Annotated in this window: 59 protein-coding genes, 1 tRNA gene and 1 pseudogene (2 of these 61 only partly in view); 27 read left to right on the top strand and 34 right to left on the bottom strand. The window is 70.7% G+C overall.

What is annotated here, in order from left to right:
- On the bottom strand, nt 1–19 hold the 5' portion of the coding sequence (locus ACSQ14_RS01390; protein WP_436008978.1) for a patatin-like phospholipase family protein. 1154 nt of this gene lie to the left of the window's left edge; 19 of the gene's 1173 nt are visible here — the first part of the coding sequence; the start codon lies at nt 17–19; the stop codon falls past the left edge of the window.
- A 222-nt stretch (nt 20–241) separates the two neighbouring features.
- Between ACSQ14_RS01390 and ACSQ14_RS01385 the strand changes: the two genes are divergently transcribed.
- A complete protein-coding gene (locus ACSQ14_RS01385; protein ID WP_436008976.1) occupies nt 242–640 on the top strand; it encodes a hypothetical protein in 399 nt (132 codons plus the stop codon).
- A 140-nt stretch (nt 641–780) separates the two neighbouring features.
- Here the strand turns inward: ACSQ14_RS01385 and ACSQ14_RS01380 are convergent, their stop codons facing one another.
- Nucleotides 781–1650 (bottom strand): dienelactone hydrolase family protein, encoded by an 870-nt coding sequence (locus tag ACSQ14_RS01380; protein ID WP_436008974.1) that lies wholly within the window; start codon nt 1648–1650, stop codon nt 781–783.
- Nucleotides 1651–1844: 194 nt separating this feature from the next.
- Here ACSQ14_RS01380 and ACSQ14_RS01375 point away from each other — a divergent pair, with 194 nt between their 5' ends.
- The 5 genes from ACSQ14_RS01375 (at nt 1845) to ACSQ14_RS01355 (ending at nt 6992) form a co-directional block, all read left to right on the top strand.
- Nucleotides 1845–2786: a hypothetical protein gene (locus ACSQ14_RS01375; protein ID WP_436008972.1), complete on the top strand. Its 942-nt coding sequence runs from the start codon at nt 1845–1847 to the stop codon at nt 2784–2786.
- A 39-nt stretch (nt 2787–2825) separates the two neighbouring features.
- The gene (locus ACSQ14_RS01370) at nt 2826–3290 is read left to right on the top strand and encodes a hypothetical protein (RefSeq protein WP_436008971.1); all 465 of its coding nucleotides are present in this window, start codon (nt 2826–2828) and stop codon (nt 3288–3290) included.
- 149 nt (nt 3291–3439) lie between these two features.
- Nucleotides 3440–5404: a molecular chaperone DnaK gene (dnaK, locus tag ACSQ14_RS01365; RefSeq protein ID WP_436015317.1), complete on the top strand. Its 1965-nt coding sequence runs from the start codon at nt 3440–3442 to the stop codon at nt 5402–5404.
- Between the two features lie 169 nt (nt 5405–5573).
- Nucleotides 5574–6731 carry a molecular chaperone DnaJ gene (gene dnaJ / locus ACSQ14_RS01360; RefSeq protein ID WP_436008969.1) on the top strand — a complete coding sequence of 386 codons (1158 nt, stop codon included), beginning with the start codon at nt 5574–5576 and terminating at the stop codon, nt 6729–6731.
- A 184-nt stretch (nt 6732–6915) separates the two neighbouring features.
- Nucleotides 6916–6992 (top strand) — tRNA-Arg (locus ACSQ14_RS01355).
- A 46-nt stretch (nt 6993–7038) separates the two neighbouring features.
- On the opposite strand, the gene ACSQ14_RS01350 is transcribed toward ACSQ14_RS01355, so the two are convergent.
- On the bottom strand, nt 7039–8229 hold the full coding sequence (locus ACSQ14_RS01350) for a M23 family metallopeptidase (protein WP_436008967.1): 1191 nt from the start codon (nt 8227–8229) through the stop codon (nt 7039–7041).
- Nucleotides 8230–8334: 105 nt separating this feature from the next.
- The gene (locus ACSQ14_RS01345) at nt 8335–9543 is read right to left on the bottom strand and encodes a hypothetical protein (RefSeq protein ID WP_436008965.1); all 1209 of its coding nucleotides are present in this window, start codon (nt 9541–9543) and stop codon (nt 8335–8337) included.
- Nucleotides 9544–9759: 216 nt separating this feature from the next.
- Between ACSQ14_RS01345 and ACSQ14_RS01340 the strand changes: the two genes are divergently transcribed.
- The 3 genes from ACSQ14_RS01340 to ACSQ14_RS01330 all read left to right on the top strand — a co-directional run bounded on the left by ACSQ14_RS01340 (nt 9760) and on the right by ACSQ14_RS01330 (nt 13009).
- Nucleotides 9760–10122, top strand: a complete 363-nt coding sequence (locus ACSQ14_RS01340; protein ID WP_436008963.1) for a hypothetical protein — start codon at nt 9760–9762, stop codon at nt 10120–10122.
- A gap of 107 nt (nt 10123–10229) precedes the next feature.
- Nucleotides 10230–12254, top strand: a complete 2025-nt coding sequence (locus ACSQ14_RS01335; RefSeq protein ID WP_436008961.1) for an amylo-alpha-1,6-glucosidase — start codon at nt 10230–10232, stop codon at nt 12252–12254.
- 53 nt (nt 12255–12307) lie between these two features.
- The gene (locus ACSQ14_RS01330) at nt 12308–13009 is read left to right on the top strand and encodes a phosphatase PAP2 family protein (RefSeq protein WP_436008959.1); all 702 of its coding nucleotides are present in this window, start codon (nt 12308–12310) and stop codon (nt 13007–13009) included.
- On the opposite strand, the gene ACSQ14_RS01325 is transcribed toward ACSQ14_RS01330, so the two are convergent.
- On the bottom strand, nt 13010–13792 hold the full coding sequence (locus ACSQ14_RS01325; protein WP_436008957.1) for a slipin family protein: 783 nt from the start codon (nt 13790–13792) through the stop codon (nt 13010–13012).
- Between the two features lie 9 nt (nt 13793–13801).
- Nucleotides 13802–15226, bottom strand: a complete 1425-nt coding sequence (locus tag ACSQ14_RS01320) for an NfeD family protein (protein ID WP_436008955.1) — start codon at nt 15224–15226, stop codon at nt 13802–13804.
- Nucleotides 15227–15492: 266 nt separating this feature from the next.
- Here ACSQ14_RS01320 and ACSQ14_RS01315 point away from each other — a divergent pair, with 266 nt between their 5' ends.
- The gene (locus tag ACSQ14_RS01315) at nt 15493–16371 is read left to right on the top strand and encodes an LLM class F420-dependent oxidoreductase (RefSeq protein ID WP_436008953.1); all 879 of its coding nucleotides are present in this window, start codon (nt 15493–15495) and stop codon (nt 16369–16371) included.
- Between the two features lie 9 nt (nt 16372–16380).
- Here the strand turns inward: ACSQ14_RS01315 and ACSQ14_RS01310 are convergent, their stop codons facing one another.
- Nucleotides 16381–16617 carry a hypothetical protein gene (locus tag ACSQ14_RS01310; RefSeq protein WP_436008951.1) on the bottom strand — a complete coding sequence of 79 codons (237 nt, stop codon included), beginning with the start codon at nt 16615–16617 and terminating at the stop codon, nt 16381–16383.
- A 184-nt stretch (nt 16618–16801) separates the two neighbouring features.
- On the opposite strand from ACSQ14_RS01310, the gene ACSQ14_RS01305 reads away from it, so the two are divergent.
- Complete coding sequence (locus tag ACSQ14_RS01305; RefSeq protein ID WP_436008949.1) at nt 16802–17293, top strand: flavodoxin family protein; 492 nt, start codon at nt 16802–16804, stop codon at nt 17291–17293.
- Nucleotides 17294–17395: 102 nt separating this feature from the next.
- Entirely contained in the window at nt 17396–17857 is a 462-nt protein-coding gene (locus tag ACSQ14_RS01300) for a chemotaxis protein CheW (protein ID WP_436008947.1), read from the top strand.
- Nucleotides 17858–17873: 16 nt separating this feature from the next.
- On the opposite strand, the gene ACSQ14_RS01295 is transcribed toward ACSQ14_RS01300, so the two are convergent.
- Nucleotides 17874–18650: an alpha/beta fold hydrolase gene (locus tag ACSQ14_RS01295; RefSeq protein ID WP_436008945.1), complete on the bottom strand. Its 777-nt coding sequence runs from the start codon at nt 18648–18650 to the stop codon at nt 17874–17876.
- A gap of 48 nt (nt 18651–18698) precedes the next feature.
- Complete coding sequence (locus tag ACSQ14_RS01290) at nt 18699–19115, bottom strand: hypothetical protein (protein ID WP_436008943.1); 417 nt, start codon at nt 19113–19115, stop codon at nt 18699–18701.
- 136 nt (nt 19116–19251) lie between these two features.
- Here ACSQ14_RS01290 and ACSQ14_RS01285 point away from each other — a divergent pair, with 136 nt between their 5' ends.
- A complete protein-coding gene (locus tag ACSQ14_RS01285; RefSeq protein WP_436008941.1) occupies nt 19252–19554 on the top strand; it encodes a 4a-hydroxytetrahydrobiopterin dehydratase in 303 nt (100 codons plus the stop codon).
- A gap of 3 nt (nt 19555–19557) precedes the next feature.
- Here the strand turns inward: ACSQ14_RS01285 and ACSQ14_RS01280 are convergent, their stop codons facing one another.
- Nucleotides 19558–19959: a Tat pathway signal protein gene (locus ACSQ14_RS01280; protein WP_436008939.1), complete on the bottom strand. Its 402-nt coding sequence runs from the start codon at nt 19957–19959 to the stop codon at nt 19558–19560.
- A gap of 96 nt (nt 19960–20055) precedes the next feature.
- Between ACSQ14_RS01280 and pseB the strand changes: the two genes are divergently transcribed.
- Nucleotides 20056–21072, top strand: coding sequence for a UDP-N-acetylglucosamine 4,6-dehydratase (inverting) (pseB, locus tag ACSQ14_RS01275; protein ID WP_436008937.1), 1017 nt, complete (start codon nt 20056–20058; stop codon nt 21070–21072).
- A gap of 4 nt (nt 21073–21076) precedes the next feature.
- On the opposite strand, the gene ACSQ14_RS01270 is transcribed toward pseB, so the two are convergent.
- The 7 genes from ACSQ14_RS01270 to ACSQ14_RS01240 are packed head-to-tail and all read right to left on the bottom strand — an operon-like array spanning nt 21077 to nt 26857.
- A complete protein-coding gene (locus ACSQ14_RS01270; protein ID WP_436008935.1) occupies nt 21077–21880 on the bottom strand; it encodes an FkbM family methyltransferase in 804 nt (267 codons plus the stop codon).
- The gene (locus ACSQ14_RS01265) at nt 21877–22611 is read right to left on the bottom strand and encodes a cytidylyltransferase domain-containing protein (protein WP_436008933.1); all 735 of its coding nucleotides are present in this window, start codon (nt 22609–22611) and stop codon (nt 21877–21879) included. The genes ACSQ14_RS01270 and ACSQ14_RS01265 overlap by 4 nt, the downstream gene beginning before the upstream one ends.
- On the bottom strand, nt 22608–23267 hold the full coding sequence (locus ACSQ14_RS01260) for a glycosyltransferase family 2 protein (protein WP_436008931.1): 660 nt from the start codon (nt 23265–23267) through the stop codon (nt 22608–22610). Before ACSQ14_RS01260 ends, ACSQ14_RS01265 begins: the two co-directional genes overlap by 4 nt.
- The gene (locus tag ACSQ14_RS01255) at nt 23249–24325 is read right to left on the bottom strand and encodes an N-acetylneuraminate synthase family protein (protein ID WP_436008930.1); all 1077 of its coding nucleotides are present in this window, start codon (nt 24323–24325) and stop codon (nt 23249–23251) included. Before ACSQ14_RS01255 ends, ACSQ14_RS01260 begins: the two co-directional genes overlap by 19 nt.
- Entirely contained in the window at nt 24325–25200 is an 876-nt protein-coding gene (locus ACSQ14_RS01250) for an SDR family oxidoreductase (protein WP_436008928.1), read from the bottom strand. Before ACSQ14_RS01250 ends, ACSQ14_RS01255 begins: the two co-directional genes overlap by 1 nt.
- Nucleotides 25197–26063 (bottom strand): glycosyltransferase family 2 protein, encoded by an 867-nt coding sequence (locus ACSQ14_RS01245; RefSeq protein WP_436008926.1) that lies wholly within the window; start codon nt 26061–26063, stop codon nt 25197–25199. Before ACSQ14_RS01245 ends, ACSQ14_RS01250 begins: the two co-directional genes overlap by 4 nt.
- Nucleotides 26063–26857, bottom strand: a complete 795-nt coding sequence (locus ACSQ14_RS01240) for a methyltransferase domain-containing protein (protein ID WP_436008924.1) — start codon at nt 26855–26857, stop codon at nt 26063–26065. Before ACSQ14_RS01240 ends, ACSQ14_RS01245 begins: the two co-directional genes overlap by 1 nt.
- A 155-nt stretch (nt 26858–27012) precedes the next feature.
- Here ACSQ14_RS01240 and ACSQ14_RS01235 point away from each other — a divergent pair, with 155 nt between their 5' ends.
- Complete coding sequence (locus ACSQ14_RS01235; RefSeq protein WP_436008922.1) at nt 27013–28551, top strand: glucan biosynthesis protein; 1539 nt, start codon at nt 27013–27015, stop codon at nt 28549–28551.
- Between the two features lie 193 nt (nt 28552–28744).
- Here ACSQ14_RS01235 and mdoH read toward each other — a convergent pair whose 3' ends face one another.
- A complete protein-coding gene (gene mdoH, locus ACSQ14_RS01230) occupies nt 28745–30856 on the bottom strand; it encodes a glucans biosynthesis glucosyltransferase MdoH (RefSeq protein ID WP_436008920.1) in 2112 nt (703 codons plus the stop codon).
- Nucleotides 30857–30992: 136 nt separating this feature from the next.
- Nucleotides 30993–32636: a hypothetical protein gene (locus ACSQ14_RS01225; protein ID WP_436008918.1), complete on the bottom strand. Its 1644-nt coding sequence runs from the start codon at nt 32634–32636 to the stop codon at nt 30993–30995.
- Nucleotides 32637–32839: 203 nt separating this feature from the next.
- Here ACSQ14_RS01225 and ACSQ14_RS01220 point away from each other — a divergent pair, with 203 nt between their 5' ends.
- The 5 genes from ACSQ14_RS01220 to ACSQ14_RS01200 are packed head-to-tail and all read left to right on the top strand — an operon-like array spanning nt 32840 to nt 36302.
- Nucleotides 32840–33559 carry a response regulator transcription factor gene (locus tag ACSQ14_RS01220; RefSeq protein WP_436008916.1) on the top strand — a complete coding sequence of 240 codons (720 nt, stop codon included), beginning with the start codon at nt 32840–32842 and terminating at the stop codon, nt 33557–33559.
- A complete protein-coding gene (locus ACSQ14_RS01215) occupies nt 33528–35129 on the top strand; it encodes a stimulus-sensing domain-containing protein (protein ID WP_436008914.1) in 1602 nt (533 codons plus the stop codon). Before ACSQ14_RS01220 ends, ACSQ14_RS01215 begins: the two co-directional genes overlap by 32 nt.
- Nucleotides 35126–35560, top strand: coding sequence for an HPr kinase/phosphorylase (locus tag ACSQ14_RS01210; protein ID WP_436008912.1), 435 nt, complete (start codon nt 35126–35128; stop codon nt 35558–35560). The genes ACSQ14_RS01215 and ACSQ14_RS01210 overlap by 4 nt, the downstream gene beginning before the upstream one ends.
- Nucleotides 35561–35619: 59 nt before the next feature.
- A complete protein-coding gene (locus ACSQ14_RS01205) occupies nt 35620–36024 on the top strand; it encodes a PTS sugar transporter subunit IIA (RefSeq protein WP_436008910.1) in 405 nt (134 codons plus the stop codon).
- Complete coding sequence (locus ACSQ14_RS01200; RefSeq protein ID WP_436008908.1) at nt 36021–36302, top strand: HPr family phosphocarrier protein; 282 nt, start codon at nt 36021–36023, stop codon at nt 36300–36302. The genes ACSQ14_RS01205 and ACSQ14_RS01200 overlap by 4 nt, the downstream gene beginning before the upstream one ends.
- 135 nt (nt 36303–36437) lie before the next feature.
- Here ACSQ14_RS01200 and ACSQ14_RS01195 read toward each other — a convergent pair whose 3' ends face one another.
- Both ACSQ14_RS01195 and ACSQ14_RS01190 read right to left on the bottom strand, forming a co-directional pair.
- Nucleotides 36438–36719: a hypothetical protein gene (locus ACSQ14_RS01195; RefSeq protein ID WP_436008906.1), complete on the bottom strand. Its 282-nt coding sequence runs from the start codon at nt 36717–36719 to the stop codon at nt 36438–36440.
- 28 nt (nt 36720–36747) lie between these two features.
- A pseudogene (locus ACSQ14_RS01190) lies at nt 36748–37290 on the bottom strand (TonB-dependent receptor domain-containing protein); the annotation flags it as partial.
- A gap of 274 nt (nt 37291–37564) precedes the next feature.
- On the opposite strand from ACSQ14_RS01190, the gene ACSQ14_RS01185 reads away from it, so the two are divergent.
- On the top strand, nt 37565–38416 hold the full coding sequence (locus tag ACSQ14_RS01185) for a hypothetical protein (RefSeq protein WP_436008904.1): 852 nt from the start codon (nt 37565–37567) through the stop codon (nt 38414–38416).
- 154 nt (nt 38417–38570) lie between these two features.
- Nucleotides 38571–39002: a YidH family protein gene (locus tag ACSQ14_RS01180; RefSeq protein ID WP_436008902.1), complete on the top strand. Its 432-nt coding sequence runs from the start codon at nt 38571–38573 to the stop codon at nt 39000–39002.
- 16 nt (nt 39003–39018) lie between these two features.
- Here the strand turns inward: ACSQ14_RS01180 and ACSQ14_RS01175 are convergent, their stop codons facing one another.
- The 9 genes from ACSQ14_RS01175 to nth form a co-directional block, all read right to left on the bottom strand.
- Complete coding sequence (locus tag ACSQ14_RS01175; protein WP_436008900.1) at nt 39019–39342, bottom strand: phosphoribosyl-ATP diphosphatase; 324 nt, start codon at nt 39340–39342, stop codon at nt 39019–39021.
- Nucleotides 39339–40112 carry an imidazole glycerol phosphate synthase subunit HisF gene (hisF, locus tag ACSQ14_RS01170; protein ID WP_436008898.1) on the bottom strand — a complete coding sequence of 258 codons (774 nt, stop codon included), beginning with the start codon at nt 40110–40112 and terminating at the stop codon, nt 39339–39341. The genes ACSQ14_RS01175 and hisF overlap by 4 nt, the downstream gene beginning before the upstream one ends.
- Nucleotides 40112–40834, bottom strand: a complete 723-nt coding sequence (gene hisA / locus ACSQ14_RS01165; RefSeq protein ID WP_436008896.1) for a 1-(5-phosphoribosyl)-5-[(5-phosphoribosylamino)methylideneamino]imidazole-4-carboxamide isomerase — start codon at nt 40832–40834, stop codon at nt 40112–40114. The genes hisF and hisA overlap by 1 nt, the downstream gene beginning before the upstream one ends.
- Nucleotides 40831–41466: an imidazole glycerol phosphate synthase subunit HisH gene (hisH, locus tag ACSQ14_RS01160; protein ID WP_436008894.1), complete on the bottom strand. Its 636-nt coding sequence runs from the start codon at nt 41464–41466 to the stop codon at nt 40831–40833. Before hisH ends, hisA begins: the two co-directional genes overlap by 4 nt.
- 8 nt (nt 41467–41474) lie before the next feature.
- On the bottom strand, nt 41475–42065 hold the full coding sequence (gene hisB / locus ACSQ14_RS01155) for an imidazoleglycerol-phosphate dehydratase HisB (RefSeq protein WP_436008892.1): 591 nt from the start codon (nt 42063–42065) through the stop codon (nt 41475–41477).
- A gap of 2 nt (nt 42066–42067) precedes the next feature.
- Nucleotides 42068–43057 carry an adenosine kinase gene (locus ACSQ14_RS01150; protein ID WP_436008890.1) on the bottom strand — a complete coding sequence of 330 codons (990 nt, stop codon included), beginning with the start codon at nt 43055–43057 and terminating at the stop codon, nt 42068–42070.
- Between the two features lie 269 nt (nt 43058–43326).
- Nucleotides 43327–43473, bottom strand: coding sequence for a hypothetical protein (locus tag ACSQ14_RS01145; protein WP_436008888.1), 147 nt, complete (start codon nt 43471–43473; stop codon nt 43327–43329).
- An 89-nt stretch (nt 43474–43562) separates the two neighbouring features.
- Entirely contained in the window at nt 43563–44474 is a 912-nt protein-coding gene (gene gcvA, locus ACSQ14_RS01140) for a transcriptional regulator GcvA (protein ID WP_436008886.1), read from the bottom strand.
- Nucleotides 44471–45160 carry an endonuclease III gene (nth, locus tag ACSQ14_RS01135; RefSeq protein WP_436008884.1) on the bottom strand — a complete coding sequence of 230 codons (690 nt, stop codon included), beginning with the start codon at nt 45158–45160 and terminating at the stop codon, nt 44471–44473. The genes gcvA and nth overlap by 4 nt, the downstream gene beginning before the upstream one ends.
- Before the next feature lie 242 nt (nt 45161–45402).
- On the opposite strand from nth, the gene ACSQ14_RS01130 reads away from it, so the two are divergent.
- A complete protein-coding gene (locus ACSQ14_RS01130) occupies nt 45403–45876 on the top strand; it encodes a DUF2244 domain-containing protein (RefSeq protein ID WP_436008882.1) in 474 nt (157 codons plus the stop codon).
- A gap of 180 nt (nt 45877–46056) precedes the next feature.
- Here ACSQ14_RS01130 and hslU read toward each other — a convergent pair whose 3' ends face one another.
- The 3 genes from hslU to hslV form a co-directional block, all read right to left on the bottom strand.
- Nucleotides 46057–47361, bottom strand: a complete 1305-nt coding sequence (gene hslU / locus ACSQ14_RS01125; protein WP_436008880.1) for an ATP-dependent protease ATPase subunit HslU — start codon at nt 47359–47361, stop codon at nt 46057–46059.
- A gap of 1 nt (nt 47362) precedes the next feature.
- Nucleotides 47363–48157 (bottom strand): DUF4440 domain-containing protein, encoded by a 795-nt coding sequence (locus ACSQ14_RS01120; protein WP_436008878.1) that lies wholly within the window; start codon nt 48155–48157, stop codon nt 47363–47365.
- Between the two features lie 157 nt (nt 48158–48314).
- On the bottom strand, nt 48315–48881 hold the full coding sequence (gene hslV / locus ACSQ14_RS01115; protein ID WP_436008876.1) for an ATP-dependent protease subunit HslV: 567 nt from the start codon (nt 48879–48881) through the stop codon (nt 48315–48317).
- Nucleotides 48882–48938: 57 nt separating this feature from the next.
- On the opposite strand from hslV, the gene ACSQ14_RS01110 reads away from it, so the two are divergent.
- Nucleotides 48939–49691: a HesA/MoeB/ThiF family protein gene (locus ACSQ14_RS01110; RefSeq protein WP_436008874.1), complete on the top strand. Its 753-nt coding sequence runs from the start codon at nt 48939–48941 to the stop codon at nt 49689–49691.
- Nucleotides 49692–49701: 10 nt separating this feature from the next.
- On the opposite strand, the gene ACSQ14_RS01105 is transcribed toward ACSQ14_RS01110, so the two are convergent.
- Nucleotides 49702–50688 (bottom strand): 2-hydroxyacid dehydrogenase, encoded by a 987-nt coding sequence (locus ACSQ14_RS01105; protein WP_436008872.1) that lies wholly within the window; start codon nt 50686–50688, stop codon nt 49702–49704.
- A 107-nt stretch (nt 50689–50795) separates the two neighbouring features.
- Between ACSQ14_RS01105 and ACSQ14_RS01100 the strand changes: the two genes are divergently transcribed.
- The 3 genes in view from ACSQ14_RS01100 to fabB are tightly spaced (at most 55 nt apart) and all read left to right on the top strand, a layout consistent with a single transcriptional unit that may run on beyond the window.
- Entirely contained in the window at nt 50796–51341 is a 546-nt protein-coding gene (locus tag ACSQ14_RS01100) for an SH3 domain-containing protein (protein WP_436008870.1), read from the top strand.
- Nucleotides 51342–51396: 55 nt separating this feature from the next.
- A complete protein-coding gene (gene fabA, locus ACSQ14_RS01095; protein ID WP_436008868.1) occupies nt 51397–51933 on the top strand; it encodes a 3-hydroxyacyl-[acyl-carrier-protein] dehydratase FabA in 537 nt (178 codons plus the stop codon).
- 32 nt (nt 51934–51965) lie between these two features.
- Nucleotides 51966–52961: the 5' portion of a beta-ketoacyl-ACP synthase I gene (fabB, locus tag ACSQ14_RS01090; protein WP_436008866.1), read on the top strand. 216 nt of this gene lie beyond the right edge of the window; the window shows 996 of its 1212 coding nt (coding positions 1–996); the start codon lies at nt 51966–51968; the stop codon falls past the right edge of the window.

The following is a 52961-nucleotide window of genomic DNA, read 5'->3' as shown; positions in this document are numbered from 1 at the left end:
CGAACCCGCTTCGCACCATGGCCAGTCTCCTGAGGTGGGTGAGGCCCGCGAGCCGGTAGCTGGCGGAGCGCGCTCACACAACGTCGTTCGATGGGTCGGGGTGACGAAACGCCCCAAGCCGCTCCCTCGTGCGTACGCCATGGGCTCCAGCGCCGCCGTCGCGCGCAGGCGGGCGGCGCGGCGGGATGTCGCTTCCGCTCCGGCGCCGCGCACATTAGGGTCGGCCGCGATGTCTTGGACCATGCCGCGCCGCGTCTTGCAGATCGTCGCCAGCCTGATCGGCCTGGCGGCCGTCAGCGCTTTCGCCCTGGGAATTATCAACGCCCCGCAACGCGGCGGCCGCCTGCCCGGCGCCAAGGCGCCCGGCGCCCCGGCCGCGGCGGCGATCGACGCCACCGACGCCACCCCGCTGGTCGACGAGCGGATCGAAGGCCCGCCGCCGCCGACCCCGGAAGAGATCGCCGCCGCCAAGGCGAAAGAGGAAGAGGCCGCGCGCAAGAAGGCCGAAGAGGAGGCCGAGGCCGCAGCCGCGCAGGCCGCGCTCGACCAGGCGCTCGGCAACACCCCGCCGCCGACGCTGCGGCCGGTGACCCCGCCGGCCGGCAACACCGCCCCGCCGCCGGAAGAGCCGATTTTCTAGGCCCCTCCGCTCATCCCGGCGAAGGCCGGGACCCAGGCTCAGCCTCAGTCTCGCAAAAATCGCGCTGCGCCCATCCGGCCGCCGCCGCGGCCGCCATCTGGCTTCCGGCCTTCGCCGGGATGAGCGGGGTTAGAGGTTGCTCACTTCACCCCGTGCCGGGCGAAGAAGGCCAGCATCCGCTTCCAGCCGTCCGCCGCGGCCGCAGGGTCGTAGCTCGGGCGGTAATCGGCGGCGAAGCCATGCTGCGCCTCCGGGAAGACGACGATCTCGGACTGGGCCTGGCCGGCCGCCTTCAGCGCCGCGCGCATCGCCTCGACGTCGGCCAGCGGGATGCCCTGGTCCTTGCCGCCGTAGAGGCCGAGCACCGGCGCGTGCAGCTGCTTGACCAGGTCGAGCGGCGCCGGCGCGGCCGGAAAGCGCGGGTTGGCCCGCAGCGAGCCGTACCAGGCCGCCCCGGCCTTGAAGTCGGCGAAGCGCGCGACCGCCAGCCAGGTCTTGGCCCCGCCCCAGCAGAACCCGGTCACCCCGAGGCGCGCCGGATCGGCGAAGGCCTGGGCTTTCAGGAACTTCAGCGACGCCGCGGTGTCGGCGGTCACCTGCTCGTCGCTCGCCTGGGCGACGATCTTGATGATCTGCTGGAAGTCGGTGAGCTTGGACGGGTCGCCGTGGCGGGCGAAGAAGTCGGGCGCCAGCGCCACGTAGCCGGCGTGCGCCAGTCGGCGGCAGATGTCGCGCACCCATTCGTGCACGCCGAACACCTCGGAATAGACCAGCACGACGGGGTGGCGGCCCTTGGCGGCCGGGCGCGCCAGATAGCCCGGGATCTTGACGTCGGCGGTGGGGATCTCGACCGGCCCGACAACGAGGCCGTCAGCGCCGGTGGTGATCGGCTTGGCCTCGGCGGAGAAGGCGGCCACGGCGTAGCCGCCGGCCAAGGCGAGCGCCAGGCTGCGGCGCGAGAGGTCGAGATCGCCGGCCCAGTTGCCGTCCGGACGGGTGAGATTGACCACAGGCGCCTCCATGCGAAGCTGGAGCTGCGATCCTGCGCTGGCCAAACGACGCCGTCAAAGCGTCGCCTCCACCGAGGCGTTTGACCGCTTGCTGCAAGCGCGGGTTTGCGCCGCCCGACAGTAGGGTTTCGACCGATTTCCCAGCTTGCAAGCGGATGGCGGATTGCGGGCCTCACCGCCGCCGGGAGCCGCTCATGCCGACCAAGACTCCTGAGCCGGGCGCCCGGCGCCGACCCACTGCGGTCGCCACGGTCGCGGGGGTCGCGTGGTTGCTCGCCGCGACGCTCGCCCAAGCCCAGGCCGCGCCGCCGCCTTCCGAGCCCTCTGGCGCAGCGGTCGGCGACGCCGCAGACGCGGCGACCGCCGCGCCCGCAGGCGAGGTCATGGCCGTGCCGCCGGTCGAGCCCGACCGTTGGCGCTTCACGGTCGCGCCCTACCTCTGGATGGCCAGCATCAAGGGCTCGGCCACCTTCTCCCCGCCGATCGGCTCGACCAGCAGCATCAACGCCAACATCGACGAGAGCTTTGGCGACATCCTCTCCGACCTGAACTTCGCGCTGATGGCCGGCGCCGAGGCGCGGCGGGGGAAGTTCTCGATCCAGACCGACCTGATCTACATGAACGTCGAGCAGAAGGGAGACCGCGTTCGCGACGTTGCCGGGCCGCGCGGCCGGGTGGTCCCGGTCAACCTCGACAGCAAGCTGAAGTTGAAGACCACGGTGTGGGCGGTGACCGGCGGCTACGACGTGCTCCGCAACGACAGCAGCTTCATCCAGCTGTTCGCCGGCTTCCGCTACCTCGGCGCCGACTCGACCCTGGACTGGAACTTCACAGGCCCCCTTGGCGACTTGGCGCGCGCCGGCCGCGTCGAAAAGGACGGCGATGTCTGGGACGCGATCGCCGGCGCCCGCGGCGAGTTCGCCCTCGGCGACGGCCCCTGGAAGGTGATCTACTACGGCGACATCGGCGGCGGCGGCTCGGAATTCACCTGGCAGGTCTCGGCGCAGCTGGCCTACGCCTGGAGTTGGGGCGACGTCGGCCTGGGCTGGCGCTACCTCGACTACGACATGGACGGGGATCCGCTGGACAGCTTGACCATGAGCGGCCCGATCCTCGGCCTTCGCTATCGCTTCTGAGGCTGACGGATGGCGCCGCCGGACGTTTGCTTGAGCGCCATGCCTGCCCGTCCCTTCCGCCTGCGTCGCCTGACCGCCGCCGAGCGTGCGCTCGGCCGCGAGATGTTCGGCGAGGGCCTGGACGTGGATCGCGTGCGGATCCTGGCGATCCCGGTCTGGAAGCGGGCCTTCGTCGCCGGGCCAGCGCTGATCGTCTGGCCGGCGGCCTGGCTGCCCGGCGACTTCGGCGCCGCGCCGCTCTGCACCCAGGCGACCCTGGTGCACGAGCTGACCCACGTCTGGCAGGCGCAGCACGGGGTGCAGCTCTTGATCGCCAAGCTGAAGGCGGGGGATTCCGCCGCGGCCTACGCCTACCAGCTGACCGCCGACAGCGACTTCCTGGGGCTGAACATCGAACAACAGGCTATGGTAGTGGAGCACGCCTTCCTCGCGGCTCGCGGGGGCTCGGCGCCGCATCCGCCGGCGCTCTACGCGGCGATTAGCTCGGCCTGGCGGCGTAGCTGAGCAATGCCCTTGTCTAGATTGGGGACTTTCGCTCTTGCAGGCCCCCCAAATTATCCCATATCCGCTGCGACGCCGGCCGCGGAGGCGAGCCCTTCCGACCGGCGGAGACTTATCGAACCGGGGACGACCGCACTAAGTAAGGCGCTTCGATCGAAGGCTTCCCCGCGGCGTCCGCCAACAAGGAGCGAGAAAGACTCTCTATGAGCAAGATCATCGGCATTGACCTCGGCACCACCAATTCGTGCGTCGCGATCATGGACGGCAAGCAGCCGAAAGTGATCGAGAACGCCGAGGGCGCGCGTACGACGCCGTCCGTGGTGGCGTTCCTGGAGGACGGCGAGCGCCTGGTCGGCCAGCCCGCCCGTCGGCAGGCCGTGACCAACCCCGCCAACACCTTGTTCGCCATCAAGCGCCTGATCGGGCGCCAGTGGAACGACCCGATGGTCGAGAAGGACAAGGGCATGGTGCCCTACGAGATCGTCAAGGGCCCGACCGGCGACGCCTGGGTGCGCGCTCACGGCAAGGATTATTCGCCCCAGCAGATCTCCGCCTTCATCCTGCAGAAGATGAAGGAAGCCGCCGAGCAGCACCTCGGCGAGAAGGTCGAAAAGGCGGTCATCACCGTCCCGGCCTACTTCAACGACGCCCAGCGGCAGGCGACCAAGGACGCTGGCAAGATCGCCGGCCTGGAAGTCCTGCGGATCATCAACGAGCCGACCGCCGCGGCGCTCGCCTACGGCCTGGAAAAGAACGAAGGCAAGAAGATCGCCGTCTACGACCTCGGCGGCGGCACCTTCGACGTCTCGATCCTCGAGATCGGCGACGGCGTCTTTGAGGTGAAGTCGACCAACGGCGACACCTTCCTCGGCGGCGAGGACTTCGACCTGCGGATCGTCGACTACCTGGCCGACGAGTTCAAAAAGGAGCAGGGCGTCGACCTGCGGAAGGACAAGCTCGCCCTTCAGCGCCTGAAGGAAGAGGCCGAGAAGGCCAAGAAGGAGCTCTCCTTCACGACCCAGTACGAGGTCAACCTGCCGTTCATCTCGATGAACGCCTCGGGCCCGCTGCACCTCAACGTCAAGCTCTCCCGCGCCAAGCTGGAAGCCCTGGTCGAGGACCTGATCGCCAAGACCGTCGGCCCCTGCGAGCAGGCGCTGAAGGACGCCGGCCTGAAGAAGTCCGACATCGAGGAAGTGATCCTGGTCGGCGGCATGACCCGCATGCCCAAGGTCGTGGAGACCGTGAAGGCGTTCTTCGGCCGCGAGCCGCACACCGGGGTCAACCCGGACGAAGTCGTGGCGCTGGGCGCCGCGGTCCAGGCCGGCGTGCTGCAGGGCGACGTCAAGGACGTGCTGCTGCTCGACGTCACCCCGCTGACGCTGGGCATCGAGACGCTGGGCGGCGTGTTCACCCCGCTGATCGAGCGCAACACCACCATCCCGACCAAGCGCTCGCAGACCTTCTCGACCGCGGACGACAATCAGTCGGCCGTGACGATCCGGGTCTTCCAGGGCGAGCGGCCGATGGCGCAGGACAACAAGATGCTCGGCCAGTTCGACCTGGTGGGCATCCCGCCGGCGCCGCGCGGCGTGCCGCAGGTCGAGGTCACCTTCGACATCGACGCCAACGGCATCGTCCACGTCACCGCCCGCGACAAGGCGACCGCCAAGGAGCAGTCGATCCGCATCCAGGCCAACGGCGGCCTCTCGGATTCGGACATCGACGCCATGGTCAAGGACGCCGAGTCCCACAAGGCGGACGACGAGAAGCGCAAGGCGGCGGTCGAGGCCAAGAACCAGGCCGACGCGGTCATCCACTCGACCGAAAAGGCGCTCAGCGAGCACGGCGACAAGGTCGGCCAGGCCGAACGTGACGCCATCCAGAACGCGCTCGACGACCTGAAGGGCGTGGTCGACGGCGGCGACGCGGAAGTGATCGCGGCCAAGACCCAGACCCTGATCCAGGCCTCCATGAAGCTGGGCGAGGCCATGTACAACGCCCAGAACAACCAGGGTCAGGCCGGCGACGACGCCGACGGCCAGGCCCACGGCTCGGACGACGTGGTCGACGCGGAGTTCGAGGAAGTCGACGGCGACGAGAAGAAGTCGGCGTGACATCGCGCCCCATGGCGGTCTTGAGCCAGTCTTGCGACAAGGCCGCCATCGGGGAACGTCGCCGCCGCCTTTCGCGGAAGCAGCCCCCGCCCCGCTCGGCGCAAGCCTTGCAGCCGGGCGGGGGCGATCCCACCTCCACCAACAACAGATGTTGAGCGCCTGACGGTCTATGCGGGACTATTATGAGATCCTGGGCGTCACCCGCGGTTGTGACGACGCGGCCCTGAAGTCCGCCTTCCGCAAGCTCGCGATGGAGCACCACCCCGACCGCAACGGCGGGTGTGAAGAGGCCACTGGCCGCTTCAAGGAAATCAACGAAGCCTACTCGATCCTGTCGGATCCGCAGAAGCGCGCGGCCTACGACCGCTTCGGCCACGCCGGGCTCAACGGCGGCGCGGGCGGCGGCCCCGGCGGCGCCCAGTTCCACGACGTCAGCGACATCTTCAACGACGTGTTCGGCGACGTTTTCGGCGACATGTTCGGCGGCGGCCGCCAGCGCCAGCGCTCCGGCCCGGCCCGCGGCCAGGACCTGCGCTACGACCTGGAGATCTCCCTGGAGCAGGCCTACGCCGGCGCCGAGGTCGAGATCACCGTGCCGGCGGCGATGACCTGCGAGCCCTGCGAGGGCACCGGGGCCAAGCCGGGCACCAGCCCGACCACCTGCACCACCTGCGGCGGCGCCGGACGGGTCCGCGCCAGCCAGGGCTTCTTCTCGATCGAGCGCGCCTGCCCGCGCTGCGGCGGCTCCGGCCAGATGATCATGGACCCCTGCAGCGAGTGCCGCGGCCAGGGAATGGTGCGCAAGGAGCGGGTCCTGTCGGTCCGCATCCCCGCCGGCGTCGACGACGGCGCGCGCATCCGGCTGGCCGGCGAAGGCGACGCGGGCGGCCGCGGCGGCCCGCGCGGCGACCTCTACATCTTCCTGTCGGTGCGGCCGCACGAACTGTTCGAGCGCGACGGCCTGGACCTGCTGTGCACCGTGCCGGTGCCGATGGCGATCGCCGCGCTCGGCGGCGAGATGGACGCCCCCTGCCTGCTCGGCGGCGAGAACTGCGACGGCGAATCGAAGCTGAAGGTCCGCGTGCCGGAAGGCGCCCAGACCGGCCGCACCGTGCGCCTGAAGGGCCGCGGCATGCCCTCGCTGCGCTCGCGCGAGCGCGGCGACCTGGTGGTCGAACTGTTCGTCGAGACCCCGACCCGGCTGACCGCCCGGCAGAAGGAGCTGCTGACCGAGTTCGCCCAGGGCTGCGGCGAAGCGCAGCACCCGAAGTCGGCGAGCTTCCTCGGCAAGGCCAAGCGCTTCTGGGACGAGGTCACCGGGGCCTAGGCCCTCACTTCCATCGTCATGGCCCGGCTCGTCCGGGCCACCCAGCCCAAGGCGCCGGCCGCAGCTGTTGCGGAACGACTTTGGGATGGGTCGCCCGGCCAAGCCGGGCGATGACGGAGTGGAGAAAACGCCCCTACCATTTGCGGAAGCCGGTCCTTTCGGCTAGAGGACGCATCCGCAGTACGCACCCGTAGCTCAGCTGGATAGAGCGTTGCCCTCCGAAGGCAAAGGTCACACGTTCGAATCGTGTCGGGTGCGCCATCTGCTCCAACCCTAGGGTTGGTGATCGGCCCGCGACGCGGCCCCTCTAGTCGAAATCCACCACCTCATTGTTCAGCGGCAGCTCGCGCTGGTGCTCGCCCGCGAGCCTGGGGTCGATCTTCACCGGCTCGCCGGTCTCGAGGGCGTCGTCGCTCTCCGGGGCCAGCACGCCACGGCTCGCGAAGCGGGTGAGGACGAACGGCAGGCCGTTGGCGTTCAGCGGCGACGGGCCGTCCATCACGTGGAAATGCAGGTGCGGCGCGGTGGAGTTGCCGGTGTTGCCCAGGAGGCCGAGCACCTGCCCGGTCTTGACCCGATCGCCGAGCTTCACCTTCAGGCTGTCGCGTTGCAGGTGCGCGTAGAAGGCGTAGGCCCCGCCGCCGATGTCGACGACCAGCATGTTGCCGCCGATGTTGTCGGCGTTGATCCCCTTGGCCTCGGGGCCCGGGACCTGTTCGTCCGCGCCGTTGTAGAGATTGACCACGACCCCGTCGGCCGCGGCGTGGATCGGGGCTCCATAATAGCCGTAGCTGGCCAGCTTCGCGCCGTCGCCGGTGTAGATCCGCCCCGCGTCGTCGAGCTTGACCCAGTCGATGGCGAAGCGTTCCGGGATCCGCAGCTGGCCGTTGACCGTCATCACCGCGCCGCGGTGCGAGGTGATCGCGTCGCAGCAGCCGTTCACCGCCACCCACCCGCGGCCCTTGAGCGGCGAGGCGATCAGGACCGCCGGCTTGCCGATCGCGACCGGCGCGCCGGTGAAGCTGAACGCCGCCGGGAAGGGGAAGTCCTTGGGAAGCGCCGCCGGCTTGCCGTCCGGGCCGGCGATCTGGCGCGTGGCGGTGACGCGCGCCAGCACCCGCGGCGGCGGCGTCTCGCCCTTGCCGAAGCTGACGTCCATGAACACTACGCCGGAGCCGCCCGGCGGCAGCGTGCGGCCCGCGCCGGCGTAGAGGGTCGTCATCGCCGCCAGACGGTCTGCGTCGATCGCCGCCAGGCTGCGGCCGGCGCCGTCCACCGCCTCGACCTTGTCGAGCGTGATGAACAGCTTGCTCGGATTGACCACCAGCAGCTCGTAGGCGAGGTGTGTGCGGCCGTCCGCGCCGAGCACCGGATCGGGATCGCTGACCGGGCGCATCGCGATCGAGCTGAACACCTCGTCGGGTTTCAGCGACTGCCCTGGGGCGGGCGAAGCGAAGAGCAGAACCGCAAGGGCGGCGAGCTGTGGCGGAAAGCGCATCACCGCGACCTCAGCGTCATTGTGTCGGCCGGACACTCCAGGGCCGCTTAGGACGCAACACCTCGCGGCCGCAACAACATCGAGGCGGCCGGCCGGTTTTCTTGGCTAGAACACGATGCCCACCATCCGGGCGATCAGCGCGTCGAGCGGCATCAGGGTGAGGACCAGCGGCAAGATCGGCCCGATGAACGCCAGGCCGAAGTAGAGCAGGCCGGTCGGCCCGATCGGCGCGAACCGCATCTGCTGCGCCGAGGCGAAGCTGTTGCCCAGATCGGCGAGCGACTGGATGTCGGCGCTGCCGATCAGCGGCTCGTCCTTCGGCGGCGCACCGGCGAACCACTTGGCGCGGAAGTCCCGCACATAGATCTGGCCCAGCGCGCCGAACTCCCTGAGCCCCCGGCGCTTCACACGCGCCAGGACCCAGGCGAACACGGTCAGCGGACCGGCGAACAGGGCGATCAGGAAGACCGCCTCGCCGAGCACCTCCAGCTGGAAATCGGTGAGCCGGGCCCCGCCGAAGAAGATGCGGTTGGCCATCACCCCGGCCGACAGCGCGCCATGGGCCGCGGCGATCGGGACAAAGGCGTTCATCGACGCCCCGAGAAATCCCAGGCCGCCGGCCCGGTCCGGATGCGTCGCATTGAGGTCCAGGTCGAGCCGCGACATCCGCCACAGAAATTTGGCCCAGATCAGCAGGCGAAAGTACCAGCGCAGCAGCAGGAACTGGAACAGCGGCAGGCTGACGAAGACCAGCCAGAGACCGGCGACCGAGACCCCTTTTCCCGCCGGGGCGCCGAACCAGGCGTCGGGGCCCATGGCGACGTAACGGTGCACGTTGAACAGGATGCCCGCGGCGTAGATGAAGCCGAGCAGCACGAGTTCCGGCACGATCGAATTGCGCCACCTCAAGGCCTCGTTCACCGCGTCCGCGAAGCGCTCGGTTTCGTCTGGCCGGACGAGGTTGCGGACCCGGAACTGATCGACGATCGGCTGCAGGCGGCGGTGCACGAACACCTCGGCGGCGAGCAGCAGCGGGACCACGACGAGGAAGCGCACATGGAAGCCGATGTCGGTGAGAAACGGCATCTTTGGCGAGGGCCCGAACAGGCCGCCCTCCAGCGCCGACAACACCAGCAACGGCGCCCAGGCGATCAGGCCCGCGGCGATGATCCGGCGATGCAGCAGCCCCAGCACGTCGTCGGTCAGGCGCACCCGGCGCAGCGCCTGATAGAGCGGGCCGCCGAGCACCAGGGAGAAGTCCGCCGCCCGCCAGGCGGCCGCGTCCCCGGTGGCGAGAGGCGTCGTCGCAGGCATGATCTTCATCTCCTTCGACCGCGACGGCGCAAGCGCGCCAGCCCGACACTACGGATACGCTCGGGCCGGGCGACCGGAACCAACCCCTGATCCCAGGACCGGAAATTGCTGAGCTGGCCGGCCGGCGCCCCTTCCTGAGACGCACCTCAGGCGGCGACCTGATCGTCACGCGACGGCCGCCGCGCTAGGGTCCACGCGTGACCTCGGGAGCTGCCGATGGGATCGTCTTCTGACACCGCTATTCCTGCCGATTGGGCGTCCCGTCGCGGCGCCGCCGACGGCGTGGCCGGGCTCTCCGCGCGGATTCGCCTGGGCGTCGACGGCGCGACCGTGGGGGTCCTCAAGGTCGACGACGGCGGCGTCGAGATCGTCCCGGACGGCGAGGCCGCCGCCACCGTGACCACCGACACCTTGCAAACCCTGGTCGGCCTGCTCGGCGGCGACGTGCAGCCGATCGTCGCCCGGCTCCAGGGTCGGGTGTTGCCCGAAGGGGACATCGGGCTGGTCATCCGCGTCTTCTTCGGCCTGCAGGCAGGTTCCCCCTGGAGCGGCCTCGCGCCAAAACCCTGCCCCGCCTGAGTTGGGACACGTCAGGCGGCACAAGCAGGATCGTCGTCTTTGAGTGAGCGCTTTTCTTATCCGCTCGCGATCCAACGCGAGTGGAAAGGGGTCCAGGAGCCAGCTCGATGTCGGACACCATCAGCATCCTCGACGGCAATCAGTTCGTCGTCAGCAACCGGCAGGGCGACCTGGACGCGACCCCGGAGGTCAACCACGGCTTTTTCCTGAACGACACCCGCTACCTGTCGCGCTGGGTGCTGACCATCAACGGGCTGCGCCCGAAGCTGCTGTCAGTCGACGACACCGCCTATTCGCGGGTGCAGCACTTCCTCGCCTTGGCCACCGGCGCCGTCTACATCGACTCCCACCTGACCGTGATCCGCCAGCGCGAGATCGGCGAGGGCTTCACCGAACGGCTGGTGCTGCAGAACCACGGCAAGGACCCGGTCGACCTGGAGATCCGCCTCGAGGTCGCCTCTGACTTCGCCGACCTGTTCGAGGTCAAGGACAAGCGCACCAAGAAGGGCGAGGCCTACAGTCAGGTCGAGGGCGGCGAGCTGACGCTCGGCTACAAGCGCGAACAGTTCCGCCGCGAGACCCGGGTGACCAGCAGCATCCCGGCGCAGGTCACCGCGGACGGTCTGCGTTACCAGGTGCAGCTCGCGCCACGGACCAAGTGGGTCACCGAGCTCAACGTCCTGCCGGTCCGGCAGCACGAACTCGCCGCGCCGCCGCGGACCGCGCCGCACGAGCTCGATCACTGGCTCGAAACCGCCCCGCGGGTGTTTTCGTCCTGGGAGCCGCTGCAACGCACCTATCGGCGCAGCCTCGTCGACCTGGCGGCGCTGCGCTTCCGGGCGCCGGTCATCCTGAGCTCGATGCCGGCCGCCGGCCTGCCCTGGTTCATGACCATCTTCGGGCGCGACAGCCTGCTCACCAGCTTCCAGTGCCTGCCGTTCCAGCCGGAGCTGGCGGCCACCACTCTGCGCACCCTGGCGATGCTGCAGGCGCGCGCCGACGACCCGTTCCGCGACGCCGAGCCCGGTAAGATCCTGCACGAGCTGCGCTTCGGCGAGATGACCGCGTTCGAGGACACCCCGCACTCGCCCTACTACGGCACGGCCGACGCCACGCCGCTGTTCCTGATCCTGATGGAGGAATACGAGCGCTGGAGCGGCGACCGCGAGCTGGTGCGCGACCTGGAGCAGGAGGCACGGGCGGCGGCGCGCTGGATCGACCGTTACGGCGACAGCGACGGCGACGGCTACATCGACTACCAGCGCCGCAACCCCAACGGGCTGGAGAACCAGTGCTGGAAGGACTCCGGCGACTCCATCGCCTTCGCCGACGGAACCCTGGCCGACACGCCGCGGACGATCTGCGAGCTGCAGGGCTACGCCTATGACGCCAAGATCAGGACCGCCCGGCTGGCCCGCGAAGTGTGGAACGATCCGGCCTGGGCCGAGGAGCTGGAAGGCCAGGCCGCGGACCTGAAGCGGCGCTTCAACGAGGACTTCTGGCTGCCCGACCGGAAGTTCTTCGCGCTCGGGCTCGACAGCCGCAAGCGCAAGATCGACTCGCTGACCTCGAACATCGGCCACCTGCTGTGGAGCGGCATCGCCGACGCGGACAAGGCCGCCCAGTGCGCCGCCCACTTGATGAGCGACGCGCTGTTCTCCGGCTGGGGCGTGCGGACCATGGCCAGCACCGAGGGCTCGTACAATCCGATCGGCTATCACGTCGGCACCGTCTGGCCGCACGACAACTCGTTCATCGCCTGGGGCCTGCGCCGCTACGGCTTCAACGCCGAGGCGGCGAAAATCGCCTACGCCATGCTGGAGGCCGCCGAGCTGTTCGAGGGCCGCCTGCCGGAAGCCTTCGCCGGCTATGCGCGGGAGAACACCCGCTTCCCCGTCGAGTACCCGACCGCGTGCAGCCCGCAGGCCTGGGCGTCCGGCGCGCCGCTGCTGCTGATCCGGGCGCTGCTGGGGCTGGAGGCGAGCGGCGGCCATCTGCTGGTCGATCCCGCCCTGCCGCCGGAGATCAGCCGGATCGAAGTGCTCGACATCCCCGGCGTGTGGGGCCGCCGCGACGCCTTCGGCCGCGCCCGCGCCGACCTGAACGGCGGCGCCGGCCAGGCGGCCTGCTGACCAAGCACGGGGCTGCGCGGACGCCGACGGATGGTCTAGGTTCGCTCGAGCCCATGCCACATCGCCTCGCCGCCCTGCTCCGCCGTCTCGAATCCCGCGCGCTGCTGGCGCTGCTTGCCGGGGCCGGCGCGGTGTGGGCGTTCCTGGCGGTCGGCGGCGAGGTCCGCGAGGGCGAGCCGCTGACGATCGACGAGCAGATCCTGCTGGCGCTGCGCACGCCGGGCAATCCGGAGGAGCCGCTCGGCTCGCGCAGCATCCAGGAGGCGATGCGCGACATCACCGCGCTCGGCGGCTTCACCGTGTTGACCCTGGTGACGGTGGTGGCGGCGATCGCCTTCCTGCTGCACCGCAAGGCGCGCCACGCCCTGGTGCTGGTCGCCACCGTGCTCACCGCGCAGCTCGGCAGCGACCTGCTAAAACAGTTTTACGCCCGTCCGCGGCCGGACCTCGCGCCGCATGGCGTCTATGTCTATTCGGCGAGCTTCCCGAGCGGCCACTCGATGCTGTCGGCGACGGTCTATCTGACGCTGGCCATGCTGATCGCCAGTCTGGAGCCGCGCCGGGCGACCAAGGCCCTGGTGTTCGCCACCGCGGTGCTGGTGATGACCGCCGTCGGGATCAGCCGCATCTATCTGGCCGTCCACTGGCCGAGCGACGTGCTGGCCGGCTGGTGCGCCGGCGCGGTCTGCGCGCTGATCGCCTGGACGGCGCTGTGGCGGCTCGAACGCGGCCGCGTGCCCGATCGCGACGACTGATCACTCCGCCGCGGGCGGCGGGCGCTCGCGGCCCTGCAGCCAGATCGAGAGCAGGTCGAGCGGCATCGGGAAGACGATGGTCGAGTTCTTGTCCATGCCGATGTCGTAGAGCGTCGACAGGTAGCGCAGCTGCAGCGACTCCGGCTGCTGCGCCAGGATGCGCGCGGCGTCGACCAGGGTCTCGGCCGCCTGCCGCTCGCCGTCGGCGTTGATGATCCGGGCGCGGCGGTTGCGCTCGGCCTCGGCCTGGCGGGCGATGGCGCGGATCATGCTCTCGTCGATGTCGACGTGCTTGATTTCGACGTTGGCGACCTTGATCCCCCACTGGTCGGTCTGGGCGTCGAGGATCTCGCGGATGTCGATGTTGAGCTTGTCGCGCTCGGCCAGCATCTCGTCGAGCTCGTGCTTGCCGAGCACCGAGCGCAGGGTGGTCTGCGCCAGCTGGCTGGTCGCGGCGACGAAGTCCTCGACCTGGATCACCGCCCGGTCGGCCTCGATGACCCGGAAATAGATCACCGCATTGACCTTCACCGAGACGTTGTCGCGCGAGATGACGTCCTGGCTCGGCACGTCCATGACGATGGTCCGCAGGCTGACGCGGACCATCTGCTGCACCACCGGGATCAGCAGGATCAGCCCCGGCCCCTTCACGCCGGAGAAGCGGCCGAGGGTGAACACCACGCCGCGCTCGTACTCGCGCAGGATGCGGATCGCCTGGGCCAGCACGACGACCACCACCACCGCCAGGAGGACGTAGGCTGCAAGGTCGAAGGGCGCGGGCATGACGGGCTCCTAGGCGGCGGGTCGCGCCGGCGGGTCGGGGGTGTCGTCGGGCTCGACGAACAGCGCCAAGCCGTCGCGGCGCACGACATGGACGCCGCGGCCCGGCGCGAGCGGCGCGGCGGCCCGGGCCTGCCAGTCCTCGCCCTGCACCCGCACCAGGCCCGCGTCGCCGGACCAGCTGACGACGCGTCCGGGCGCGCGGATCAGGGTGTCGGGACCGATCGCCAGCGCCCCGCGGCGGGCGCGGAAGGCGCTGCCGAGCGCCAGGGCGAAATAGGCCAGGCTCAGGGCGACGGCGACGAGCACCACGCCGGGCGACAGCTGGTATTCCGGAATCGGCCCCTTGAAGGTCATCAACGAGCCCAGGGCGAAGGCCACCACGCCGCCGATCCCGAAGGCGCCGACGGAGGGATTGAGCGCCTCCGCGGTCATCAGGCCCAGGCCGATCAGCAGCAGCAGCAGCCCGGCGTAGTTCACCGGCAGCAGGTTGAGCGCGAACAGCGCCGTCACCAGGGCGATCGCGCCGATGATCCCCGGCGCGACCATGCCTGGCGACATCAGCTCGAACATCAGCCCGTAGAGGCCGATCAGGAACAGCAGGTAGGCGATGTTCGGGTTGGTGATGACGCCCAGCACCCGCACCCGCCAGCTCGGCTGCATGTCGGCGAGCGGCCGCCCAGCGGTGTCGAGCCGCCGCGGCTGGCCGTTCACCTTCACGGTCCGCCCGTCGGCCTGGGCCAGCAGGTCCCGCAGGTCGCTGGCGACCAGCTCGATGACCCCGCGCGCCTTCGCCTGGTCGGAGGTCAGGGTGGCGGCCTCGCGCACCGCGCGTTCGGCGAACTCGGCGTTGCGGCCCTGCAGCGCGGCGAGCGAGGCGATGTAGGCGGCCGCATCGTTGGTCACCTTGGCCGACATGGCGTCCGGCGGCGCGGCCGTGGGCCCGTCCTTCTTCGCCTTGTCGTCGGGCGCGGCGCCGGGCAGCGGCGTCGCGGGGCCGCCGAGCGCCACCGGGGTCGCCGCGCCCAGATGCGTGCCGGGCGCCATGGCCGCCAGATGGCTGGCGTACAGGATGTAGGTCCCCGCGCTGGCGGCGCGGGCGCCGGCGGGCGCGACGAAGGTGGCGACCGGCACCTCAGAGGCGAGGATGTCGCCGATGATGTCGCGGGTGGAGGAATCCAGGCCGCCCGGCGTGTCCATCACCAGCACGACCAGCGGCGAGCCCTGCTCCTTGGCGCGCAACAGGCCACTGCGCAGGTATTCGGTCGTCGCCGGCCCGATGGCTTCGTCCACCTGCAGCACGATGACCGGCGACGCGGCGGGAGCGCCGCGCTGCGCCGCAGCCGGCGCGGCCGTCAGGAGCAGGAGAAACAGCAGGCAGGCCACGGCGACGCCGCCGACGGCTGCCCAGCTCGCTGAAGCGCCACGCGCGCCCACGTCCTTCCGCTCCGGTCACGCCCCCTCCAACGGGGCGTCGCGCGCGGTGCGTCCAGGCGTTCCGCCCCGCAGGGGCGCAAGCCCCATGATGAGCCTTTGCCTGGAGCCCGGTGGTCACGAAATGGCGAGCGCGCGGAGAGGCGGCTGCGCCCCTCTGCGCCGGTAGGCTTTCGCGGGACGCCGCGGAGCGCTTGCGCCAGGCGCAGAACCGCGCAACCTGCTGCGCCGCAGGCGCTCCGCCGGCACAGCTTCGCGAGGAACCCCAGATGAGCCAAACGCCCACTGACAGCACCCACGGCCTCGGCCGGATCGGCGTCTGGTCGATGGAGCTGCGCTTCGGCGACGCCGGTCAGGCGCGCGAGGCGACCGCCGAACTGGACGAACTCGGCTACGGCGCGGTGTGGACGCCGGGCGGCCTGGGCGGCGACATGCTGGGCGACATGGGACGGCTGCTGGACGCCGCGCCGCGGATCGCGATCGCCTCGGGCATCCTCAACATCTGGAAGCACGAGACCGCCGACGTCGGGACCTGGTGGCAGGGCCGCAGCGCCGCCGACCACGCCCGGCTGATGCTGGGGCTCGGCGTCAGCCATGGCCCGACCATCGGCGAGGCCTACAAGAAGCCGCTGGCGGCCATGGGCGCCTATCTGGACGGACTGGACGCCGCGGGCGTGCCGGCCGCGCGGCGCTGCCTGGCGGCGCTGGGGCCGAAGATGCTCGACCTGTCGCGCGAGCGCACCGCCGGCGCGCACCCCTATCTGATCACCCCGGAGCACACCGCCGAAGCCCGCGAGCGGCTGGGCCCCGGCGCGCTGCTCGCCCCGGAACAGGGCGTGGTGCTCGAGACCGACCCGGCCAAGGCGCGGGAGCTCGCGCGCGGGGCGCTCAGCACCTACCTGCGGCTGCCCAACTACCGGAACAACTGGCTGCGGCTGGGCTTCACCGAAGACGAAATCAACAGCTCGAGCGACCGGCTGATCGACGCGCTGTTCGCCTGGGGCGACGTCGACGCGATCGCCAAGCGGGTGGCCGAGCATCAGGCCGCCGGCGCCGACCACGTCTGCGTGCAGGTGATCCATGAGGGCGGCCGGACCATGAGCTGCCCGCGCGCGGTGTGGCGCGAACTCGCCGCCGCCCTGCTCTGATCGCTCGGATCAGCCGAAGCGCTGCCGCGCCTCAAAGGCGCGCAGCGAACTCAGGGTCATCTCCTCGTCGAGCGCGCGCTCCCCGGCCCAGCGCTCGCCGCGGAGCACGGCCTCGCGGCTGGCGGCGAGCTCCAGCCATTCCTGCCGCTCACGGCGCAGCTTCTGGCGGACCCGCGGGTCCGCCGCCTTCTCCAACAAAAGTTCGCAGCGGTGTGCATGCTCCCGGTACTCTTGGACCTTGTCCATGAGAGGCCTCCCTGCATTTTCTTCCAGGTGAAGGCCGCGATCCGGGTTCCGGCCCGATCAATTGACAGAATTGGCCGGGTCAACCGCCGATCTGCCCATCGCAACATCGGCCGCGCGGCAGGGGCGCCCGCGCGGTAAGCAGAGAATGGCGCTCCCCGGACGTGCGCGGCGAGGCTGATTCGCGATGAAAACCCTGCTGATCGTCTGGCATTCCCGCACCGGCGGCGCACGGCAGATGGCCGAGGCCGCCGACGCCGCCGCGACGGGCGAAGGCGAGGTCGTGGTCCGCCGCCTCGCCGCCGACGAGGCGCAGCCGCAGGACCTGCTCGCCGCCGACGGCTACCTGTTCGTCGCGCCGGAAAACCTCGCCAGCCTCAGCGGGGCGATGAAGGAGTTCTTCGACCGCGCCTACTATCCCGTGCTCGACCGCATCCAGGGCCGGCCCTACGCGGCGATGATCTGCGCCGGCAGCGATGGGACGGGAGCGGCGCGGCAGATCGCCCGCATCGCCACCGGCTGGCGGCTGCGCGCGGTGGCCGACCCGCTGATCGTCTGCACCCACGCCCAGACGCCCGAGGCGATCCTGGCGGCCAAGACGCTGACGCCTGACGAGCTCGCGCCGTGCGCCGAACTGGGCCAAGCGCTGGCCGCCGGTCTGGCGCTCGGCGTCTTCTAATGCCCTGCTTTAAGGGCCGTTTTACCTGAACGCGCGAAGACTGGCGGCGAATCGGCCGTTCCACGTCCACCCGGGCGCGGCGTCGGTTGGGGGACGATGCGGATGTCTGAGGCTCACAAGTTGCCGGCTGTCGGTTCCGAACTGATCTGCGTCTCGATCGGCGAGCACCTCTACGCGATCGACATCATGCAGGTCCGCGAGATCCGCGGCTGGACCGTCTCGACGCCGCTGCCGCACGCCCCGCCGCACGTCCTGGGCATGATCAACCTGCGCGGCTCGATCCTGCCGGTGATCGACCTCGGCTCGCTGCTGGGCGTCGGCCAGACCGCGGCGTCGACCTCGTCGGTCGTCATGGTCGCGCAGATCGGCGACAACCAGGTCGGCCTGCTGGTCGACGCAGTCTGCGACATCCTGATGGTCGCCGAGGGCATGCTGCAGGAACCGCCGCGGGTCGGCGACCGGGTGCGCGACTTCGTGGCCGGCGTGATGACCACCGACCAGGGCATCGTCACCCTGCTCTCGCTCAATCACGTGATGCCGGAAGGCCTGGCCCAGGCGGCCTGAGGCCTCCAGCGCCGCCTCAGTTCGGCTTTAGCGGCCCGGTCGGCCGGGTCGCGACCGCCGCGACGAGCAGCTCCGCCAGCTCGGCCGGGCGGCTCAGGAACGGCGAGTGGGAGGCGTCGATCGACAGCGGCGCGACGCCCAGCCGGTCGACCACCGTCTCGCTCATCGCCTGCGGCTTGGCCCGGTCCTGGGCGCAGCGGATGTAGCTGCGCGGCAGGTCCGCCGCCCAGAAACGCGGGATCGACACCGTCTCGGTCAGGAAGTCGCTCGGCGCCGGCGTCAGCCGTTCGAACGCCCAGGCCACCGTCGCCTCATCGCAGTCGTGGTAGAAGAAGTCGCCGGCCGCTTCGCGGTCGACGCATTCCATTCGCCCGCGCGCGTCGGGCCGGATGAACCGCAGCATGCCGGTCTCGTCGCTCATCAGTTGGGTCACCTGGGCGTCGCCGTCGCCGGACGGCTGGGCCGCGCCGCCGGTGGCTTCGAGCACGGTGCGGCCCTCCAGCGGCAGGCCGGCGGCGAGATACACCAGGTGGCGGACCTTCTCCGGCGCGGCGCCGGCGGCGAGGCTGATGTCGTAGCCGCCACCGGAATGGCCGACGAGCACGTCGCCGGGCTGCAGCACCTCGAGGATGGCCCCCTGCCGATCAGCCAGGGTCGAACGCTCGTCGCGGCGCTCTCCGTGTCCCGGCAGGTCGATGGCCAGGGCCTGATGGCCCAGCCGCGCGAGTTCAGGAATGGTGCGGCTCCAGCACCAGGCGCCGTGAAAGCCGCCGTGAATCAGCACGAACCGCATGGGCCGCCTCCTCCGTCCGGCCGGCTCAGGCGACCTTTGACGGGGCCATCAAGCGGGAAGCGGGCGGCGGAATGCAAGCCAGCGGATCGCCAGCCAGACCAGCAGGGCCGCGGCGATGCCGACGCTGTCGCCGAGCAGGTCGCGCACATCGCCGTCGCGGCCGAACGGCAGGATCGACTGCAGCACCTCGATCAGGCCGCCAACGAACAGCGTAAAGGCGCCGACCCGGCCCGGCCGGCCCGGCCAGAAGGCCAGCCCGATCGCCGCCAACACGAACCAGGCGAGGCCGTGCTGGGCCTTGTCCCACAGGGTCGTCGGCGGCAGCGCCTCGCCGGGCGCGAGCGTCAGGTAGAGCAGCACCGCCACGGCGACCCCATAGAGGGCGAAGCGCAGCGCCGCGGGCCAGCGGTCCGGCCGCAGCATCCTCAACTCCCGGGGCATGAACGTGACGACGCGGTCCGACATGGGCGATCCCTGCTTAGCAGGCTGGCGCAAGCTCGCCATCTTTGGCCTGGACGCCGGCGTCGCCGCCCCGCCATTTGAGGCGTTAATCCGCACTGAGGCCGGTTTATGCGGCCTTCCCACCCACGGAGGCCGCAGCATGACCCGTCCCGCAAAGCTCGGCGCGGCCGAGGCGCTGAAGTCCCTGCCCAACTGGGCGGCGGTCGAAGGCCGCGACGCCATCCAGCGGAGCTTCAAGTTCGCCGACTTCAACGCCGCCTTCGGCTTCATGAGCCGCGCGGCGCTGATGGCCGAGAAGCTCGACCACCATCCGGAATGGTTCAACGTCTACAGTCGCGTCGAGGTGACGCTCGCCACCCACGACGCCGACGGGGTCACCGAACTGGACGTGAAGCTGGCCCGCTTCATGGACGAGGCGGCGACCGCCCTCGGCACGGTCTGAGCCTCAGTTCACCAGGATCGCGCCCATCAGCACCCGCGCGCCCTTCTTGCCCAGCACCTCGTCGGCGGAGCGCTGGAGATTGCGGGCCAGGAATTCCGGATTGGGCGGCGCGCCCGCCGGCAGCCCGCCGGCGTAGATCTGCACCGCCTGGACGAAGGCGGCCCGCAGCCGGGGCAGCACCAGCTCGGCGCGTTGGCGCAGCGCCGGGTCGGGTATGTCGAGGCCGCAGTCCACCGTCATCACCCCGCGCCGCGCGCCCGGCCGGGTGGTGTAGGCGGTGACCGTGTTGATCCGCACATAGTTGTCGCCGCCGGACGGCTTCTTCTCGCCCTTGTCGCTGGCGCGGGCGGCCAGCGGCAGAGCGGCTGAGGTCGCGAGCAGCGCGACGAACAGGCGGCGTTTCATCGCACGCAGACTGGATCGCTTATGGTTAGCGGTCTCTTTACGAGCGCCCTCCAACTGTCACGGTTGGTAACGATTCGCTGACCTTCGGAGCGCGCCTTGCATCGATTTGCGCCGACCAACCTCGACCTCGACGGCAAGGTCATCCTGGTGACCGGCGGCACCGGCTCGTTCGGCCGACGCTTCGTCGAGACGGTCCTGGAGCGCGCCCGGCCGCGCAAGCTGATCATCTATTCGCGCGACGAGCTGAAACAGAGCGAGATGCAGCTCGACCTGTCCGAGCGGTTCTCGCCCGAGCAGATGTCGGCGATGCGCTTCTTCCTCGGCGACGTGCGCGACCGGGAGCGGATGACCCTGGCTTTCCGCGGGGTCGACATCATCATCCACGCTGCGGCGCTGAAGCAGGTCCCGGCCGCTGAGTACAATCCCTCCGAGTGCATCCACACCAATGTGCTGGGCGCCGAGAACGTGGTCTGGGCGGCGCTGTCCAACCGGGTGCGGCAGGTGGTGGCGCTGTCGACTGACAAGGCCTGCAACCCGGCCAACCTCTACGGCGCGACCAAGCTCGCCTCGGACAAGACCTTCGTCGCGGCGAACAACCTGTCGGGCGACATCGGCACCCGCTTCTCGGTGGTGCGCTACGGCAATGTGGTGGGCTCGCGCGGCTCGGTCGTGCCGCTGTTCCGCCGGCTGATCGGCAAGGGCGTGCTGGAGCTGCCGGTCACCGATCCGCGGATGACCCGGTTCTGGATCACCCTGAACGAGGGCGTCGACTTCGTCCTCTCGTCGCTGACGATCATGCGCGGCGGCGAGATCTTCGTGCCGAAGATCCCGTCGATGAAGGTCACCGACCTAGCCCGGATCATGGCCCCCGAGACGCCGATCAAGGTGGTCGGCATCCGGCCCGGCGAGAAGCTGCACGAGATGATGATCTCGCAGGACGACGCCCGCACGACGGTGGACCTCGGCGACCGCTATGCGATCGAGCCGGCGTTCAGCGAGCACGTCCGCGCCAGCGGCAAGGAGATGATGCCCGAGGGCTTCTCCTACGCCAGCGACAGCAACACCGAGTGGCTGGGCGACGCCGAGCTGCGGGCGATGCTGGCCGACTGCTGAGCGGTCAGAACAGCCGAAGCGTCGTCTCGCCGTAGACGGTCGGCAGCGGGACGGTCGGCTGGACGAGCAGGTCGAAGCCGCGGATGGCGACGTAGTTGCAGTACTGGGCGCGCTCCATGTCGTTGGCGAAGAAGCGCACGTGCTCCAGGCCGACCGGCAGGATGCGGAAGAAGTCGAACCCCAGCGCGTCGAACGCCTGGAAGCAGCCGAGCAGCGGCTCGCCGGTCTCCAGCCAGGCGAACGAATGCTCGAACATCACCGCGCAGGCCGGCGTTTGCGCCAGCAGGCGTTCGGCCCCGCGGATCACCGGGAATTCGAAGCCCTCGGCGTCGATCTTGATCAGCAGCTTGCGGGCGTCGCCGAGGTCCGCCGCATAATCATCGAGCCGGCGGAGCGGCACCTCGACGGTGCTCATTTCCGCGCGGAAACGCGGCGACATGCGCGGCCGGTCGGTGAGGCTGGCGGTGGCGTGGTGGGTGGCGTGGACGTGCAGGATGGCCGAGCCGGGTTTGTCCCCGAGCGCGACCCCTTCCAGCCGGCCGGCGCCGGCCAGCTGCTCGGTGATCAGGGCCGCATGCGCCGGATTGGGCTCGAAGGCGAGAATCCGTGGCGCCGGCGTCCGCGCCGCCGCCCGGGCGAGGAACAGGCCCTCGTTGGCGCCGACGTCGACGAAGGCGTCGGCCTCCGCCAGCAGGGCGTCGAGACAGGCGTACTCGCCGTTGGTCGCCGGATCGCCGTTGTTGTAGCCGTTGGCGAAGGCCCAGGCCCGCTCTGCCTCGCGCCGGGCGATGAACTGCTCGAGCGTCATGGGCTCTCCGAAGGGGCTGGGGGGACGCCAGGATCGTCCGGGTCCGTGCGGGTCGCCCCGGGCAGGGCCTGGATGTCCTCGCTCAGGAAGTCCGGCCGCGTCGGATAGAGCGCTTCGTATACCGATCGGGTGAAGGCGAAGTCGGCCGGCGTGTCGACCGTCCAGCGCCAGAGGTTCTGGTCGAGGCCTTGCGTCACCTGCTCGATCCGGAACCGCTCGGGCCGGAAGTAGAAGAAGGGCGTGACGTGCTCGCGCTCGTAAGGGTCCTCGGCCTCGCGCGCGGCCTGCAGCAGCAGCGGCGCGCGGACCACTTCGACGTCGAGCCCCTTGGGATAGGTCCGCTCGACGGTGTTGGAGGTGTAGTCGGCGCCGGTGGCCAGGTGATGCTCGATCACCCGGTCGATCACCCGCCAGTCGGCCAGCGGACAGTCCGCGGTCACCCGCACCACATGGTCGGCCGGACCGTGCTGCTCCAGTGCGTCTGCGTAGCGGCCGAGCACGTCGACCAACGGCCCGCGATAGGCCAGGCAGCCGAGCTCCAGCGCACATTGCTCCACCACCGCGTCGCCGGGCTCGACGCTGGTCGCCACCACCAGCTCGCCGATCCGCCGGGCGCGGCGCAGGCGCTCGATCTGGCGGGCCATCATCGGCTGGCCGAGCAACGGCGTCATCACCTTGCCGGGCAGGCGGGTGGAGCTCATCCGCGCCTGCAGGATGGTCAGGATCCTCATCGGGCCGGCTCGGCCGGCGGCAGGGCGGCGACCGTGCGGAAGGCCCGCAGCAGGGCGAGGTTGGCGGCCAGCGCCCGGCCGAAGCGCGGGCGTCCCACGCGCCGTTCGCCGCTGACATGGACCTCGGCGAAGCCGCCGCCGGCTTTGCGCCACATCACCGCCGGGGCCATGTTGACGCCAAGCGGCGCGGCCGAGGCCAGCCAGGCGTCGAGCACCGCGGCGGAATAGCCCTTCATGCCGCATAGCGGGTCGCGGATGCCGTAGCGCAGGCGGCCCACTACCGCGATCAGATGCTCGGCCGCGCGCTGGGGCGCGGGGCGGACGCCGCAGACCAGCGGCGCGCCGGCGTCGAACGCCGCGGCGACGGCGGCGAGCACCGCCGGATCGTGCTCGCCGTCGGCGTCGATGGTCGCCACGAACGCGAAGCCGCGCGCCCGGGCGGCTTTGAGGCCGGTGCTCAGGGCGCCGTCATAGCCGGGCGCCTCGGCGCAGATCACCTCCGCGCCGGCGGCCTCGGCGACCTGGCACGAGGCGTCGGTCGAGCGGTCGTCGACCACGAGCACATGGCCGAACGCGCTCGCGCCAGTGGCGACCTGGCCGATGGTCGCGACTTCGTTGTGACAGGGGATCACCACGGCTAGGCGAGATCGGTCCAACGCAGCGCGTCCCCCGCCGCCTTGGCGGCCTTGAGCGTTCGTCCGACCACCGCGTCCAGCCGCCGCGGATCGACCGCGTCGGGCGGGCACGGCCGCAGCGCCTCCAGGTCCTCGGGCGCGAGCCGGTGGCCCGTCGGCAGCGGCGCGCGCAGCCGCAAGGCCCGGCGCTGCACCACCACCGTCTCGCCCTCGTTGGCCTCGACCCGCTTGACCCCGTCGCCCAGCGCCGCCTCCAGCTGGCGCACGGCCTGGACCATCTCGCGCCAGGTGCGCGGGTTCATGGCGAAGCCGTGGTCCGGGCCCTCGCGGGCGTTGTCGTCGGTGAAGTGCTTCTCGATCACCCGCGCCCCGAGCGTCACCGCGCCGAGCACCGCCGCGTGTCCCGGCGTGTGGTCGGAGAAACCCAGGACCATGTCCGGCCAGCGCTGGGCGAAGCTCTGCAGGACCCGCAGGTTGACCGAGCGGAAGTTCTCCTCCGCGCCGGAGTAGTTGGTGTTGCACTGCATCAGCACCAGCTGGCGAGTGTGCGCCAGCACCTGCCCGACGGCGTGCTCGACGTCGGCCAGGTCCGCCGCCCCGGTGGCCAGCAGCAACGGCTTGCCGGACGCCGCCGCGCGGCTGACCAGCGGATCGAAGGTGATGTCGCCGGAGCCGATCTTGATCGCCGGCACGTGCGGCAGCTGGCTGTCCAGCGCCTCGGCGTCGTAGGGGGTGGTCATGTAGTCGATGCCGGCCTCGCGGCAGGTCTCGACCAGGGCGTCGGTCCAGTCGCGGCGGGTGTGATACTGGTCGTAAACCTCGACCACCGACTTCTTCCAGCCGGACTGGTGGGCGACCTGGGCGCCGAGCTCGTCGAAGCCCGGCCCGCTGACGATCTTGCCCGCCAGGAAATGCTGGAACTTGGCGCAGTCGGCGCCGGCCTCCTTGGCGCGCCAGATCAGCTCGCGCGCCCGCGCGAGCTCGCCGTCATGGTTCGCGGCGATGTCGGCGATGAAGTAGGCCGGCTCGTCCAGGGCGGTCCGCCGCGCGCCGATCCAGACCTCGGAATCCCAGCCCATCACGGCCTCGCTCGTTGCATGGCCTGCCCGGCGAACCGTGCGGCGACCGCCTGCAGGCCCGGCAGCCGGCGGCCGAGGACCGCTTCGGCCCGCGATACGTTCAGGCCCAGGCTGTCGGGGCGGCGCACCGCCTGCTGGCCCACCGAGCCCCGCCGGGCGCGGGTCAGCTTGCGCCCGAGCGCCGTGGCCAGCGCCTCGACCAGCTCGGCCTTGGAATAGACCTCCGAACTGGCCAGGTTGATCACGCCCCGCGCCGGGCTCGCCGCCAGGTCCAGCAGGCCCTCGGCGAAGCTCCAGATGTCGAGGATCGAGACGAACTGGTCCTCGAACAGCGTCGCCTCGGTGTCGCCGCCGATCACGCCGAGCGCCCATTCGCCGAACGAGCCGCCGGTCGCCGATTTCAGCCCGAGGATGTTGGTCCGCACCACCAGCGCGTCCGGCGCCGTCAGGGCGAAACCCTCGGCGGCGTATTTGGAGCGGGCGTAGTCGTTCAGTAGCACGACCGGCTCGCCCTCGCCGTGCGCCCGGCGTCCGTCGCCGGAATAGAAATGGTCGGTCGAGACCTGGACGAAGCGGAAACCCTGTTCGCGCGCGGCCTCGGCGAGCAGCGAAACCGGGCGGGCGTTGACCAGCCAGGCCCGGCCCGGATCGCGTTCGCAGTCGGCCACCGAGACCAGCGCCGCGGCGTTGATCACCGTCGTCGGCGCGACCGCGGCCAGCAGCGCCTTGAGCGATGCGGCGTCGGTGAGGTCGACCGCGCGCTCGCCATGGCGCGAGGCGCCGGTCACCGCCAGGCCGCGGGCCCGGGCGGTCTGCAGGAGCGCCGTGCCGGCGAGGCCGGTGTCGCCCAGCACCAGCAGGCGCGGCGAACTCATGCCGTGACGCCGGCGCGCGTCCCGAGCAGCTCGGCCTGGGCGTGCTCGCGCATCGAGCCCAGGGCGGCGCTGAGCCGCACCGCAGCGGCCAGCCAGAACCAGGCGCAGGCCAGCGGCCGGCCGGTCGCCAGGGCCTTCAGCGGCCGCAGGATCGGATAGCGGATCGCGAGGTGGAACCACATGTGCGCCGCCCGCTCCGGATGCTTGCGGCAGAAGGCGGCGTCCATCCGGCCATACCAGCGGAACTTCTCGACATAGTCGGCGACGGTCGGGTGGTGCTCCTGCATCACCTTCGCATGGCCGATGCCGAAGCGGGCGCCCGGAACCTGGGCCAGCCGGTAGCAGAAGTCGGCGTCGTCGCTGATCTCCGGATCCTCGACATCGAAGCGGGCGAGCTCGAACACCGAGCGACGGTAGAGGGCGGGCGCCACCCCGATCATGGTCCGCGGGCCGGGCTGGTGGTGGAAGGTGGCCATGGCCTGACCCTCCGCCCGGGTCCAGAACGAGGTCGGGGCGATATCGACGCCGGCCTGGACGATCAGGAAGTCCATCGCCTCGAGATCGTCCCACAGCCGGTCGAGCAGGTCCGGCTCCGGCCGGTGGTCGGCGTCGATCATCGCCACCAGCTCGCCCTTGGCGGCGTCGGCGCCGAGCTGCCGGTCGAAGGCCAGCCCGCGGCCGCCGGAACGGATCACCCGCACGCCGGCCGCCTCGGCGATCTCGACGGTGTTGTCGGTGGAGCCGCCGTCGACGACGATGATCTCGTCGGCCCCGAGCCGGGCGATCGTCTCCAGGCAGGCCGGCAGGCGGCGCGCCTCGTTGCGGGCGGCGACGACGACGCTGATCGAGGGACGCGGGCTCATCACAGGCGCTCCAGGGCGGCCAGCGCCACGCCGGTGGCGTGACGGGTAAGCCAGGCGGTCTGGTGCGCCAGGGCCTCGGGCCCCGCGGCCTCGATCCAGGCGCCCTCGCCTTCGTCGATCCAAGTGAAGAAGCGCTGTTCCAGCAGCCGGAAGCCCGGGGCCTCGGCGATGTCGCGCCAGCTCTGCGCGTCGTACTCCAGCTGGCGCGTGTAGTAGCCGAGGCTGTCGTGCACCGGCACCGCCCCGCCCTTGCCCATCGGCACGCTGATCAGGGCGATCCCGCCGGGCTTCAGCGCGCGGGCGAAAGCGGCCAGCGCGTCCGGCGTGACCCGCGGATCGCGCGAGGTCGGGGTCTCCTCCAGGGTGCGCCAGCGGGCGAAGGCCGAGTCTGTCGCGGAGCCCGCCGCGTCGAAGCCGATGTGCTCAATGGTCGAGATGCAGGTCACCGCGTCGAAGGCGGCCGCCGGCGCCGGCGCGGTGCGCACGTCGCCATGGATCACCGGGACCGCCAGCGCCGCGGCGCGCAGGTCGTCGGGATAGCGGTTGGCGACCCGCTCCGGCGCGATGATGTCGACGGCGGTCAACGATGCGCCGGCCGCGCGGACCCCGAGCAGGGTCCGCAGCCATCCCAAATCCGAGAGCGCGAAGCCGACGTCGAGGATGTCCGAGCGGCCGTCCAGCCAGGCCTCGGCCCAGGGCGCTTCGATGCAGCGCTCGGACTTGCCGAAACCGAAGCGCGCGCCGGCGGTTGCAGGCGGCGTCCAGCGCGGTGAAATCTGGCGAATCGCGGTCATGAGGGCAGGCTGGAGAGCATCGGATAAAGCATGTTTAACGCGAGGGGCCGCGCCCCCTCCACGACGCCTCTCGTCGCGGCCCTGCGAGCTTCGCCCTGAAAGCGACGCAGGGGCAGGCGATGGCGCCACTCTAGTCCACCGCTCGGAGGATAGCCTTGGATGTAAACCGCCGCTGGACCCTGTCGGCCCTGCTCGCCGCCGCCGCCCCGCCGGGCCTGGCGCGCGCCCAAGCTGCGAACTGGCCGACGGAGGCGCCGCTGGGGCCGCCCGCGCCCTTCTCCTTCGATCGGCTGAAGGCGCAGGCCCGCGCGCTCGCCGCCGAGCCCTATCGGCCGCCCGCCGGGCCGCCGGCCGACCTGGTCCGCGCCGTCGACTACGACGCCGTCGGGCGGATCACCTACAAGCCTGAGGCCACCCTGTGGCGCGGGGACCGCGGAGTGCGCCTGTTCCCGGTCAGCGCCGCGGCGCGCACGCCGGTGACGATCCACGTGGTCGCCGGCGGCCAGGCGCGGCCGGTGATCCACGCCGCCGAGCTGTTCGACATGCCGGCGGATTCGCCGCTGCGACGGCTGGGCGACAATCCGGGCTTCGGCGGCTTTAGGGCGATGAACCCGGACGACGCCACCGACTGGGTGGCGTTTCTCGGGGCCAGCTACTTCCGCTCGGCCGACCCGTTCAACCAGTACGGCCTGTCGGTGCGCGGCCTGGCGATCGACACCGCCGCGCCGACCGCGGAAGAGTTCCCGGTCTTCACCAGCTTCTGGATCGAGCACCCGCCGCGCGCCGGCCTGATCGTCTATGCGCTGCTGGAGGGGCCGAGCGTCACCGGCGCCTACCGCATCACTCATGAGCGCGGCGCGAGCGGCCTGGTCCAGCGGATCACCGCCCAGCTCAACTTCCGCAAGGCCGTCGGCCGGCTGGGGATCGCGCCGCTGACCAGCATGTACTGGTACGGCCAGAGCGCGCGCAGTCCGGGCGACGACTGGCGCCCGCAGATCCACGACTCCGACGGCCTGGCGATCTGGACCGGCAAGGGCGAGCGGCTGTGGCGGCCGCTGCGCAATCCGGCGCGGGTGACGACCAGCAGCTTCCAGGACAAGGCGCCGCGCGGCTTCGGCCTGATGCAGCGCGAACGCAGCTTCGCCAGCTACCAGGACGACGGCGTCTTCTACGAGAAGCGGCCGAGCGCCTGGGTCGAGCCGCTGGGCGACTGGGGGGCCGGCTCGGTGCAGCTGGTCGAGATCCCGACCACGCGGGAGACCGACGACAACGTCGTCGCCTTCTGGACCCCGGCCAAGGCGGTCGGCCGTGGCAGCCGGCTGGACGTCGATTACCGGCTGCACTGGACCGACCAGGAGCCGACGCCGGTCGGCGCGGCCAAGGTGGCCGCGACCCGCTTCGGCCAGGCCGGACGGCCGGGGCATCCGGCGCCGGCCGGCCGGCGCAAGTTCGTCATCGATTTCTCCGGCGGCGAGCTCGGCAAGCTGACGCAACGCGGCGAGGTGCAGGCGGTGGTGACCGCCAGCCGTGGCGCGCCGGTCGAGGCGGTCGCCTATCCGGTCGTCGGCCAGCCGATCTGGCGGCTGATGTTCGACATGGACGTGGCGGCCGGCGACACCGACCTGCGGGCCTATCTGAAGCGCGGCGACCAGGCGCTCAGCGAGACCTGGATCTACACCGTGTCGGCGGCGTGACGGCGAAACGCCCCCTCCGTCTCCCGCCTTCGGCGGGATCCACCTCCCCCGCTTCGCGGTGAAGGATCTGGGCGCAAGATGCTCCACCGCGCAGCGGGGGAGCTGTCGGCGAAGCCGACTGAGGGGGGGCGTTAAGGCCCACAGCGCCCGGGCGTGACCCCCGCATCGCGGGAGCTCCCCTGAGGGGGAGCATCTAAGCCGCGCGGCGGCGGTCGGCGGCGGCCTCGCGGTCCGCCGGCGCCGCGCCGCCGACGATGGTGTAGACGGCGGCCGGCTGGCGCAGCAGCGCCTCGATCCGGCGCCGCGTCTCGGCCTCGGCGGCGTAGGCCGCGCGCAAGGCCCGGGCCCGCGTCAGCACGCGCGGCGGCTGGAGGTCCTCGGGGATCTGGAACAGCCGGTCGCGCGCGGCGGCGTCGGCCGCCGGCCGCGAGGTGCGCACCGACAGCAGCGCCGAGAGCGTCAGGCTCAAGAACACCGGGCTGGTCCAGATCAGGAAGTTCTTGCTGAGGAAGAAGGCCCCGACCGCGCCGATCGCGCCCAGCAGGACATGGACGCCATGCGCGCGCCAGGCGTCCTTGCGGCTGAGCTCGGCGCCCTGGCGGTGCTGGGCCGACCAGCCGCTGTCGCGGCCGAGCAGCACCTCGATCACCGCGACGCTCTGCATCACCATCATCACCGGGGTCATCAGGATCGAGCCGAGCGTCTCGACGACGACGCCCAGGATCAGCTTCGTAGCCCCGCCGAAGCCGCGGCGCAGCTCTCGATCGCGCAGCGCCAGGACCAGCGCCAGGACCTTCGGCACGGCCAGCAGGCCGAGCGAGACGGCGAACAGGGCCACGACATAGCCATAGGCCGGCGAGCCCAGCGCGATGTGCTGCGCCGGCCAGACCATCGCCCCGTTGACCAGCAGCAACAGCCAGAGCAGCGGCGTGACGTAGGCCAGCACGCCGCACAGCAGGTGCAGCCGGCTCACCCAGTGCAGCCCGGCCGCCGGCAGCACGCGGATGTGCTGCAGGTTGCCCTGGCACCAGCGGCGGTCGCGGGCGGCGGTGTCGAGCAAGGTCGGCGGGCTCTCCTCGTAGCTGCCGACCAGGCCGGTGATCGTACGGACCGACCAGCCGCCGCGCCGCAACAGCGCGGCCTCGACGAAATCGTGGCTCATGATATGACCGCCGAACGGTCGCGGTCCGGTGAGGTGCGGCAGCCGCGCGCAGCCGGCGAAGGCGGCGACGCGGATGATCGCGTTGTGGCCCCAGTAGTTGCCCTCGGACCCCGACCACCAGGCCTGGCCGGCGGCGAACACCGGGCCGTAGAGCCGGTTGGCGAACTGCTGCAGCCGGGCGAAGGGCGTGGCGGCGTTGACGATCGAGGGCACGGTCTGCAGCAGGCCCAGGCGCGGATCCTCGTCCATACGCGTGACCAGCTCGGCGATCGCCTCGCCGCTCATCAGGCTGTCGGCGTCAAGCACCAGCATGTAGTCGTAGCGGCCGCCGTAGGTCTCCACCCACTCGCCGATATTGCCGGCTTTGCGGTCGGTGTTGCGCGCGCGGCGCCGATAATAGATCCGCGGCCCGTCGCGCAGCCGGGCGCGCAGGCGCAGCAGCCCGGTCGCCTCGGCCCTGGCGATCTCCTCGACGCGGGTGTCGCTGAGGATGAAGAAGTCGCAGGCCGTCGCGAGGCCGACGTCGCGGACCTCCTCGGCCATCGCCTGAATCGCCGCCAGCACCAGGCCGGGATCCTCGTTGTAGACCGGCAGCAGCACGGCGGTCCGGGCGGCGCGCCCCGGACCGGTCGCGGCCGGACGCGGCTTGCCGGCGGAGAACGCCGTCAGGAAGCCCGCCACGGCGCCGATGAAGCCGAAGGCCAGCCAGCCGCCCAGCAGGCTGGAGAGCAGGATCGCGGCGACTTCCCAGCCCGAATAGGCCCCATCGCGGCCCAGCACCGCCGCCAGGCCGACCGCCTGGGCGACCGCGAAGGCGAAGGCCCCGAGCAGCAGGATCGCCCGGTTGCGCCCGGTCCCGCGATCGTCGGCCAGCGCGTCGGCGCGATCACTCGCATCACGATCCAAATTCTGCTGCGGCATCGCCAGCCTTGCGCGCGCCGGCGTCGACCGCAGCGCCGGATAGGCGGCGGGCTTGGCGTCCACGTCCTTCGGCGAGGCGGCCGACCGTTCGGCGGCGCGCGGCGCGACCACCACGGGCCGGCGACGGCGTCGCGTCTTCGGCGCGGCGAACGTCGCTCGCAGCTCCTCGATCAGGCTCGGCTGGACCGAGGGAGTCAGCTGATCGTCGTCGACGACAGTCATTTATCCCCTGCGTAAGCTGTACCCTGCCGCCTTAGATAGCGCTTGGGTTCAACGCAACCGGGACAGCACGATCAGGCGAATTGAAGGCGCTAGGTTGAGAAAGCTGTTGTGGCGCCCGATCTGTCGGCGCCTGTGACTAAGCGGCCAGCCCGGCCTGCTGAAGAAGCGTGCGGACGGCCTCGACCTGATCGGGGGCTTCGGTGAGCGCCGTGCGGGTCTCCGGCAGGCGCACAAGCTTCAAGGCCTCGGCCCGGGCGCGGTCGGCGGCGGGTCCGAGCGGGGCGGACTCCCCGGCGGCGAGCCGCAACAGCACGGTCAGCCTGTGCAGCGGCGGCGCCTTGGCGCGGGCCAGCGAGGCGGCGAGCTTGGCCTCGCCCTCGATCAGCCCGCCCAGCTCGCCGAGACGGCCCTGGACGGTCGCGGAATCCTCCGGCGCCAGGCCGCAGCGGCCGACCTGGCGCTGCAGGGCGGCGAGCTTGCCCAGCCGCGCGGCCGCGGTCTCCTCGGCGTTGCGGAACTCGGTCTCGAAGCGCAGCGCGCCGACCACGCCGGCGATCCAGCGGCTGGCCACCCGCTTGTTGGCCGCGCCGATGACGTTCTCGGCCAGCCAGATCAGCGCCTGCGCCTCTTCGAAGGCGTTGCGGCCGCGGCCCAGGTAGGCGTCGACGAAGTCGCCGGTGACCAGCATCTTGGAGCGCGCCGAGAAGGCGGCCTGCACGTCCTCCAGCGGCAGCAGCCGGCCGGCCGCGGCGGTCAGCGACATCGCCAGGGCGCGCAGCAGTTCGATTTCGGCGATGGCGTCGTCGGGGCGCAGGCGGCGCGGCCCGTTCAGCTCGCGCAGGATCCGCTTGCCGAGGCCGGTGCGGACCTCCTCGAACGCCTCGGCGGCCAGCCAGCGGCCCAGCCGCTCGGCCGCGGGCCCCAGCGGCGGCATCACCTTGGCCAGCTTGGCGTCGTGCCGCACCAGCATGTCGACCGCCTCGCAAGCGGTCAGCCGGGTCAGCGCGGCGAGCTGGCCGCCCATGTCGAGCCCGGAGCCGATCAGGTCCTCCAGGCCGGGCTTCACCCCGAGGATTTCGGCCAGCGGCTGCTCGAGCACAGTCATCGCCAGGGTGCGCGCCGGCCCGGTGGCCGGGGCCTCGTCGGCGAGGTCGAGCAGGCGGGTGACCTTCTCGCTCCAGGACTCGGCCGAGGCGATGGCGCCGGCGACGCCCGCGCCCAGGTAGTAGCTCGGGTCCGGCTCGGTCACGGTCCGGCGGGCGGCCGAGGCGAAGCTCTCCCGCGAGAGGTCCGGCAGCGCGCCCTTGCGGCCGTCGCGCATCAGCCGCTCGAGCGTGCGTTCGATCAGCCCGAAGTAGGTGCGCATCAGCTCGTGGACCGAAAATCCGCGTTCGGTCGCTTCCGGCACCGAAATCTTCTGCACGGCGTGCTGCAGGTCGCCGCTGGAGGCCTCCAGCTCCTCTGCCAGGTCCGGCCGGTGCAACAGCTCGAAGGGGGTCGCCCGATGGCGCTCCAGCCACTCCTCGAGCAGCCGGCCGATGCGCTCGCGGGCGTGCAGGGTGTAGAGGTCCTGCGGCTGGACGCAGAGCGGCTCGAACTCCTTCTTGGCCTCCTTCTTGCGGCCAAGCTCGGGCGCGCCGAGATTGAGGATCGAGACCGTGGCGAACTCGCGGGTCTCCTCGTCCAGGGTCTCCTTGGTGACCTTGGCCGCGGCGAAACCGTCGTTGGCGATCAGACCTTCGGCCGTCCGGACGGCCGCCGCACGGTCTTCGGTCGCCATTTCGAGGACCCAGCCAGCGCCGGGCTTCTTGCGTCCGAAGACCTCGTAATGTACCCGCGCGCCAACCATTTACGTCCCCCGCCCCGGGAACTTGGCGCCATTAGCCTTAAGGCGGAGTTGAGCCTGTAGGGTGGCGCCCCATTGAGGCCACACCGCGCGCCGACTAGCTTAACAAACGCGACGTAGGAGACAGCGAACTCAAGATGGCCAAGATCACCCTGGTGGATGACGATGAGAACATCGTCGCCTCGGTCAGCCTGGCGCTCGAGAGCCACGGCCACACGGTCAAGGCGTACTACGACGGCGCTGCAGGCCTCGCCGCGCTGGAGACCGAGCCGCCCGACCTCGCGATCCTCGATGTGAAGATGCCGCGGATGGACGGCATGGAGGTGCTGCGCCGGTTGCGCCGGACGTCCGACATCCCCGTGATCATCCTCACCTCCAAGGACGAGGAGATCGACGAGATCCTCGGCTTCAACCTGGGAGCCGACGACTACATCCACAAACCCTTCAGCCAGCGCCTGCTGATCGAGCGGGTGAAGGCGGTGTTGCGCCGCGCCGGCATCGAGACCGAGGAGCCGTCGTCCGCGGCCGCCGCGGCGGCCGCCGCCGAGGGCGCGCGGGCGATCAAGCGCGGCAAGCTGACGCTCGATCCGGCCCGCCACGACTGCCTGTGGGACGGCAAGCCGGTCAAGCTGACCGTCACCGAGTTCCTGCTGCTGCAGTCGCTCGCTCAGCGCCCCGGCTTCGTGAAAAGCCGCGACAATCTGATGGACGCGGCCTACGACGATCAGGTCTACGTCGACGACCGGACGATCGACAGCCATATCAAGCGCATGCGCAAGAAGTTCCGTGACGTGGACCCGGAGTTTGACGCGATCGAAACCCTCTATGGCGTCGGCTACCGATACCGCGAAACCTGAGCGAAAGCGGCGATCCTACCGTTCCCGCTGGCTGCCAGTTTCCCGCCTCGGCCGGCTGATCCTCGCGCTCAACCTGCTCGGCCTGGCGATCCTGATCGCCGGGGCGCTGGTGCTCAACGAGCTCCGGCGCGGGCTGGTCAATGCGCGCATCGACAGCCTGACCACCCAGGGCGAGCTGATGGCCACGGTCATCGACCAGGCCGCGACCGTCGGCGAGCCGACACCGGCGCTGGACGCCGAGTACGCCAGCCGCGTGCTGCAGATGATCGCCAACCCGAAGGCGCAGCGGGCGCGGCTGTTCGACGCCAACGGCAAGCTGATCGCCGACTCCGACTGGGTGGCCGACCGGGTGGAATGGCGCCAGCTGCCGCCGGCGCGGGCGCGCAACGCGCCGGACACCTTCGCGCTCGACTTCCGCGGGACCCAGAAGGAGAAGCCCGCCACCCCGGAGGGACGCGAGGCGCTGCAGGGCGAGGTCGCCGCCGCCCTGCGCGGCAAGCATGTCGCCCAGCTGCGCACCGGCGAGACCGGCCAGCGGGTGGTCTCGGTGTCGATGCCGATCCAGCACGTCCGGGCAGTGCTCGGCGTGCTGACCCTCGAGGCCAGCGACGTCGACGAGATCATCGCCCGCGAACGCGCGGCGCTGATCCCGTTCATCCTGATCGCCATCTCGGTGATGCTGGTCTCGTCGCTGCTGCTGAACAGCCTGATCGCCCAGCCGGTGCTGCGGCTGGCGCGGGCCGCCGACCGGGTGCGGCTGGCCGGCGCGCGGGCGATCTCGCTGCCGGACCTGGCCGATCGCGACGACGAGCTCGGCGACCTGACCCGCTCGCTGGAGGCGATGACCCATTCGCTGTCCGAGCGGATGGACGCCATCGAGAGCTTCGCCGCCGACGTGGCGCACGAGATCCGCAATCCGCTGACCTCGCTGCGCTCGGCGATCGAGACCCTCGACCTGGTCACCGATCCGGCGGCGCGGGCGCGGCTGCTGGGCATCCTGCAGAACGACGTGCAGCGGCTGGACCGGCTGGTCACCGACATCTCCAACGCCTCGCGGCTCGACGCCGAGCTGTCGCGCGACCAGCCGAAACGCATCGACGTCACCCGGCTGATCGGCGACATCGTCAGCACCTACGAGGCGCGCAGCCGGCCAGGCGAGCCGACGGTCCGCTTCCAGCGCCCGGCGCCGCCGGTGACGGTGACGGTGCGCGGGCGCGAGGTCCCGCTCGGCCAGATCTTCCGCAACCTGATCGACAACGCCCGCTCGTTCAGCCCGCCGGACGCCGAGGTGCTGGTGGCGCTGGCGAAGGTGCGGGACAAGATCGTGGTGATGGTGTCCGACCACGGCCCGGGCATCCCGCCGGAGAACCTGGAGACCATCTTCCAGCGCTTCTACACCTCGCGCCCGAAGGGCAAGGCGTTCGGCGGCAACTCCGGGCTTGGCCTGTCGATCGCCCGGCAGATCGCCGAGGCCCACGGCGGCACGCTGGTGGCGAAGAACCGCGTCACCGACGACGGCGAGGTGGTCGGCGCGATGTTCCTGCTCACCCTGCCCGAGGCCAAACTGTGATCGCCCACGCCGGCCTGGTCGCGCAGCGCCTGGGCGGCCGCTGGCGCGGCGCGCTGATCGAGGGCCCCTCGGGCGCCGGCAAGAGCGACTTGGCGCTGCGCGCGCTCGACCACGGCTTCCGGCTGATCGCCGACGATCGGGTGGTGGTGTGGGCCTGCGAGGGCCGGCTGTTCGGCCGCGCGCCGGCGACGCTCGCCGGGCTGATGGAGGTGCGCGGCTTCGACGTGGTCGGCGAGCCGGCGCTGCCGTTCTGCGAGATCGGCCTGGTGCTCGCGCCGGGCGCGCCGGAGCGTCTGCCGGACCCGGAATGGGCCGAATTGTTGGGGATTCGACTTCCCCGGCTCACTCTGCCCTACCGCGAAGCTTCGGCGCCTGCGAAACTGGGTCGCGCGCTGAGCACTCTTTACGTCGCCAACCAGAGGCGTATGTAGCTCGGCTCGCGCAGCGCTTTTTGCGTGCGACGGTCGGGGACGTCCTTGAGAGAACAGGCATGATCGGGCTTGTGATCGTGACCCACGGTCGGCTCGCCGAGGAATTCGTTCTCGCGATGGAGCATGTGGTCGGTCCCCAGTCCGCGGTCGAGGCGATTTGCATCGGACCGGAAGACGACATGGAGAAGCGCCGCAAGGACATTCTCAACGCCTGCAACCGGGTTGATTCCGGCGGCGGGGTGATCCTGCTCACCGACATGTTCGGCGGCACGCCCTCGAACCTGGCCATCTCGGTGATGGAGCAGACGAAGGCCGAGGTGATCGCCGGGCTCAATCTGCCGATGCTGATCAAGCTGGCCAGTGTCCGCACCCGTCAGAGCCTCGAGGAGGCTGTGGCCTGCGCCCAGGAGGCCGGCCGCAAGTACATCTCGGTGGCCTCCTACGTGCTGGCGGGCGAGAAGTGAGCGAAGCGGTCGTCGTCCGCACCGTCGAGATCATCAACAAGCGCGGACTTCACGCCCGCGCCTCGGCGAAATTCGTCAAGCTGGCCACCGAGTTCGACGCCGAAGTGCGGGTCAGCCGCGACGGCACGGTGGTCGACGCCCGCTCGATCATGGGCCTGATGATGCTGGCCGCCGGCCCGGGCTGCACGATCGACATCGAGGCCGAAGGCCCGGAGGCCGAAAAGGCGATCTCGGCGCTCGCCGACCTGGTCGCCGACCGCTTCCAGGAAGAGGAATAGCGGGCGCCGTCCATCGCGACGCACCGCTCACCCGGCGAAGGCCGGGGCTAGACGAAACCCACCAAGCGCTCTGGCTGAAGCTGGATACCGGCCTCGCCGGTACGCCCGGAAGCAATTCGCCTAAGCCGCGCTCCCCTAAAAGCTGAACTCGAGGCCCGCGCTCAGCCGCCGCGGGGCGGTGATCGAGGCGGAATCGTCGGCTCGGGTTTCGCCCGGCGAGACGTCGGTGGCGGCGATGGTGTCGAAGATGTTGGTCACCGCGGCGAACAGCCGGGCCGGGCCGGCGCGATAGCTGACCTGGGCGTTGGCGATGGCGTAGGGCGTCACCTTGCCGCGCGGGTCGTTGAAGGCGTCGGAGTAGTAGGCGTCGGAGTCGAACGACGTCGAACGACGCGCCGAAGCCCTCCGGCGGTGCATAGGTCAGGCCCATGGAGAGGGTGAAGGCCGGCGCATGCAGCAGGTCGTTCCCCTGCACGCTCGGGTCGGCGTACTCGTTGACCTTGGTCTTCAACAGCCCCGCCTGGACGAAGGCGTCGAGGTTGTCGACAACCCGGAAGCGGGCCTCGATCTCGGCCCCGTAGGTGTTCGCCCGCTCGGCGTTGCCGATCACCAGCGAGAACACCGCCGGATCCGGATTGACGTCGAACGGAAGCTGCAAGTCCGTGTAGTCGTTGTAGAAGACGTTCGCGCTGACGGTCAGCCGCGGGTCGAACAGCTGGCCGCGGGCGAACAGCTCGTAGTTCCAGACGAACTCGCTCTTGTAGATCGAGGTCGGGAACGGCGGCTCGAAGGCGACCTGGATGCCGCCGGCGTTGTAGCCGCGTCCGGCGGTCGCCCCGACCGTCAGGTCGTCGGTGGCCCGCCAGGTCACGGTCGCGCGCGGCAGGAAGGCCGTGAAGGTCTCGTGGAAGTCGATGCCGATCATGCCGGAGAGGGCGGCGCCGTCGCGGTCGCGCTCCTCCTCCTCGTAGCGGGCGCCGAGCGTCAGATCGACCCGGTCGGTCGGCTTGAAGAACTCTTATTGCGAAGCATTCCTGTTCGCAAGAGTCATGCGATTGACTCGCAGTTTCATGGCGCGGAGGCGCCGCGACCAAAAACCCAGCGGGCCAGACGGCGCGTCCTGGCCCCTCCCTAAGGGTTCGCCACGGCGCCGAGGGCGCCACTCAGGGTTTCCCCGGATAGCCGGGGCCTGTCCAGAGCGTGAGCGTGCCAGTCGATGGCGACGCAGCGGGCGCGTCGCTCGGGCCGCATGGGAAACGCACATGGACTGGCGCCATCTCGACAGCTGGCTGAACCGCACCGACCTGCCGGTGCTCGCCGCGATCCTGTTCGGCGCGATGTGCGCGGCGGCGGCGATCGGCTTGCTGCTGCAGCGCTCTCGCCGGAACGCCGCGGTCCAGGACGGCGAGAGCGGCCAGGAAGGCTACATCGTCTCCGCCGTCCTGGGGCTGCTGGCGCTGCTGCTCGGCTTCACCTTCTCATTGGCGGTCGATCGTTTCGACGCTAGGCGGCTGCTGGTCCTCGAGGAGGCCAACGCCATCGGCACCGCCTATCTGCGATCCCAGCTGCTCGCCGAACCGCATCGCGCACGGATGAGCGATCTGCTGGTGCGCTACACCGACAACCGCATCGCGCTGGCCAAGGCCAGGCCCGCCAGCACGGCGCAGCAGCAGTTGCTGGCGGTGAACGACGCGTTGATCACGGACATCTGGGCGGGGACCAGCGCGGCGTTCGACAGCATCAAGGGGCTGGATTTCTCCAGCGCCTATCTCGACTCCGTCAACCTGGTCATCGACCTGGACGCGTCGCGCCGGACAGCGCGCGCCGCGCGGGTGCCGACGGAGGTGTTCGTCGTGCTGTTCGTCTACCTGGTCACCACCGCCGGGGTGCTCGGCTACGTGCTGAAGGGCATGCGAGGCCGGCTCGCCGCCGGCTTCCTGCTGGCGCTGCTGACCCTTTCGCTGATCCTGATCATGGACATCAACCGCCCGGCGGTCGGCGGCATTTCCGAAAGCCAGCGGGCGATGGAGGAGCTGCGGAAATCGCTGGCGACCCAGTCGCCGGCCGTCTTCGACAGATGGCGGGCCGCGGTGCCGGCGACGATCGCCCGCTGAGCGGTTGCGGCCAAGGTGGCCGCCGCGGCGAGAGGCCGCCAAGCCGCAAAGGGGCCGGGGTGCGGGTTTGCCCTGATCCCCACGCGCCGCCCGTCGCGCCTAAGCTGTCGACCCAGGCCTCGCCGGTCTTGCTCGGCGACCGCGGAGATCGCCCGTGAGCGTGTCAGACGCCCCGCACTTCGACGCTCAGCCGTCCGCCAGCAACCACTTCGCCTGGATGCGCACCCTGATGGCGCTGCAGCGCACCCTGCTGGCGGCGGTGCGCACCGCCGTGTCGTTGATCGGCTTCGGCTTCACCGTCGCGCAGTTCTTCCAGAAGCTGGTCGGTCATCTGCCGGGCGACATGCGTCACCTCGGCCCGGACGCGCCGCGCGACCTCGGCCTGACCCTGATCGCCGCCGGCGTCATCTCGCTGGCGATGTTCACCTGGCAGTACCGCCAGGCGACCAAATACATGCGGAGCGGCGACTTCGCCGCCATCGCCTCGGCCGACGACCGGTCGCTGCACACCTCCAGCTACATGGTCGCCTTCGTGGTCATGGCGATCGGCCTGGCGGCGTTCGGCTCGGTGTGGCTGCGGTTCTAGCCGCAGGCGCGGCTCCTCAGCCCTTGCGCCCGGCCTTCTCGGCGAGCCCGGACGTGCCTTCGCGGGCTTCGAGCTTCGCCGCCACCTCGTCGAGCGAGACGCCGGCGGCGGCCAGCACCACCAGCCAATGGTAGATCAGGTCGGCGCTCTCGGCGGCGACGCCGGCCTTGTCGCCCTGGGCGGCGGCGATCACCGTCTCCACCGCCTCCTCGCCGAGCTTCTTGGCGGCGCGGGCCGGATCGGCGAGCAGCTGGGCGGTGTAGGAGGCGGACGCGGACGCGCCCTTGCGCGCCTCGACGGTCACGGCGAGCCGTTCGAAGACCTCGGTGAACCGGCTCATGTGGCGCGTTCCGTCAGCCGCACCGGAATGCCGGCGGCGGCCATCTTGCTCTTCACCTCGCCGATCGACACCTCGCCGAAGTGGAAGATCGAGGCGGCGAGCACCGCGTCGGCCCCGCCCTGCACCACCGCGTCGACCAAGTGCTGGGCGTTGCCGGCGCCGCCAGAGGCGATCACTGGCACGCCGACCGCCGAGGTCACCGCCTTCAGCAGTTCCAGGTCGTAGCCGATCTTGGCCCCGTCGCGGTCCATCGAGGTCAGCAGGATCTCGCCGGCGCCGCGGGCCACCACCTCGGCGGCGTAGTCGACGACGTTGAGCCCGGTGTCCTTGCGGCCGCCGTAGGTGAACACCCGCCAGCCGCCGTCTTCAGTGCGCTTGGCGTCGATCGCCACCACCGTCGCCTGGCTGCCGAAGGCGTCGGCGCAGGCGCTGATCAGGTCGCGGTTCTCAACCGCGGCGGTGTTGATCGAGATCTTGTCGGCCCCGGCCAGCAGCAGCCGGCGGGCGTCCTCGACCGCGCGGATGCCGCCGCCGACCGACAGCGGCATGAAGCAGACCTCGGCGGTGCGGGCGACCACGTCGAGGATGGTGCCGCGGTTCTCGTGGCTGGCGGTGATGTCGAGGAACATCAGCTCGTCGGCGCCGGCGGCGTCATAGGCGCGGGCCTGCTCGACCGGATCGCCGGCGTCGCGCAGCGAGACGAACTGCACGCCTTTGACGACGCGCCCGTCCTTCACGTCCAGGCAGGGAATAACCCGGACCTTGAGCATCAGGCGGCGACCTCCAGCGCTTCGGCCGGGACGATGTCGCCGTTGTAGAGCGCGCGGCCGAGCACCGCGCCGGCGATCGGCGTGCCCTTGCGCGCCTTCAGATTGATGATGTCCTGCACATTGGCCAGGCCCCCGGCGGCGATCACCGGGATCGCCACGACGTCGGCGATCGCGCCGAACGCATCGACGTTGAAGCCCATGGTGGTGCCGTCGCGGTCGATGTCTGTGATGATCAAGGCGCCGACACCGACGTCCTCGAAGCGCTTGGCGACGGTGATGGCGTCGAGGTCGGAATCCTCGGTCCAGCCCTGCACCGCGACCTTGCCGGCGCGCACGTCGACGCTGACGGCGATCTGCTCCGGCCACAGCCGCGCGGCCTCGCGCACGATCTCCGGCTCACGCACCGCGACGGTGCCGAGGATCACCCGGCTGACGCCGGCTTCGATCCAGCGCTCGATGTCCGGCAGGCTGCGGATGCCGCCGCCGAGCTGCACCGGCACGGAGACCGCGCCGAGGATCGCCTCGACCGCCGGCGCATTGGCCGCCTTGCCCTCGACCGCGCCGTTCAGGTCGACGACGTGGATCCAGTGGAACCCGGCGTCGGCCCATTGGCGCGCCTGCGCGCCCGGGTCGGAGTTGAACACGGTCGCCTGCTCCAGATCGCCGCGGATCACGCGCACGCACTGGCCGTTCTTGAGGTCGATGGCGGGGTAAAGAATCACGGTCGCCACTCCAGGAAGCGCGCCAACAGGGAAAGCCCGGCGTCTTGCGACTTCTCGGGGTGAAATTGAACGCCGGCGACGTTGCCGCGCGCTACGGCCGCAGGGAAGCGGCCGCCGTGGTCGACCCAAGCCGCCACGTCTCGTTCGTCCTTCGGGTGGATTGCGAAGGAGTGGGTGAAATAGACCGCCCGGCCGTTGGCCAGATCGGCCAGAACGGCCAAGTCGGAGACGTCGGTCAGCGCGTTCCAGCCCATGTGCGGGACCTTGGCCGAGGCGTCCTTGGGCTCGAGCTTGCGCACCTCGCCCTCGATCCAGCCGAGGCCGGCGGTCTCGCCGAACTCCAGGCCGCGCGAGGCGAGCAGCTGCATGCCGACGCAGACGCCGAGGAACGGCGCGCCCTTGCCACGCACCGCCTCGGTCATGCCTTCGATCAGGCCCGGGCGCGCCTTGAGCGCCGCCATGCAGGCGGCGAACGCGCCGACGCCGGGCAGCACCACCCGGTCGGCGGCGGCCACCACCGCGGGATCGTCGGTGACGACGATGCGCGCGCGTCCGTCGGCCGCCTTCACCAGCGCCTTTTCGGCGGAGCGAAGGTTGCCCGACCCGTAATTGATCAGGGCGACGTTCTGCATCTTCGGACCTAGAGCACGCCCTTGGTCGAGGGCGCCTGGCCTAGCGTCTTCGGGTCAAGCTCGACCGCCTGGCGCAGCGCCCGGGCGAGCGCCTTGAAGCCGCTTTCGGCGATGTGGTGCGAGTTCTCGCCGTAGAGCGTCTCCAGGTGCACGCAAGCGCCAAGGTTCATGGCGAAGGCGTGGTGGAACTCCTTGAAGAGCTCGGTGTCCATCTCGCCGACCTTCGGGCGCGCATAGTTCACCCGCCAGATCAGGTAGGGCCGGTTGGACAGGTCCAGCGCGCAGCGCGTCAGGGTCTCGTCCATAGGGATGTAGGCGTGGCCGAAGCGGCGGATGCCCTTGAAGCCGTCGAGCGCCTTGGCGATCGCCTGCCCCAGCACGATCCCGGTGTCCTCCACCGTGTGGTGCATGTCGATGTGCAGGTCGCCCTTGGTCTCGATGTCGACATCGATGCCGCCGTGCCGGGCGAAGCTCTCGAGCATGTGGTCGTAGAAGCCGATTCCCGTCGAGATCGTGGACGCGCCGGTCCCGTCGAGATCCACGCGCACGCGGATCTGCGTCTCCTTGGTGTTACGGACGACCTCCGCCTGACGGCTCATAATCAATATCCCTTTGCGGCCGCGAGATCCTTCAGCGCAACCTGGGGGCGCGGGCCGTAGTGCGAGATCACCTCGGCCGCCGCCAGCGACGCCAGCCGCCCGCACGCCTGCAGCGGCCGGCCCCGCGAGAGACCGAACATGAATCCGGCTGCGTATTGGTCGCCAGCGCCCGTCGTGTCCACGACTTTCTCCACAGCCTCGGCCGCGACCGTCAGTCGCTCACCTTCAGATAGGATCACCGAACCCTTTTCGCTGCGGGTCACGGCGGCGAGCTTCACCCGCTCGCGCAGAGCGTGCGCGGCCTGGTCGAAGTCGTCGGTCTGGAACAGCGCCTTGGTCTCGACCTCGTTGGCGAACAGCAGGTCGACCTGGCTCTCGATGAAGCCCATCAGCGCCTCGCGGTGGCGCTCGACGACGAAGCCGTCGGACAGGGTCAGCGCCAGCATCCGGCCCGAGGCGCGGGCCAGGCCGGCGGCCTTGGCGAAGGCGCGGCGGGCGGCCTCGGCGTCGAACAGATAACCCTCGAGGTAGACGATCTTCGCGCCCTCGATCACCGCGGCGTCGACGTCGGCCTCGGTGAAGGCGGTCGAGGCGCCGAGGTAGGTGCACATGGTGCGCTGGCCGTCGGGCGTGACGTTGATCATGCACGCCGCCGTCGCCGGGCCGCCGACCAGCGGCGCGTTCTCGAAGCGGGCGCCGATCGCGCGCATGTCGTGGGCGAACACCCCGCCGAGTTGGTCGTCGGCGACCTTGCCGAGGAAGGCGCCCTTGCCGCCGAAGCTGGCCAGGCCGGCGACGGTGTTCGCCGCCGAGCCGCCGGAGGTCTCCACGCCCGGCGCCATCTTGGCGTAGAGCGCCTGGGACTGGGCCTGGTCGACCAGCATCATCCCGCCCTTGGCCAGGCCATGGGTCTCCAGGAAGCCGTCTTCGGCGGGCGCGATCACATCGACGATGGCGTTGCCGATCGCGGCGACGTCGTAGAGGTCTGGCATGCTTGGGCTTTCCGGAAATTCGCGAGCGCGACTTACAGGGAAAGCCCGGCCGGGGCAACGCGAGCCTACCTCCCCCGCGAAGCGGCGGGAGGGGGACCATGCGCCGAAGAGCGCATGGTGGAGTGGGCAAGCCGCTGGCTTGGCTGCGCCACTACGGCCAGAAACGATACGGCGGCAATTATTTCCAAGCGGCAGTCGCTCGCCTGTGGCCTGCCCCTCCACCGCCCCTCCCGCCATCGCGATGCGATGGGGGAGGTAGGCGAGAACCTTCAGGCGGCCGTCAGGATCAGCGCCCCGAGCACGGCCGGCGAGACGATCACGAGCAGGATGAAGCCCCAGAAGACCGCGGCGCGGACAGCCTCCCATCTGCCGGTCTCGGCGAGGCAGGGGTGGGATTCGACGGCGAGACAGGTCATGGCGCCTCTCCAGTTGCTTCAAGAGCAGCTGAATGCGCCTGCCGAGCTTCCCTGACAAAGGAGAAGAACGGCCTTCAAGTGACTTCAGGTCACCTGGGGTGCAGGCCGTCCTGGGTCGCCTGCTCGATCAGCCAGCCGCGGAAGCGGCGGATCGCCGGCAGCTCGGCCTTTTCCGGCAGGGTGAGGATCCAGTGGTTGAGGTGGCCCGGGATCGCCAGGTCGAACGGCCGCACCAGCCGGCCGGCGGCGAGTTCGTCGACCACCATCGCCTCCTGGGCCAGCGCCACGCCGCGCCCGGACAGCGCCGCCTCGATCGCCAGATAGGTGTTGCTGAATTGCAGACCGCGGGTGGCGTCGATCTCCGGCACGCCGGCCGCCTCCAGCCAGTGCCGCCAGGTGGTCTCGGTCGGCGTGAGGTTCACGTCGGCCAGCAGCAGGGCGTGGGCGAGGTCGCGCGGCTCGCTCAGCGTCTGGGTCTGCAACAGGCGCGGACTGCACACCGGGAACATCCGGGTGTCGATCAGCCGGGTGACGGCGTAGCCCGGATACGGCCCGGCGCCGTAGCGAATGGCGATGTCGATACGGTCGCGCACCAGGTCCGCCGGCAGGTCGGAGGCGGCGATCATCACCTGGATGTCCGGATAGCGCTGCTGGAAGTCATGCACCCGCGGCACCAGCCAGCGCGCCGCCAGCGAGTGCATGACGCTGATCGTCAGCGGCCCGGCGTGAGCGCCTTGCGCCTCGGCGACCGCCGCCTGCATCGCGTCCAGCCCCTGGCGCACGCCCTCCGCCAGCCGCTCGCCGGCCGGCGTCAGCCGCACCGCGCGGTTGAAGCGCTCGAACAGCCGCAAGGCCAACTCGGTCTCCAGCGCCTTGATCTGCCGGCTGACCGCGCCTGGGGTCACCGCCAGCTCGTCGGCGGCCTTCAGGAAGCTCTGATGGCGGGCGGCCGCCTCGAAGGTGCGCAGCGCGTTCAGCGGCAGCCGCGCGAGCGAGATCATCGCCCGTTCACGAACAGATGCCGCGACGGGCAGAGGTCGCCGACCAGGCAATCCTCGCACTTCGGCCGCCGGGCGACGCAGGTGTAGCGGCCGTGCAGGATCAGCCAGTGGTGCGCCCGCGTCAGATAGGGCTCGGGGATCAGCGCCATCAGTTGCGCCTCGACCTGGTCCGGCGTCTTGCCGTCGGCCAGGCCCAGCCGGTGCGACACCCGAAAGACGTGGGTGTCGACGGCGATCGCCGGCTCGACCCGCAGCTCGTTCAGCACCACCGAGGCGGTCTTGCGGCCGACGCCGGGCAGGGCCTGCAGCTTCTCGCGGTCCAGCGGCACCTCGCCGCCGTACTGCTCGACCAGGATGCGCGACAGGGCGACGACGTTCTTGGCCTTGGTGTTGAACAGGCCGATCGAGGAGATGAACGACTTCACCCCCTCCTCGCCCAGGGCCAGCATCTGCTCCGGCGTGTCGGCGACCGCGAACAGCTTCTTCGTCGCCTTGTTCACCCCGACGTCGGTCGCCTGGGCCGACAGCGCGACCGCGACCACCAGGGTGTAGGGGCTGTCGTAGTCGAGCTCGGTGCGCGGATCGCTCTCCTCGCTCTCGAACCGCTCGAAAATCTCGAGGATGCGGGCGCGTTCGGCGGGCGAGACGCGCCGGGCGGCGCGAGGCTTTAGAGCGGGCTTGGCCATGAGCGGCGGAAGATGGCGCGGCGAGGGACGATTGTCATCCTCGGCTGTCATCCCGGTTTCGCGCAGCGAAGACCGGGAGCCAGGAACACGAGGCTTCAAGCACGTCCCAAGCGGCGCCCTTGCGGATTGCCTTCCTGCGCCGTGTTCTTGGGTCCCGGACAGCCGCTGCGCGGCTTCCGGGATGACAGATTTAAAGGGCGCCTGCGCTGGAGCGATCCGCGCGGCGGGATTACTCTCCACCCATGGCCTCGCTGCTCTACATGGACGCGGAGATCCGGCCCAACCGGTCGCTGTCCGAGCGCGGCTTCATCATCCTGATCGCCATCGTCACCGTGGCGAACTGCGCCTCGGCCGCGGTGTTCCTGGCGATGGGCGCGACCTTCGTGCCGATCTTCCTGGCGATCGACGTGGTGGCGGTGGCCGTCGCCTTCCTGGTCAGCTTCCGCGCCGCGCGGCGGGTCGAGCGGGTGCAGGTGACCTCCAGCGAGGTCCGGGTGATCCACGAGACCGCGAAGGCCGCCCAGCTGGTCTGGGAGTCGCCGACCGCCTTCACCCGCGTGCAGGTCGAGCGCGAGGCGGAGCGGACCGTCGGCGTCAAGCTCGCCCTGTCCGGCCGCGAAGCCGAGGTCGCCGCCGCGCTCAGCCCGCGCGAACGCGCCGACTTCGCCAAGGCGCTGGAGCGGGCGATCTGGCGCGCGAAGCGCGAGCGGGTCTGACGCCTCCCCGTCCGCTCATCCCCGCGAAAGCGGGGACCCAGGCTTTTTTGTTCGCCAGCGCCCGGGACGCGAAAACCCCTGGATCCCCGCTTTCACGGGGACGAGCGGATGAATTCCACCGCGCCGCGTGCATAGGTCCCGGTCTTCGGCGCTTCGCGCCAAAACCGGGATGACAGCCCGTTACAAAATGAACCGCGACAGGTCGGCGTTCTGCGCCAGCTCGCCGACCCGGGTGCAGACGTAGTCGGCGTCGATCTCGATGTTCTCGCCGGAGCGGTCGCCGGCGGTGAAGCTGATCTCCTCGAGCACCTTCTCCAGCACCGTCTGCAGCCGGCGCGCGCCGATGTTCTCGACCGCGCCGTTCACCGTCACCGCCGCGTCGGCCAGGGCGTCGATCGCGGTCTCGGTGAAGGTCAGGGTCACGCCCTCGGTGGCCAGCAGCGCCTGGTGCTGGCGGATCAGGTTGGCTTCCGGCTCGGTGAGGATGCGGCGGAAGTCGTCGCGGCTCAGCGCCTTCAGCTCCACCCGGATCGGCAGCCGGCCCTGCAGTTCGGGCAGCAGGTCGGAGGGTTTGGCGACGTGGAAGGCGCCCGAGGCGATGAACAGGATGTGGTCGGTCTTCACCGGCCCGTACTTGGTCGAGACCGTCGTGCCCTCGATCAACGGCAGCAGGTCGCGCTGCACGCCCTCGCGGCTGACGTCGGCGCCGGCGCGCTCGGCGCGGCTGGCGACCTTGTCGATCTCGTCGAGGAAGACGATGCCCTGGTTCTCGGCGAGGTCGAGCGCCTCCTGGGTCAGCGCCTCCTGGTCGAGCAGCTTGTCGCTCTCCTCGGCGATCAGCGGCGTCCAGGACGCCGCCACCGTGGTCTTGTGGGTCTTGGTGCGGCCGCCGAAGGCCTTGCCGAACATGTCGCCGATGTTCAGCACACCCATCGACGCCCCCGGCTGGCCGGGGATGTCGAAGCTCGGGAACGCCGAGCCGGTGTCGGCCATCTGCAGCTCGACCTCCTTGTCGTCGAGCTCGCCGGCGCGCAGCTTCTTGCGGAACGACTCCCGCGCCGCCGTCGAGCCGGGACCGGTCAGGGCGTCGAGGATGCGCTCCTCGGCGCCGGCCTCGGCGCGGGCGCGGACGCCGGCGCGGCGCTTCTCGCGCACCATGGTCATCGCGCTCTCCACCAGGTCGCGGACGATCTGGTCGACGTCGCGGCCGACGTAGCCGACCTCGGTGAACTTGGTCGCCTCGACCTTCAGGAACGGGGCCTGGGCGAGCCGCGCCAGCCGGCGGGCGATCTCGGTCTTCCCCACCCCGGTCGGGCCGATCATCAGGATGTTCTTCGGCGTGACCTCGTCGCGTAGGTCGGCCGGCACCCGGCGGCGGCGCCAGCGGTTGCGCAGCGCCACGGCCACGGCGCGTTTCGCCTCGGGATGGCCGACGATGTAGCGGTCGAGCTCGGAAACGATCTCGCGGGGGGAGAATTCGGTCATGTCAGCCTAGCGGGGTCACGAGTTCGGGGATGACGCCGGCAGCAGCTGGTCGAACACCAGCCGCCAACCGTCGCGCCGTTGCCAGATGCGCACATAGTGGCCGCGGCCGCCGTCCCAAGCCGCCTCGCCATAGGTCCAGGCCAAGTCGCCCGCGGCCGACGCGCCGCCGCCGAGCCGGTGGAAGCGGATCTGCCGCGCGCGCGTCGCAACCTCGGCCGCCACGGCCGGCGGCGTGGCGGCTGGCGCGGCGGCGGAGCCCTGCACCCGCGCGTCGGCGGCGAGGACCTGACGATAGGCGGCTGCAGCGTCCTGCGCCGCGCTCGCCGCCAGGGCGTCCTCGCGCGGCGCCGACCGCGGCCATCGCCGCCGCCGGGCGCTGCGCCGCCACCTTCATGCCGGGCAGGGCCGCGACCGGCGCCTCGGCCGGCGGGGCGGCGGAGGCGTCGTTGTCGACCCCGCCGTCGTAGACCCACTTCCAGTCGCCGTCCGACTGGCGCGCCCAAACGGTGAAATAGTGGCCGCGCGGCTTGCCATTGATCGCATAGGGGCCGGTGGTGAAGCCGAGGTCGCCGGAGGACGCCAGCCCGGCGTAGGTCGGCCGCCAGCTCAGGACGGCGCCTGGCTGATCCGGCTGCGCCGCGTAGAGGGCCTGGGCGTTCACCGGCCCGGGCGCAAAGACGATGGCGTCGGGGGCGGACCAGCGCAGGAAGCTCGCCTGTACCCCATGCGCCGCGCCGTCGGCGGCGAAGGCCCGCTCGGCGGCGATCACCGGCGCCGGGTCGGCGGCGTGGGCCAAGCTGGCTCCAAAAACCCCGATCATCCCCGCGACCGCAAAGCGGCGGCGCGAAGCAGCCAAAGCGGGGACCCAGGCTTTTTGGAGCCTTCGAGCCGCTGCAACAGAAAACACCTGGATCCCCGCTTTCGCGGGGAAGACCGCTGAGAGGCTGGAGAGGCTAGAGCTTCTCAACCGTCAGCTCGCCGTTGGTGTAGACGCAGATCTCGGCGGCGATCGCCATCGCCTTGCGGGCGACGGTTTCGGCGTCGAGGTCGGTCTCCATGAAGGCGCGCGCGGCGGCCAGCGCGTAGTTGCCGCCGGAGCCGATCGCCGCCACCCCGCTTTCCGGCTCCAGCACGTCGCCGACCCCGGTGACGGTGAGCACGGTGGTGGCGTCGGCCACCAGCAGCATGGCCTCGAGCCGGCGCAGGTAGCGGTCGGTCCGCCAGTCCTTGGCCAGGTCGACGCAGGCCCGGGCGAGCTGCTCGGGATACTGCTCGAGCTTGGCTTCCAGCCGTTCGATCAGGGTGAAGGCGTCGGCGGTGGCCCCGGCGAAGCCGGCGATCACCCGGCCGCCGGCGAGCCGGCGGACCTTGCGGGCGTTGCCCTTGACGATGGTCTGGCCCATCGACACCTGGCCGTCGCCGGCGATGACGGTGGAGCCGCCCTTGCGGACGGCTAGAATGGTGGTCCCGTGCCAATCCGGGAAGGAATTGGCGGGAAAGCTGCTGGAGGCTTGGCCCATGGCGGCGGATGTGGCTAGGGCTTGCGGCGAGGTCAAGGCGAAGCGGATGTTCCGGCCATGAGTTTCTCCGACGAGGAGGTCGAACGCTACGCCCGGCACCTGGTGCTGCGCGAAGTCGGCGGCCCGGGCCAGCAGAAGCTGAAGGCCGCCCGGGTGCTGGTCGTCGGCGCCGGCGGGCTCGGCGCGCCGGCCTCGCTGTACCTGGCCGCCGCCGGGATCGGGGCGATCACCCTGGCCGACCCGGACGTGGTCGACCGCTCCAACCTGCAGCGCCAGGTGATCTACGCCGAGCACGACATCGGCCGTCCGAAGGCCGCCGCCTCGGTCGACCGGCTGACGGCGCTGAACCCGCACGTCGCGGCGACCGGCTTCGAAGGCCGGTTCGACGCCGCCAGCGCCGACGCGCTGGTGGCCGGCGTCGACCTGGTGCTGGACGGCACCGACGACTTTGCGACCCGGATGTGCGTCAACGCCGCCTGCGTACGCCACGGCAAGACGCTGGTCTCCGGCGCGATCGGCCGCTGGACCGGCCAGATCGGGGTGTTCGCCGGCCGCCCCTGCTACCAGTGCCTGGTGCCGGAGATCCCGCCGGACGCCGAGACCTGCGTCGCGGTCGGCGTGGTCGGCGCGCTCGCCGGGGTGATCGGCTCGATGATGGCGCTGGAGGCGATCAAGCTGATCACCCAGGCCGGCGACCCGCTGGCCGGGCGGCTGCTGCTCTACGACGCGCTGGCCGCCGAGACCCGCACCGTGCGGATCGGCGCGGATCCGGAATGTCCGGTCTGCGGCGGAGGCCCTCCCTCCCCTTAATGGGTGGGAGTTACAGCATCGCCGGGATGACCCGGTCGGGCGGGCGGTGGCCGTCCATCCAGGTGCGGATGTTGATGATCACCTTCTCGCCCATATCGATGCGGGCTTCGATGGTCGCCGAACTCATGTGCGGCAGCAGCACCGCGTTCGGCTGGTGCAGCAGCTTCGGATTGATCGCCGGCTCGAACTCGAAGACGTCGAGGCCGACCCCGGCGATCTTGCCGCCGGCCAGCAGGTCGGCGAGGGCGTTTTCGTCGATGATTTCACCGCGGGCGGTGTTGATCACAATTGCGTGTGGCTGCAGCAGCTTCAGCCGGCGGGCCGACAGCAGGTGGTAGGTCGCCGGGGTGTGCGGCGAGTGGACCGAGATGATGTCCATCCGCGCCAGCATCTGGTCGAGGCTCTCCCAGTAGGTGGCCTCGAGCTCCTCGGCGATGCGCGCCGAGACCGGTTTGCGGTTGTGGTAGTGGATCTGCAGGCCGAACGCCTTGGCGCGGCGCGCCACCGCCTGGCCGATCCGCCCCATGCCGATGATCCCCAGCCGCTTGCCGGTGATCCGCCGGCCGAGCATCCAGGTCGGCGACCAGCCCTTGAAGTCGCCCGCCTGGGTGATGTTGGCGCCCTCAACGATTCGGCGGGCCACGGCCATGATCAGCGCCATGGTGGCGTCGGCGGTGTCCTCGGTCAGCACGCCGGGCGTGTTGGTGACGGTGATCCCCCGCTCGGTGGCGGCGGTGACGTCGATGTGGTCGACCCCGGCCCCGAAGTTGGCGATCAGCTTCAACTGCGGCCCGGCCTTGTCCAGCAGGGCGGCGTCGATCCGGTCGGTGATGGTCGGCGCCAGCACGTCGGCGCGGGCGACCGCCGCCTCCAGCTCAGCCCGACTCATCGGCTGATCGGTGAGATTGAGCTCGGTGTCGAACAGCTCCCGCATCCGGGTCTCGACCGGGTCCGGCAGTTTGCGCGTGACGATGACTTTCGGCTTGCGGGCGGCCATGTGCGAACTGAAAAGGGGACCTTGAGGGGCGCCTGCTTCGGCGCAGTCGAGCTCTTTCGAGAACCTCTAGCAAAGGGGCCCTGGGCGGCCAAGGCGAGGCGGAGCGGATGGCGGTGAAGATGCGGACGCTGCTGACGGCGGCGACGCTGATGATTGGGCTTGTCGCAGGCGCTGCGCAAGCCGCCGCGGACCGGCCGACGCCTTCCGGTCTGCCGGTGCCGCGCTACGTCGCGTTGAAATTCGACAAGGTCAACGCCCGGTCAGGGCCCGGCGACGATCATCGGCTGCTGTGGGTCTACCGAGTCCGCGGCCTGCCGGTGCAGGTGGTGGCCGAGACCGCCGAGTGGCGGCGGATCTGCGATCCGGAGGGCGAACTGGTCTGGGTGCACAAGCGCACCACCGACGGCCGGCGGATGACGATGAACACCCACGCCGACCCCGCGCCGCTGCGCCGGCGGCCGAAAGACGCCTCGCGCGTCGTCGCCTATCTGAACGCCCGGGCGCTGGCGTCGCTGGTGCGTTGCGAGGACGACTGGTGCCGGGTGCGCGCCGGCGACGTCACCGGCTGGGTGCGCCAGGGCGAGCTGTGGGGCACCTCCGAAGCGGTGCAGTGCCGGCCAAGCCACGCACGCGGAACGTCGCTCGGCCGTTGAGCCCGCCGGGCGGCTCATGTTAGGGCCTGTCGCTCATTCTCAAGGCCATTTCGACATGAGCATCGCCACCGCCGCCGAGGCCCGTCCCTCGAGCTTCACCAAAGAAGACCTGCTGGCCTGCGCCCGCGGCGACATGTTCGGCCCGGGCAACGCGCAACTGCCCGCGCCGCCGATGCTGATGTTCGACCGGATCATGCAGATCACGTCCGACGGCGGCGCCCACGGCAAGGGCTACATCGAGGCCGAGCTCGACATCACCGACGACCTCTGGTTCTTCGGCTGCCACTTCATCGGCGACCCGGTGATGCCCGGCTGCCTGGGCCTGGACGCCATGTGGCAGCTGGTCGGCTTCTTCCTCGGCTGGTCGGGCGCGCTGGGCCGCGGCCGCGCGCTGGGCGTCGGCGAGGTGAAATTCACCGGCCAGGTCACCCCGCAGGTTCAGAAGCTGGTCTACAAGATCGATCTGAAGCGTGTGATCATGCGGAAACTGGTGATGGGCGTCGGCGACGGTCTTCTGCTGGCCGACGGAAAGCCCATCTACGAAGCGAAGGATCTGCGGGTCGGCCTGTTCGCCGCGCAGGATCTGGTCTGATCGGCCTAACCAGGGACGGAGGTAAACTGCTGATGCGCCGTGTGGCCGTCACCGGACTGGGCATCGTCTCGTCCATCGGCGTCAGCGCCCAAGAGGTGCTGGCTTCCTTGCGCGACGCCAAGAGCGGCGTCGTCGCCGCTCCCGAGTACGGCGAGCTGGGCTTCCGTTGCCAAGTGCACGCCCCGCCGCAGATCGACTGGGAGGCGATGGTCGATCGGCGCGCCGCCCGCTTCCTCGCCCAGGGCACGGCCTTTGGGCACATCGCCATGGAGCAGGCGATCCGCGACTCCGGGCTCGAGGAGTCGGAGATCTCCCACGAGCGCACGGGCCTGATCGTCGGCTCGGGCGGCCCGTCCACCCGGGTGATCATCGAGGCGGCCGAGACCACCCGCACCAAGGGTCCGAAGCGAATCGGTCCGTTCGCCGTGCCCAAGGCGATGAGCTCGGGCCCGTCGGCGACGCTGGCCACCTGGTTCAAAATCCGCGGCCTGAACTTCTCGATCTCCTCGGCCTGCGCCACCTCGACCCACTGCATCGGCACCGCCTTCGAGCAGATCGCCATGGGCAAGCAGGACGTGGTGTTCGCCGGCGGCTGCGAGGAGCTCGACTGGTCGCTGTCGAACCTGTTCGACGCGATGGGCGCGATGAGCAGCAACTTCAACGACCGCCCGAGCGTCGCCAGCCGCGCCTACGACAAGGACCGCGACGGCTTCGTCATCGCCGGCGGCGCCGGCATCGTGGTGCTGGAAGAGCTGGAGCGGGCCAAGGCCCGCGGGGCCAAGATCTACGGCGAAATCGTCGGCTACGCCGCCAACTCCGACGGCTACGACATGGTCGCGCCCTCGGGCGAAGGCGCGGCCCGCTGCATGCGCCTGGCGCTCGAGCAGGCCGGCGACCGCGCGGTCGACTACCTCAATCCCCACGGCACCTCGACCCCGGTCGGCGACGCCAAGGAGATGGAGGCGGTGCGCGAGGTGTTCGGCGACAAGGCCCCGTTGATCTCTTCGACCAAGTCGCTGACCGGCCAC

The organism is Phenylobacterium sp. LjRoot219 (assembly GCF_964252995.1).
Taxonomy (GTDB): Bacteria; Pseudomonadota; Alphaproteobacteria; order Caulobacterales; family Caulobacteraceae; genus Phenylobacterium.
This window is presented reverse-complemented; position numbering and strand designations above follow the sequence as displayed.

What these genes read in the sequence shown, in the direction of transcription:
- ACSQ14_RS01370 (WP_436008971.1), top strand. Translation starts at nt 2,826, where the DNA reads ATGCCTGCCCGTCCCTTCCGCCTGCGTCGCCTGACCGCCGCCGAGCGT.
- ACSQ14_RS01185 (WP_436008904.1), top strand. Translation starts at nt 37,565, where the DNA reads ATGGACTGGCGCCATCTCGACAGCTGGCTGAACCGCACCGACCTGCCG.
- ACSQ14_RS01300 (WP_436008947.1), top strand. Translation starts at nt 17,396, where the DNA reads ATGTCTGAGGCTCACAAGTTGCCGGCTGTCGGTTCCGAACTGATCTGC.
- ACSQ14_RS01280 (WP_436008939.1), bottom strand. Translation starts at nt 19,959, where the DNA reads ATGAAACGCCGCCTGTTCGTCGCGCTGCTCGCGACCTCAGCCGCTCTG.
- ACSQ14_RS01305 (WP_436008949.1), top strand. Translation starts at nt 16,802, where the DNA reads ATGAAAACCCTGCTGATCGTCTGGCATTCCCGCACCGGCGGCGCACGG.
- ACSQ14_RS01290 (WP_436008943.1), bottom strand. Translation starts at nt 19,115, where the DNA reads ATGTCGGACCGCGTCGTCACGTTCATGCCCCGGGAGTTGAGGATGCTG.
- ACSQ14_RS01130 (WP_436008882.1), top strand. Translation starts at nt 45,403, where the DNA reads ATGGCCTCGCTGCTCTACATGGACGCGGAGATCCGGCCCAACCGGTCG.
- nth (WP_436008884.1), bottom strand. Translation starts at nt 45,160, where the DNA reads ATGGCCAAGCCCGCTCTAAAGCCTCGCGCCGCCCGGCGCGTCTCGCCC.
- fabA (WP_436008868.1), top strand. Translation starts at nt 51,397, where the DNA reads ATGAGCATCGCCACCGCCGCCGAGGCCCGTCCCTCGAGCTTCACCAAA.
- ACSQ14_RS01145 (WP_436008888.1), bottom strand. Translation starts at nt 43,473, where the DNA reads ATGACCTGTCTCGCCGTCGAATCCCACCCCTGCCTCGCCGAGACCGGC.
- ACSQ14_RS01215 (WP_436008914.1), top strand. Translation starts at nt 33,528, where the DNA reads ATGGCGTCGGCTACCGATACCGCGAAACCTGAGCGAAAGCGGCGATCC.
- hslV (WP_436008876.1), bottom strand. Translation starts at nt 48,881, where the DNA reads ATGGGCCAAGCCTCCAGCAGCTTTCCCGCCAATTCCTTCCCGGATTGG.
- ACSQ14_RS01340 (WP_436008963.1), top strand. Translation starts at nt 9,760, where the DNA reads ATGGGATCGTCTTCTGACACCGCTATTCCTGCCGATTGGGCGTCCCGT.
- hslU (WP_436008880.1), bottom strand. Translation starts at nt 47,361, where the DNA reads ATGACCGAATTCTCCCCCCGCGAGATCGTTTCCGAGCTCGACCGCTAC.
- ACSQ14_RS01295 (WP_436008945.1), bottom strand. Translation starts at nt 18,650, where the DNA reads ATGCGGTTCGTGCTGATTCACGGCGGCTTTCACGGCGCCTGGTGCTGG.
- ACSQ14_RS01335 (WP_436008961.1), top strand. Translation starts at nt 10,230, where the DNA reads ATGTCGGACACCATCAGCATCCTCGACGGCAATCAGTTCGTCGTCAGC.
- ACSQ14_RS01245 (WP_436008926.1), bottom strand. Translation starts at nt 26,063, where the DNA reads ATGAGCCCGCGTCCCTCGATCAGCGTCGTCGTCGCCGCCCGCAACGAG.
- ACSQ14_RS01315 (WP_436008953.1), top strand. Translation starts at nt 15,493, where the DNA reads ATGAGCCAAACGCCCACTGACAGCACCCACGGCCTCGGCCGGATCGGC.
- mdoH (WP_436008920.1), bottom strand. Translation starts at nt 30,856, where the DNA reads ATGACTGTCGTCGACGACGATCAGCTGACTCCCTCGGTCCAGCCGAGC.
- ACSQ14_RS01330 (WP_436008959.1), top strand. Translation starts at nt 12,308, where the DNA reads ATGCCACATCGCCTCGCCGCCCTGCTCCGCCGTCTCGAATCCCGCGCG.
- hisF (WP_436008898.1), bottom strand. Translation starts at nt 40,112, where the DNA reads ATGCTCAAGGTCCGGGTTATTCCCTGCCTGGACGTGAAGGACGGGCGC.
- ACSQ14_RS01110 (WP_436008874.1), top strand. Translation starts at nt 48,939, where the DNA reads ATGAGTTTCTCCGACGAGGAGGTCGAACGCTACGCCCGGCACCTGGTG.
- ACSQ14_RS01105 (WP_436008872.1), bottom strand. Translation starts at nt 50,688, where the DNA reads ATGGCCGCCCGCAAGCCGAAAGTCATCGTCACGCGCAAACTGCCGGAC.
- ACSQ14_RS01385 (WP_436008976.1), top strand. Translation starts at nt 242, where the DNA reads ATGCCGCGCCGCGTCTTGCAGATCGTCGCCAGCCTGATCGGCCTGGCG.
- ACSQ14_RS01205 (WP_436008910.1), top strand. Translation starts at nt 35,620, where the DNA reads ATGATCGGGCTTGTGATCGTGACCCACGGTCGGCTCGCCGAGGAATTC.
- ACSQ14_RS01310 (WP_436008951.1), bottom strand. Translation starts at nt 16,617, where the DNA reads ATGGACAAGGTCCAAGAGTACCGGGAGCATGCACACCGCTGCGAACTT.
- ACSQ14_RS01250 (WP_436008928.1), bottom strand. Translation starts at nt 25,200, where the DNA reads ATGAGTTCGCCGCGCCTGCTGGTGCTGGGCGACACCGGCCTCGCCGGC.
- ACSQ14_RS01100 (WP_436008870.1), top strand. Translation starts at nt 50,796, where the DNA reads ATGGCGGTGAAGATGCGGACGCTGCTGACGGCGGCGACGCTGATGATT.
- hisH (WP_436008894.1), bottom strand. Translation starts at nt 41,466, where the DNA reads ATGCAGAACGTCGCCCTGATCAATTACGGGTCGGGCAACCTTCGCTCC.
- ACSQ14_RS01150 (WP_436008890.1), bottom strand. Translation starts at nt 43,057, where the DNA reads ATGCCAGACCTCTACGACGTCGCCGCGATCGGCAACGCCATCGTCGAT.
- ACSQ14_RS01270 (WP_436008935.1), bottom strand. Translation starts at nt 21,880, where the DNA reads ATGACGCTCGAGCAGTTCATCGCCCGGCGCGAGGCAGAGCGGGCCTGG.
- ACSQ14_RS01285 (WP_436008941.1), top strand. Translation starts at nt 19,252, where the DNA reads ATGACCCGTCCCGCAAAGCTCGGCGCGGCCGAGGCGCTGAAGTCCCTG.
- ACSQ14_RS01220 (WP_436008916.1), top strand. Translation starts at nt 32,840, where the DNA reads ATGGCCAAGATCACCCTGGTGGATGACGATGAGAACATCGTCGCCTCG.
- ACSQ14_RS01225 (WP_436008918.1), bottom strand. Translation starts at nt 32,636, where the DNA reads ATGGCGACCGAAGACCGTGCGGCGGCCGTCCGGACGGCCGAAGGTCTG.
- ACSQ14_RS01375 (WP_436008972.1), top strand. Translation starts at nt 1,845, where the DNA reads ATGCCGACCAAGACTCCTGAGCCGGGCGCCCGGCGCCGACCCACTGCG.
- ACSQ14_RS01350 (WP_436008967.1), bottom strand. Translation starts at nt 8,229, where the DNA reads ATGCGCTTTCCGCCACAGCTCGCCGCCCTTGCGGTTCTGCTCTTCGCT.
- gcvA (WP_436008886.1), bottom strand. Translation starts at nt 44,474, where the DNA reads ATGATCTCGCTCGCGCGGCTGCCGCTGAACGCGCTGCGCACCTTCGAG.
- ACSQ14_RS01240 (WP_436008924.1), bottom strand. Translation starts at nt 26,857, where the DNA reads ATGACCGCGATTCGCCAGATTTCACCGCGCTGGACGCCGCCTGCAACC.
- ACSQ14_RS01265 (WP_436008933.1), bottom strand. Translation starts at nt 22,611, where the DNA reads ATGAGGATCCTGACCATCCTGCAGGCGCGGATGAGCTCCACCCGCCTG.
- ACSQ14_RS01325 (WP_436008957.1), bottom strand. Translation starts at nt 13,792, where the DNA reads ATGCCCGCGCCCTTCGACCTTGCAGCCTACGTCCTCCTGGCGGTGGTG.
- dnaJ (WP_436008969.1), top strand. Translation starts at nt 5,574, where the DNA reads ATGCGGGACTATTATGAGATCCTGGGCGTCACCCGCGGTTGTGACGAC.
- hisB (WP_436008892.1), bottom strand. Translation starts at nt 42,065, where the DNA reads ATGAGCCGTCAGGCGGAGGTCGTCCGTAACACCAAGGAGACGCAGATC.
- ACSQ14_RS01345 (WP_436008965.1), bottom strand. Translation starts at nt 9,543, where the DNA reads ATGCCTGCGACGACGCCTCTCGCCACCGGGGACGCGGCCGCCTGGCGG.
- ACSQ14_RS01175 (WP_436008900.1), bottom strand. Translation starts at nt 39,342, where the DNA reads ATGAGCCGGTTCACCGAGGTCTTCGAACGGCTCGCCGTGACCGTCGAG.
- ACSQ14_RS01195 (WP_436008906.1), bottom strand. Translation starts at nt 36,719, where the DNA reads ATGCACCGCCGGAGGGCTTCGGCGCGTCGTTCGACGTCGTTCGACTCC.
- ACSQ14_RS01255 (WP_436008930.1), bottom strand. Translation starts at nt 24,325, where the DNA reads ATGGGCTGGGATTCCGAGGTCTGGATCGGCGCGCGGCGGACCGCCCTG.